We start from the raw sequence: 57671 nt of genomic DNA on the forward strand, positions 1-57671 counted from the left end.
TTGTCATCGCGGCGACGCACGCGATCCTCTCGGGCCCGGCGCCGGAGCGGCTGGAGGCATGCGCCGCGACCGAGATCATCGTGACCAACACCCTGCCGATCAAGAAGAAGCGGCATTTCGACGACCTGACGGTGCTCTCGATCGCGCCGCTCATCTCGCGGGCCATCCGTGAGGTCTTCGAGGACGGTTCGGTGACGAGCCTCTTCGCCGACAAGGTCTGATCCGAAGCGGGTTACTCCGCGCGTCGGGCGCGGTAGGCGGCGGCCGCGAGGCGGTCGCCGCATCCCCCTTCGCAGTACCGGCGAGAGCGGTTGCGCGACAGGTCGATCAGCACGCCATCGCAGTCCGGTGCGGCGCAGCGCTTGAGCCGTGATGTTTCGCTCGCGCGGATGATGTCGATGAAGGCCATGGCGGCCTCGACGGCCATCCGGGTCGCGACCGGCTCATCGGCGGCGACCGCATGGATATGCCATCCATAGCCGTCGTGGTCGACGAGTTGGGGCAGGGCACGAGCGCGGGCGAGGATCTCGTTGAGGTGCGAGGCGAGAGCCGGGAGGTCATCGGCGAGTTCCCAGACGCGGCGCAGAAGGGGGCGAACCCGGTGCACCGCAGCGAGTTCGGCGTCATCGTGGGTCCGGCTCCCGGTCCACGACCAGGCGGCCAGGAAGTCGTCCAAGGCCGCGGGGTCCGGCAATTCCTCGGTGCGGACACCGACCTGAGGCGCGGTGTTGACGAGCGCGGCGGCATTGCGCAGCGCCGTCTCGGTGTCATGGGTGAACATCTAGTTGACTCCTGACGAGGTCCTGTCCTAGCGTCATTACCGTAATGCACGATGACTCATGACGAAGGGGGTGTGCGATGACCACCACTGCACCCGAGGCCACCCAGACCACGACCACGACGGCGCCGCGCCGTCCCCCCTTCGCCATCGGCCTGTTGGTCGCGCTGATCTCGGCCGCGACCTTCGGGAGTTCGGGCCCCTTCGCCGCCTCGCTACTCGCCACCGGCTGGAGCCCCGGCGCCATCGTCCTGGCGCGGGTTGCCGGAGCTGCCCTGGTCCTGTTGATCCCCACCCTGCTCGTCCTGCGCGGCAAGTGGGAGCTGTTGCGCCGCAACGCCGGCGTGGTGATCGCCTACGGACTGGTCGCGATCGCGGGATGCCAGCTCGCCTTCTTCGCCGCGGTGGACCGCCTCTCGGTCGGGGTCGCCCTGCTCCTTGAATACCTCGCACCCGTGCTGATCGTCGGCTGGCTCTGGGCCCGCCACGGGCACCGCCCGAGCCCACTCACGGCCATCGGTGTCGCTTTGTCGGTCATCGGACTCGCGCTCGTCCTCGACATCTTCGCCGGGATCAAGGTCGACCTGGTCGGCGTCGGATTCGGTCTCATTGCCGCGATCGGGTTGATGACCTTCTTCCTGCTGTCCAGCCGCAGTGGTGATGCCCTGCCGCCCATGGCCCTCGCTGGCGGGGGACTCGTCGTCGGTGCTCTCGGCCTTGGGGCCACCGCCGCTCTCGGGATCCTCCCCATGGCGGCGACCACCGAGCCCGTGGTGCTCGCGGGCTATCAGGCGCCGTGGTGGTTCGCGATCGCCGAACTCGCCCTCGTCGCGGCGGCCCTGGCCTATGTCACGGGGATCGCCGCCGCCCGAGCACTGGGGGCGAAGGTCGCGTCCTTCGTCGGCCTGAGCGAGGTCCTCTTCGCGATCCTCTTCGCCTGGCTCCTCGTCGCCCAACTCCCGGCGCCGATCCAACTCATCGGCGGTGTCCTCATCGTCGGCGGCGTCATCGCCGTGCGGCTCGGCGAGGAGGGCGCGCCCGGCCCGAGTCCGGCCGAGACCGGACCCGCAGGATCCGGCGATAGCGAGTACGCCAGCCGCTAGCCTCGGCGGGTTTGGTTCGGGCCGCATCGGGCCAGTAGGATCGGGTAGTTGCCTCGGCGAGGGACGCTGCACGGGAGCAGTGGTCCGTGATCGACGCGGTGCGTGTCTACCGACAAGTGCGGCAGATGCGTGCGCCCGCGATGCTTCAAGCGATCGTTCGGTTCCGCGCCGCGTCCCACGCCCGAGGCCCGCACCGCCCACAACGACAAAAAAGCCGTCCCGCACCGCCCGCGTCACCCTCTTCACGCCGACGCCCATGGTGGAGCGAAACACCAGTACAAAGAAGACCTGTTTAAGGAGCCACCATGTCCGACGACCTTCGCCTTGAGGCCGAGAAGCGCACCGAGTTCGGCAAGGGCGCGGCCCGCCGCATCCGCCGCGCGCACAAGATCCCCGCGGTCATGTATGGCCACGGCGCGGACCCGATCCACATCACCCTCCCGGGCCACGACGCGATGATGGCGCTGAAGCACAGCAACGCCCTGCTCACCATCGTGATCGATGGGGACGAGCAGCTCGCTCTTGCCAAGGATGTCCAGCGCGACCCGATCAAGCCGGTCATCGAGCACGTCGACCTCGTCGTCGTCCGCAAGGGCGAGAAGGTCACCGTCGACGTCGCGATCACCGTCGAGGGCGACGCTGGTCCGGAGACCGTCGTCACCGTCGAGTCCCAGACCCTCGAAGTCGAGGCCGAGGCCACCAACCTGCCCGAGAGCATCACCGTTTCGGTCGAGGGCCTCGAGGCCGGCAGCCAGATCCTCGCCGGCGACGTCACCCTGCCCCAGGGCTCGACGCTCGTCACCGACGCCGAGACCCTCGTCGTGAACGTCAGCCAGCAGGTCTCCGAGGAAGAACTCGAGGCTGCCCTCGAGACCGACGAAGAGGGCACCGAGGCTCCGGAAGAGGCCGCTGAAGAGGCCCCGGCCGCCGAGGAGAACCCCGAAGAGGCCTGATCCGGCCCATCGTGGGAGCGCGGTTGACCGCCCACCCCACCGCTCCTTGATCGTTACGAAGGGGGCGAGCACCGTTCATGGTGCTCGCCCCCTTCTCCTGTTTGCGCAGGCCAGGGCGAGGGTGTGAACCACATCGCAGGAATTGGGCGACGAACTTCCCCAAAAACCCTCCCGCGGGGCCCGTCAGGGTGCACGATAAGCCGTCGTGACGTTGCGGGGTTGGTCACCCGAGCTAATCCGGGTGGCGTACGGGCAGGTAGCAGGATTCGAGGGAGCATCCATGGGGAACCGGTCGGGTCGACGTGTGTCGGGCGCGGGGATGCTGATCGCCGCTACCGTCGTGGCGCTCGCCAGCGGATGTGGAGCCGGATCGTCCGAGCAGCAGGGGGCGCAGCGCCCCGCCGCCACGGCCCCGTCCACCTCTACCCCAAGCTCCGCCGGGGCTCCAGCGCACCGGGGTAGCGGGGCGACGAAGGGGGCCAAGACCTCCACGTCGTCCGCCTCCACGACCACCTCTGGTGGGCCGGTCGTGGCCTCGCCGACCCCCGGCACGATCAAGCAGGTCGTGCCAGCGAAGAAGTCCGGCCCGAAGGTCAAAGCCAAGAACAATCTGGCCTCCCTCCCGGGCGACGTCAGCGTTCGGTTGGTCAAGGCCCGCCCGGTGACGATCACGCCGACCGGACCAGGTGACACCAAGGGCCCCGGCGTGGCCGTCGAACTCGAGATCACCAACTCCTCCGACACGCGGCTCTCGATCGATAGCGCCGTTGTCGAACTCACCTACGGCGCCAGTGACCGCCCCGGCGAGCTGTCACCGAGCGCGAACTACACCCCCTTCGCCGGGTGGCTGGAGACGGGCAAGTCCGCCCGGGCCACCTACCTGTTCCGGGTTCCAAAGTCCGGCCAGGAGGCGTTCTCCGTGATGGTCGCGTACGTGGCGGGTGCTCCCGTCGCGACGTTCGTGGAAGGTAAGTCGTGATGGGCAAAGCGATGACGATCAGGCCCGTTTGGTCGAAGATGTTGCGGTATATCGCGCCGCTGGCGGTCCTCGTGCTGGCGCTGGCGATGCTGCAGGCGCCCCCGGTGCGGGCCCTGGCAGCCCCCACCGCCGACCTGCCGAACTCGATCCCGGAGTTCTTGGACCGCCCCGAAGGGGTGGCCTCGGCCGACCCCCTTCCGACCGTGCAGCTCGACGGAGGCATCGTCTGGACGCAAAAGGTCGTCGGGAACACCGTCTATGTCGGTGGCGCTTTCACCGGCGCCCGCTCTCCGGGTGCCGGGACCTCGACCCCCCGAGCAAACCTGCTCGCGTACGACATCACGACCGGCCAGTTGATCGACAGCTGGGCCCCTCAGGTCAACGGCACCGTGCGCTCGCTCGCCATCTCCCCCGACGGGTCGCGGATCTATGTCGGCGGCACCTTCAACAAGGCCTGGGGGAGCGGTCAAGGCGGTGACGGGGCGACGCGGTGGAACTTCGCCGCCTTCGACCGGGCGAGCGGCCAGTTGCTCTCCGGCTTCCAGCCCGCGGTCGGTGGCTCCTTCGTCAACGCGATCGTCGCTCAGGGTGACGCCGTGTACGTCGGCGGCCTGATCTCCGCCGGTAACGGTCAGCCGCGCAAGAACCTCATGGCCTTTAACACCTCCGGTCAACTGCTCGGCTGGGCTCCGTCGACCGACCTCCAGGTCGACGCGATGGTCAAGGCGCCGGGTGTCGACAAGCTGATCGTCGGTGGCCGCTTCACGACCGTCAACGGCACGCCGAAGAGGGGCCTGGTGGCCTTGGACCCGACCGACGGCAGCCTCGTGCCGTGGGCCGCGCCCGACACCGTCAAGAACGGCAACACCGACGGCATGGCCGGGATCTATTCGCTGAGCACCGACGCCAATGCCGTCTACGGCACCGGTTGGGTCTATGCCGACCCGACCGTCGGCAACCTCGAAGGGGTCTTCTCCGCCGACCCGAGTAGCGGCACCATCAACTGGATCAACGACTGCCACGGCGACCACTACTCGTCCTACTCCGACGGCACCTACGTGTACGCGCTCGGTCACCCCCACTCCTGCAGCACGCTCGGCGGGTTCCCGCAGAAGGACCCCGCGCCCGGCAACCTGCGGCACTCCACCGTGACCACGGCCACCGCCAACGGTCGCCTCGGGACCAACACCAACACCTGGTACGCGAACTGGGGCGGCACGCCCGGCCCGTCGATGATCGACTCGATGCCGGAGTGGATCACCGGCACGGTGAGTGGCTCCGGCCAGGCCGGCTGGACCGTCGTCGGGACCGGTGACTACATCTCGATCGGCGGTGAGTTCCAAGGGGTGAACGGCCGCGGGCAGTACGGGCTGGTGAGGTTCGGGAAGAACGCCAAGGCGGCGACTGGTCAGGGGCCTCGCCTCAGCGGTTCCTCGTGGACGCCGACCGGGTCCTCGCCGCGTCGCGGCGTCGCGAAGGTGTCCATCCCGAGCAACTGGGACCGCGATGATCGTGACCTGACCTACGCCCTGCTGCGCGGAACCTCGACGACTCCGGTCGACCAGAAGGTCGCATCCTCGACCTTCTGGCAGTCCACGCCGGTGACCCTCACCGACAGCACGGCCCCGGCCGGCGACAGCGTGAGTTACCGCGTGCGGGCGACGGATCGACATGGCAACAGCGAGGTCTCGGCGCCGGTCACCGTGCAGATCTCCAACGCCCAACTCCTGCCGTATGCGAACAAGGTCGTCGACGACAACCCGACGCTGTACTGGCGCCTCAACACCGGAGCCGGTGCGATCGCCGACCTCATGGGGAGCTACCCCGGGACGGCACGCACGGGGACGGGTACCGCGACCGGTGCGCTCACGGGTGACACCGACCGCTCCACCACCTTCAACGGCACGACGAGTGGCTACGCCTCCAGCGACACTCAGGTGCCGGTCGGCTCGGACTACACCATTGAGGCCTGGTTCCGGACCACCTCGCTCCTCGGCGGCAAGATCGCCGGGTACGGCAATGCCCGGACGGGCGTCTCTGGCAGCTTCGACCGGCATGTGTATGTCGATAGCGGTGGCCGAATCACCTTCGGTGTCTATGACGGGACCACTCGCACGGTCCGCTCGGCCAACGCCTACCGCGATGGCCAGTGGCACCACGTCGTCGCCTCGCAGTCCGCGTCGGGGATGGCGCTCTACGTCGATGGCCAGCTTGTCGGGAGCAGCGCCTTCACCCAGGCGGAGAACTACCTCGGCTACTGGCGCGTCGGCGGCGACAACCTCGACTCGTGGCCGAACCGACCGTCGAGCCGCTGGCTCAACGGTGCGATCGACGAGTTCGCGGTCTACCCGCGGGCCCTCAGCGCCACCACGGTCAAGGAGCACTACGACATCGGCAAGGGCGCGATCCCGCCGACGGCCTCCTTCACGGCCACGATGACCGATCAGAGCGTCGCCGTCGACGCGTCGGGCTCGAGCGCTACCTCACCGCGCACGATCGCCTCGTACTCGTGGGACTTCGGGGACGGCTCGCCGGCGGTCACCGGAGTCAAGCAGACCCACGACTACGCACAGCCGGGCACCTACACGGTGACGCTTACCGTGAAGGACAGCGCGGGGTCGGTCGGCACGACGACGCGTCAGGTGACGGCTACGGCTCCTCATCAGCCTCCCACCGCAGCGATCGGCGCCACCGTTTCGGGCCTCACGGCCACCTTCTCCTCGGAGGGATCGAGCGCAACTGACGGCGCGACCATCGATGCCTATGAGTGGACGTTCGGCGATGGGACCACGTCGACCCAGGCGAACCCGACGCATAAGTACGACGCGGCCGGCACGTATACGGCGAGCCTGCGCGTCACCGACAGCAAGGGAGCGCGAAGCGCCGCGGTGACCAAGGAGGTGATCGTCACTCACGCCGCACCGAAGGCGGCCTTCGAGGTCACCTCCAACCAGGCGCGGGCGGTCGCTGTCGACGCATCGGCCTCGACGGCCTCCGATGGCGATCAGCTCACCTACACCTGGTCGTGGGGCGATGGCTCGCCCGATTCGACGGGCAAGACCGCGACCCACACCTACGGTGCAGACGGGGACTTCGAGATCACCTTGACGGTCACCGACGAGCACTCGGCGACCGATAGCGCCAAACGCACGGTCCAGGTCGCCGAGATCCCTCCGCTCGCGCGAGACACCTTCACCCGGACGAGCACGAGCGGATGGGGAGCGGCCGAGGTCGGCGGTAACTGGACCGGGACGACGCGCCTCAGCGTCGCTGACGGCGTCGGCATCATCACCCTCGACCCGACCTGGACGATCATGACGAGCCTGACGTCGGTGGCGGCGGCGGAGCCGGATTCCCGCTTCACCGTCTCGACCGACAAGCTCGCCAACAACAACGGCGTCCACATCAACTACGGCGTGCACAACAGTTCGGCGGGCGAGTACCGGCTGAAGCTGCGGATCGCCGGGACCGGAGCGGTCAATGTGGGGATCGCGCGCTTCACGAGCGGCAGCGAAACCCTGCTCGCCAACAGCCTGCTGCCGAACTACACCCACGCCGGTGGGCAGGAGCTGAAGGTGCGCTTCCAGACCACGACCGCAAATGGGCAGACCACCTTGCGCGCGAAGGTCTGGCCGGCCGGGCAGTCCGAACCGGACACCTGGTTCGTGACCGCCACGGACTCTCAGAGCACGCTGCAGGCGGGCGGATCGGTCTCCTTCTCGGCCGCTGCGTCGGGCACGATCACCAACGGTCCGGTACAGGTCCGGATCGACGATCTGCTCGTGCGATAGGAGAGGCGAGGAGGACCAAGCGAAGGGGGTGCTGGCGCGGTGATCGCGCCAGCACCCCCTTCGCTCATCGCCTAGGGCGTTTCGAGCGGCGTCGCGACCACGACGAAGTGGAGGAAGGCCGCCTCGCCGAGAGCGCGGGAGGCCCCTCGGCCGATCGTGGTGGCGATGGCGCGTCGGATCCGTCGCTTCGGCGCGAAGACCCCCGGCGGGGGCTTACCGCCCGCCCACTCGATATAGACCGGGTTTGCGCCCTCGCAGGACTCGACCCGGTACCCAACGCCTTCAAACATCTCGATCATCGTCGCGCGGGTGAAGAACCGGACGTGCGTGCGGTCGAGGGTCCCCATGTCGGTGTAGTCCCAGCGGCCCCGCGCGAGCTGCCACATCACCGGGGCGTAGCGAATATTGGGGATCGCCGCGATGACCTTCCCGCCGGGGGCCAGATGCGCCCGGGTCGCCGCGAGGGTTGTCCAGGGGTCGACGATGTGCTCGAGGACGTCGTTGAAGGTGATCAGGTCGAAGGTCTGGTCCTGATCGCCATCGAGCACCTGGGGGAAGTAGCCGGTGATGACCCGGTCGAAGGCCGAGTGTTGCCTCGCGTACTCGGCCTGGGACGGGACAGACTCGATGCCGAGGAGGTAGGGGTCGGGGCCGAGCGCGGCGCGCAGGGTGGCCGCGAATCCCCCTCTGCCGCAACCGACATCGAGCGCTCGACGCACCCCCTGCCGGGGAAGGTAGGGCTCGACGTCGGGACGCGGAGCGTCGATGTAGACATCCTGCTGAGGCAGTTCGCCCGGACCCGGCGCGGCCGCCCGCTCGGAGTTGTGAGACATCACGCACTTTCCATCGACATTGGTGGGGAGTTACCGCCAGGTTATCCGACGGGTTGGTGGGCCCGAAGGGCGATCATCCGTGGCCGACAGCGGTGCGCTCATATGGCCGAAGGGGGTCGGGGGCGATGGTGGCGCGGGCGGGGTCGAAGGCCGTCTCGGGTCCGGTCCGAGAGGTCTGTAGGCGCAACGCGCCGGGATCGGCGAGGGTGAGCGCGAGTTCGGGGAAGCTGGAGTAGTGCGGGCCAATGATGTGAGCCGAAGCCGCCAGCAGGTAGAGATCGGCGACCGCCGCGGTGAGGGCTGGGCCGGAGTTGTAGCCCCCCTTCGCCCCCAGCGAGACGATCCCCGGGATCTCAGAGCGGATCTGTGCCTCCGCCTCGCTCGTGTCACACGAGAGGAAGAAGGGGACCTCGGGCCAGATCGTGCGCAGCTCGCGGAGGCGCTCGAGGTACCACGAGACGGGGGAGTGCTCCAGGGTTTCGGCGTGCGAGTTGGGGTGCGCGCGCACCATCACCCCGATCCACGGCGTGCCGCTCAGGTCTCGAGAATGCACCTCGCGGACTCGCTCTGCGACCGCCGCGACCGGGGGAGTTCGCCGCAGGATCTCCTCCCACCGCGGAGCCCCTTCGGGCAGGTGCAGCGCGTGTGCGGTGCGGATCACCCAGGTGCCCTCATCTCGGGCCTGATCGAGCCACGTCAAGGTGTGATCGCGCACGGGATACCGGGCCGTGATGAGCGGCGCCGTCCACGCGGGCAGCGTCGCGATGTCGGTCTGCCACAACTCATCGAGCCGCGCGCCGAAGCGACGATCGGCGGGCCAGATCGACTTCACCTGGCGTCCGGTGTGCTCGGCGAGCGCCACCGCCCCAAAGAGCGCGCGGACCCGGTTGCCCAAACCGTGATAGGGACGGGCGATCGAGATCACCGTCTGATGACGGGTTAGTGACATGATCGCTCCTAAGGAGTCCTGCGGTTGGTGCCCCCGAGCCTTGATGGTACGGCGCGGGTCGCGCGATGGGGGCGGGTTTCGGGACGCGTGAAGGGAGGGCGACGGTGCCTCAGTTGAGCCCAGAACTGTTGGCCTTCGGACTCCTTGCTCTCGGCTTGGTCCCCAGCGCGATCGTGGTGCTGCGACGGTGGCCGCGCCTCGGCCTGATCGGGTACATCCTGGTCATCGCCTTCATCCCGATCTGGGTCGTCGTGCCGCTGATCGTGCAGTGGCCGCTCATTGCCGCGGTCGGGATCGTCGTGATCGGTGGGATCCTCGCGACCCGTCGGACGGCGCTCTGGGCCACGCCCATCGACTTCCTCATGGTCGCCCTCGTCCTCGTCTCGATCGCCCCCTTCGCCGTCGGCGCACAGACCATCCCGCCCGTGTTCGCGGCCCTCGCGACCTGGCTCGGCGCCTACCTCGTGGGGCGGCTCGGGACCCCCATCGTTGGCTACGGCTGGATCTGTGATGTCATCGCCGTCGTCTTCACGATCGTCGCGGCCCTCGCGATCATCGAATTCGTGACCGGCTGGCACGGGCTCTCGTCGTGGGGTCCTTCCAACAGTGCCCGGGTCGTCTGGGGGACGATCCAAGAGCGGGGCGGGCTAGCGCGCGTCGAGGGTGCCTTCGGCCACTCCATCGCGCTCGGGTCGGCCCTTGCCATGACCGCGGTCCTCACCCTCACCTCCCGCTTCGCCGCCTCCGTGCGGATCCCGATGATCGCCGTTCAGGTGATCGCGGTGGGGCTGACCTTTAGCCGGACGGCCCTCATTTGCGCGGTCCTTGGCCTCGTCATCGCGGTCGTCTCGCTGGAGGGCCTCAGCCGGCGGATCCGCGGGGTCCTCGTCGTTGCCCTCGTCGGGGCGGCAGCAATCGCCCTTCCGCTCCTGCAAGATGTCTTCGAGCGGGCCGACGAGGCGGCCGGGAGCGCGGCCTACCGGGGCCGGCTGTTGGACCTCCTGCCCGAGATCGCCCTCTTCGGCACGTCGGGGGCAGTGCAGTACGCACCGGACGGGACGGTGTACTTCGGGACCTTCCAGTCCATCGACAGCCAGCTCGTCCTCTTCGGCGTCGCCTACGGCTGGATGACCCTGGGGTTGGTGCTTCTCCTGCTGCTGCTCGCCGTCGGCGGTACGATCGCCGGGCGTGGGAGTTCAGCGAGCATCGCGGTCGTCGCCCAGATCCCGGCGCTCATGACCGTCGCCTTGATCACGCAGTATGAATATCTCTTCTGGTTCGTCGTCGGGGTGGCAGCGGCGGACTTCGCTCGACGCACCTCACCGCCAGGGGTCGGTGCGACCATGCCCGCTCAGACGCTCACCGGAGCGAGGCCCAGGGAGGGTGCCAGCCGATGAAGTTACGCGATCTCGTGACGAGCCTGCGCAAGCGATGGCTCTACGTCGTGATCCCGGTCCTGCTGGCGTCCTTCGCCGTGGGCCTGTGGTCCAAGGCATCGGACCCGGTGTACACCGCGCGCTCGAGCGTGTACTTCTCGCTGCCCTTCGGGCAATCCGCGATGGACCTCTCCCAGGGGGCGACCTTCACCCAGCAGCAGGTGGGTTCGTATGCCGAGCTCGCCGGGCAACCCATCGTGCTGCGGAAGGTCATCGACGATCTCAAGCTCGATGCGACCCCGCGGGAGTTGAGCCGAACCGTCGTCGCGCGGCCGCTGCCCGATTCGGTGATCGTCAATATCGACGCCGAAGGGGACTCCGCCCAACTCGCCGCCGATATCTCCAACCAGGTCGCGAAGGAACTCGGCGAGGTGGTGCAGGATCTTTCGCCGAAGGATGAAAAGGGCGAGCCGTCGGTCGTCGTCACCCAGGTCGCCACGGCCCAGCCACCGGAGTTCCCCTCAAGCCCGCAAACCCGCCGCAACGTGGCAGCGGCGGCGGTTGGAGCGCTGCTCCTCGGACTGATCCTTGCCCTGGGTCGTGAGGCCCTCGACACCAAGGTGCGAGAAGAGGCCGATCTGCCCTCTGGGACTCCGGTGCTCGGCAGCGTCGAAAACGGTCGTTCGGGTCATCCCAGCAATACGCGGCGTCGAGGGATTCCACGTCGCATCGGCGAGCGAGATCGCGCGGCCGAGACGCTGGCCCGCGCCGAGGCCTTCCGCAGGCTCCGGACGAAGCTTCGGTTCATCGACGTCGACCATCCGGTGCAGGTCATCGCGGTGACCTCCTCCGTCGCCGGTGAAGGCAAGACGAGCACGGCCATCGATTTGGCCCGGTGGATCGCCGCGGATGGCCTGCGGGTCCTGCTCATCGATGCGGACCTGCGCCGCCCCCGGGTCGCCGAGTACCTCACGATCGAGGGCGCCATCGGCCTCACGGACTACCTCGCCGGGGACGTCCCGCTTGATTTGGCGATCCAGCAATGGTCCTCGGATCACCTCGCCGTCCTCCCGAGTGGCTCGATCCCGCCAAACCCTTCGGAGTTGCTGGGTAGCGCGGCGATGACCAGCCTGCTCGACACCCTTCGCAACGAGTACGACTTGGTCCTGCTCGATACCCCACCGCTCGTCCCCGTGGTGGACGGTGCCGTCGCCGGTGCGGCAGCCGACGGCGTGCTGATGGTGGTCCGCCACGGTCGCACCTCCAAGCACCAAGTCGCGGTGGCCCTCGAGACGCTCCGGTCGGTCGACGCGCGACTGCTCGGAGTGGTCTTCAACCGCACCCCGAACCCCAACGCCTGGGGACGCCCGGCCGGGTACGGCGTCTACGAGACCGTCCGAACGGACGACTCATGACCCCAAGGGCGGCAGCGCGACGGTGAGTGAACCACGCGGGAGCGACGGCCCGAGGGTCGAAGGGGGTGCCGCGCACCACGCGGCGTCCGGTACGCGGATGGTGATGCTGGGCCAGGCCGGTCGCCTCGCCCTCCAGGTGCTTTCCGTCGTGATCCTCGCTCGGTTGTTGTCTCCGACCGATTACGGACTGATGGCGCTCGCCTTGACGGTGGTCGCACTCGGCGAGGTCTTTCGTGACTTCGGGCTGTCAACCGCAGCAATCCAGGCCCCCCACATCACCCGTGCGCAGCAGTCGAACCTGCTCTGGATCAATGTCGGCCTCGGCGCGACCCTGGCCCTCATCATCGTGGCGAGCGCACCCTTGCTCCATCACCTGGAGCGCTATAGCCCGGTCGTGGGCCTGCTGCAGGTGCTCTCGGTGACCTTCATCATCAACGGTGTGCTCGCGCAGTACCGAGCCGACCTCAGCCGGCGGCTACGGTTTGGGGCCTTGGCCGTCAGCGACGTGGTGGGCGCCGCTGTCGGGGTAGCATCCGCGATCGCCGCCGCCCTCGCTGGGGCCGGGGTGTGGGCGCTCGCCGTGCAGCAGCTCGCCGGGGTCATCACGACAGCCGCGCTCGCCATCCTCTTCGCCGGATGGCTGCCTCGCTGGCCGGATCGCTCGGCCGATGTCCGGCCGATGGTGCGCTTCGGTGTCGGCATGGTGGGGACTCAGTTGCTCGGCTACGGCAACAATTACGTCGATACCTACACCGTTGCGCTGCGATTCGGGCCGGTCCCGCTGGGCCTTTACGACCGGGCCTTTCAGTTGCTCATGCAGCCGCTCAATCAGTTCCTCAACCCCACGACATCCGTGGCGGTACCTCTGCTGTCACGCCTCACCCCTGGAGGGGAGGAGGCAAACCGATTGCTGCTGCGGGGGCAGGCGGCCCTCGGCTACACGCTCATGGCGGTGGCGGCCTTTGCGGCTGGTGCGGCCCCCGCCATCATCGCGCTCGCCCTCGGCCCGCGCTGGAGCGAGGCCGCGCCGCTATTCGCCGTGCTCGCGTGCGCGGGCGCTGTGCAGGCCCTGGGGTACGTCAGCTATTGGGCGTTCATCGCCCGGGGCCTGACGACTCACCTCTTTCGCTACTCCCTCTTCAGCATCGTGGTGCGGGTCGTCTGCGTGGTGGTCGGGAGTTTTGGCGGCCTGATCGGGGTTGCGATCGGTTTTGCGGTCGCGCCGCTGATCCAACTTCCGCTCGGGATCTGGGTGCTCTCCCGGCACACTCCGTACCCCGCGCGGGCGCTGCTGGTGGGGGCGGGCCGGGCGCTCACCGCCGCCGCCGTCGCCGCGATCACGACGGGTGCCGTGCAGCACGCGACGGCTGCCTTCTCGCCGGTCGTGCAGTTGGTCGCCTGCGGAGCAGCGGCCGTGAGTGCATACGGTGTGGTCGCCCTGGTCATCCCGTCCGTGCGCCGAGACCTGCGTGGCGTCGCGGCCTTCGCCCGCCGGGTCCTCACCCGCGACCGAGTCCACGTGGCGTGAGGGCGTGGGCTGCACCACACGTTTGGCGGGATCGACAAATCTTAAGATTCTGACCAGTAACATGGCCAGGGCCGAAGGGGGGCGTGGGGGCGCTTTACGCCCCCGGCTCGTCTCCCTGGCTAGCCGGGGACCGGAAGGAGTTGGGTGAATGGCCGTCACTGATGTGCTGATCGTGTGCGCTGGCAACGCGTGTCGATCGCCTGCTGCACAGATCCTGCTTCGCGATGGCGTGGGGGATCTGCCGGGCGTGGGTTCGTGGTGCAGCGTGACGAGCGCGGGCACCGAAGCCGAGGGCGGCGCAGAGATCGATGAGCGGACGGCAAGCGCCCTTCGCTCGATCGGTGCGGACCCCGACGGGTTCGTCACCCGCCGACTTGATGCGGCCATGGTTCGACACGCCGGCCTCATCCTGGTCGCCACCCGGCGGCACCGCTCACGGGTCGTGCGCCTCGACCCCTCGGCGATCCGGCGCACCTTCACCCTCGCCGAAATGGCCCGCTTCGCCCGAGCCCTTGGCAAGGAAGAGGACCCAGCTGGCGGCGCCGTCAGTTGGGACCGCCTCGCCCAGTACGCCTTGGACCACCGTGGCGTCATCTTGCCGACGTACCTCGACGACGATGACATTGCGGACCCGCGTGGTCGCTCACGACGGGTCCACCGCAAGACGGTTGCCGTCATCGCCGACGCGATCTCCGACCTGCTCGAGATCGTCGGGCCCACACCGAAGGCCGAGCGGTCGTCGGATGAGGGCGACGACGAGGCGACGGTTGTGCCCTTCGTCCCCGCCACGTCCGAGCAGGGCGAGGCGTCCCAGGCGGTTGTGTGCGCTTCCCGATAAGGCTCGTGCGCGAAGGGTGGCCCTCGCCGGTCCGGCGCATCGCATCGCGGTTCACCTGGTCCGACCCTCGAGTGATCCTGGCAAGCGACCCGGATCCCGAGCGCTTCCGGGCGGCGATGAACGCGATCCACGTCGGGGGCACCTACAAGATCACCGGGAGCGACCGGCACCGACCGGTCGATGATCTGCTGCTCGACGCCGTCGACCTGACCGGAGCGCACATCGTCGATATCGGGGCCTCGGACGGATCGACCTCCGCTGACCTGATCGACCGAATGCCGGCCGATTTCGGGGCGTTCACCATCTGCGACAAGTACCTTGCGCTCGATGCCCGATGGGTCGGCCGCCGGATGGTCCTCACCTACCCCGACTCGTCCCAGCCCGTGCTAATCGCCGGCCCCCGCTTCTTGAGTTGGCCCGAGCAATCCCGGGCCGTGGCGGCGTTGACGCGGCGCATTGCCGAGCGAGCCGTCGGACGTTCCGCGACCTCCGTCTCGCTGCTCGGGCCGGCGGCCCAGTCCCGGATCGCCGCCGACCCCAGGGTCACGGCGCAGACCCACGATGTCTTCGAGCCGTGGCCGGGTCCGACCGCTCCTCACGTGATCAAGGTGGCAAACCTCTTACGCCGGCTGTACTTCAGCGACGATCAGATCGTGCGTGCGCTGAACGCGATCCTCGCGAGCCTGCCCGATGGGGGACACCTGCTGATCCTCGACAACCCGCGCATCGAGGGGATCCAGATCCGCGGGGGACTCTTCCGCAAGGATGAGGGACGGTTTGTCACGGTATCGACGACCGCCCACGCCCCCGAGGTGATCGATCTCGTCCTCGGCGACGCGGTCCGGACCGCCGCAGATCAGGGATAGCGCGGGCCGGTCCGGCCGCGGAACCCATCGATGGCGCCACGCAGGGCTGGCCACCACGTCCGACGCGGGTGGATGAGCTGGCGGCGACCGCCTTCGAGGAGGACCCGGTACGCGACGACCGGAGTGGTGAGCACCCAGCGGCGTCGGTCGCGTCGACCGAGGTGCTTGCGCGCGTAGGTCAGTCGGCCGCGCACGTTGTAGTAGTAGTAGACCGGCGACTTCGCACGGCTCGGTGTCGTGCCGCGGTGAGTGCCCCCTTCGTCGTGGACGGCCTGGCACGACGGATCGACGCGGGGCTCACCCCCAGCCATCACCACCCGGCGGCTGAGGTCGACGTCTTCCCAATACAAGAAGTAGTCCTCGTCGAATCCGCCGATCGTGGTCCACATCGACGCGGCGATGGCGAAACAGGCACCGCTCACCCAGGGGCGCGATCCGGGCGGCGGTCCCGCTGGGGACCGGAACCGGGCGCGCGTCTGGCCGCGCTCGATCAGCAGATCGGCAAGGGACGCGAAGTGGCTCCCATCGGGGCGAACCACGACCGGCGCGCGCACCTGCGCAGGGTCCTGGAGGACGGACTGCGCCAAGGCCCGAAGGTCATCGAGGGGCAGGTAAGCGTCGGGGTTCACGAAGACCAAAGCGGTGGCTCCCGCGCCGAGGGCGGCCGACGCCCCGAGGTTGCAGCCGCCACCAAAGCCGGGGTTGCCCGGTGGCGAGATAGCGTGCCAGCCGTGGAGTTCGCACATCGCCTCGACATCGCGACGCTCCTCACTGCTGCTCCAGCTGTCGACGACCGCCACGTACCCCGGGAAGGCGTCGCCGACCGTTTGGGTGAGGTTGTCCTCGACCAGCTCGTGCGAACCGTAGTTCACGACGATCACCCCGACCGTGGCGAGGATGTCATCGTTCACTCGCGTGATCCTTCCTCGGCGGCCCGGCGTCGCGCGTACTCGTCGTAGGAATGCCCGAAGGCTCCGGCCACCATGCCGGTCCCGATCGCGGCGCGGCGCAGGCCGAGCACGCGCCGGGTGACGTCGCGGCGGGCGAGGCCGGCCAGGGCCTGCAGCCCGCCGACCCCGACCCGGGCGATCCCGCCGCCGACACTTCCGCATCGGCCAGCGACCCGGCCCAGGCGGCTCGAGCGGCGGCGCTGCGAGAGGTGGGCCCGCGTGTTCCCGAACCGGTAGGCGAGCGTGATCAGCCAGCGACGTTCGAGACGCTCCGGTCCGACGGTCTCGACGACATGGGCGTGTTGGGCCCACCGGATCGTGCCGCCTCGGCGGACCAGGGTCGAGGTGAAGACACTGTCCTCGCCACCGGTCAATCCGAAGGCGGGATCGAAGCGCAGGCCCAGGCGCCGGACGGTGTGCAGGTCGAGCAGGAGGTTGTTCGTGGCGCATTCGCGCAGCGCTTGGCCATTGCGCCGTGAGGGTCGGATATAGGCGGCGCGGACCCATTCGTCGGCCTCATCCGGAAGGGCGGTGCTCACCCGGCCAGCAATGGCGTCGGCGCCGGTGGCCCGCTTCATGGTGACCAACTCACTCAACCAGCCGGGCTGAGGTACCTCGTCGTCGTCGAGACAGACGAGCAGGTCGGCGTCGGCACTTTCGTCAAGCGTCCGGTTCCGCACGGCGCTCACCCCGGGCACGGGCTCGACCACGTACCGCGCCCCGAAGGCACGGGCCGTCGACTCGGCGGACGCGTGCGGATCGTTGTCGACGACGAGTGTCGAGACCTCCACCTGGCCCGCGGCGCTCAACGCCTTCGCCTGCCGGACGCTCTCGTCCAGGGCGGCCCGAAGGAGCGTGGGCCGCTTGAACGTGGGGATCGCGATCACTACCCGCTCCATGAGGAGCCCCCGCCCGCGTCGGATCTGCCGAGGGCGAGGCGTCGCGCCAAGCGGTAGGCCTCGCGGTGCGCGAGGCCCGCCCCGCCCCATTCGCGGGCGGACAGGTCGGGCGGATTCGAAGGGGTTGGCGCGGCGAGGGCGCGCTCGAGCGCGTCGACCGTGAGGTGGCCGCTATAAAAATGAACCCAGCCCGGACCGACCTCCGCGGCCAGGGCTTGCGTCGCGTCATTGACCGGCACGAGGACCGGTCGGTCCAACGACAGCGCGGCCAGGGCAGTCCCGGAGTTATGCATGTGCCGGTAGGGCAGCACGATGAGCTGAGCCGCCGTGATGGCCGCCACGAAGTCCGCGTCATCGAGATACCGCAAATCCACGCTTACCCGAGGGTCGGGCGCGACGCTCTCGCGGATCGCCTGCTCGATCTCGCTCGACGTGGGGTTCCCGGAGATGGTGAGCGAGAGGTCGGTCCGCTCGCTCCGCCGCATCACCTCCACGAGGTCCTCGACGCCCTTGTACCGGCGGATCAGCCCGACGAAGGCTGCGCGCCCAGGGACCGGATCTTTCCGGGGGTACGCGGCAAACCAATCCCGGTAGTGGCCGTGGAGGATTGTCACGAAGTGATCGCCCTCGGGAAGCGTGGTGGTGGGGTTGATCACGATGCGCAGATCGGTCATCGCGGCAGTGCGTTGCAGGAGGATCCGCTGGCTCCACGGCACATCCGGCAGGGCCAGGTTATGGACGGTCTGCACGAGCGCGGTACGTCGGACGGCGCACCGCGCGAGGAAGGCGGCGTAGAGAGCCCGCTTCGCGATGCCCTTAACGCCCCCGCCGTCGATCAGGGCTTCCGGCCAGTGCAGGTGCACGACGTCGAATCGCCCGCGCACCGCCTCGCGCCAGGAAAAAGTGACGTGCTCGACCCCGGGGTCGGCCTGCAGCGCCTGGCCGAGTTGGACGATGTATGGGTTGGTGGTCGGGCGCGGCTGCGGGAAGGACTGCATGACGCGCAAGGGGCGCTCGGGGGTGGCGTCGGAGCCCCGCTCTGAGAGGGCGGCAGCGACCTCCCGCCGGTAACGCTGCGGGGCGAAGGTGCCCTCGGCGGAGCGGGCGTCCGCGAGGGCCGCTTCTCGCACACTGGGCCACTCGTCGATGACGTGATGCAGGGCGTCGGCGAGCGCCTCGTGGTCGCCGGGGGGCACCGCATGGCTGGATGCCGACCCGGCGATGGCTTCGACGAGGCCCCCGATCTCGCTCACGACGACCGGCCGCGCGGCGAGGCGGGCCTCGACGGCGGTGTTACCTAAGGATTCCGGCAGGACCGAGGGGACGACGACGATGTCACTATCGGCGATCGCGTCCCAGACGGAAGGGCGGAATCCGTGCAGCCGGACATCACCGGAGCCGATCAGGTCCCCGGCGTCGTCCTGAAGGTGCTCGGCGAACCACTCGTAGCCCGCGAAGGTGTCCCCGACGAGGTCGAGGCTGACCCGAACCCCCTTCTCTCGCAGCGAGCGCACCGCACGGATCGCCACATCCGGGCCCTTCCGGGGGGAGATACGGCCGATGTAGAGGACTCGGACGCCATCGACGAGGCGCTCGCGCGGGGCAGTGACGGTCGGTGGGCCCGCGACTCCGTTTGTGATCACTCGAGTTCGTTCCGCCAGGGCCGGGACCGCTCCGCCCACCACCATCGCCGAGTACTCGCTGTTAGCGATCAGTTCGTGCGCGGCCCGTAACGGGCCGAAGAGGCCGAGTTCGACCGCCCTACGGGGATGCCGCTCGGCCTCATGGATGTGGCACACCGTGCGGGCACCGCTAAGGCGCGCCGCGATCAGGACCGAGGGGATCGTCTGGGTGCTGACGTAGACGACCCGCGGGCGGACTCGAGCCAGCAGCCCAAGGATGGAAGGGGCAGACCGCAGCGCCGTCGCGGCGAGCCGGGCGAAGCCGCCTGGGGTGAGGGCCGACTTGCGCAACACCGGCATCGGCAGAGTGCGCCACGCGACCCCGAGCCGATCGAACTGCTCCGTGAGCGGTCCGGCCGACGGCACGACAGCGAGGACCTCTTCGCCCGCCTCGAGCAGGCCCCTGACCGACTCGAGGAACATGCGATCAGACCCGTACAACTCGGCGCCCGGGTGGACGACGAGGACGGGCCGGCCCCGGCGACGGCTGCGTGTGCACACCCCCTCGACGCTACCGTGAGGTGCCCTTGCGTCGGCACGGCCTCGGCAAGAGAACTTCTTGCCCCAAACGGCTGCGAAGTCCCGATCCGGCCGATAGCCTCTTCGCGGACAGGTGGCAGTGGGGCTAGAGGGGGATCGTGAGCGTCATCGGGTATGCGGCCGGCGCGTGGGACATGTTCCACGTCGGCCACCTCAACATCTTGCGGCACGCTGCGTCGCGCTGCGATTTCCTGATCGCCGGGGTCGTCGATGACGACATGCTGGAGGCTGCCAAGGGACGCCGCCCGGTCGTGCCCGTCCACGAGCGCGCCGAGATCGTTTCTCACATCCGCTATGTCGACGCGGTGCACGTCGAGACCCAGCCGGACAAGGTGCTCACCTGGCGCGAGCGCCCCTTCGATGTCTTCTTCAAGGGTGACGACTGGAAGGGAAGCCCCAAGGGGCTGGAGTTGGAGCGCCGCTTCGCCGAGGTTGGCGTGCGGGTCGAGTACTTCCCCTACACCGTGCACACGTCGAGCACGGCGTTGCGGCGGGCGCTGGACTCCGTGAGCCCGCCCGGTTCGCCGCGGCTCTCGGTCGGCGAGGCGCGCCGCTAGCCGAAGCGACTACCCTTCGCCAGCGTGAGTGATACCTGGCTCGTCATCGGTCTTGGGAACCCCGGACCCCAGTACGCCGGCAATCGGCACAACGTCGGGGCCATGGTCGTCGATGAGTTGGCGGCACGCGCGGGGGTCACCTTGCGCACGCATAAGGCGGGGGCGAGCGCCGAGTCGATCCGGGTCGGTGGTGTCCCTGGCCCCCGCGCGATCATCGCCGTCCCACACTCCTTCATGAACCTCTCGGGAGGACCGACCAAGGCCCTCGCCTCCTTCTTCTCGGTCGACCTCGACCACGTCGTCGTGATCCACGACGAACTCGACATCCCCTTCGGCGAAGTCCGGCTCAAACGCGGCGGCGGCGAAGGGGGGCACAACGGTCTGCGCTCGATCTCCTCCAGCGTGGCGAGCAAGGACTACCAGCGGGTGCGGGTCGGGATCGGCCGGCCACCGGGGCGCACGGACGCTGCCTCCTTCGTGCTGAAGGACTTCTCGACACCAGAGCGTAAGGAACTGCCCTTCCTGCTCGACGCGGCTGCCGATGCCGTCGAGCTGCTGATCACCAGGGGTCTTACCGAGGCTCAGCAGGTGGTGCACGCGCCGAAGCCGTGAGGTCCGCTCGGGCGTGAGTCCCGGGTTGTCGCCCTGCTGAGGCACACTGGTCTGCGGTATGAGTGAGACGAACTTGGCCCCCCTTGGTGCCCGCCTGCACGACCTCCCGGTGGTCCGTACCATCCGCGAGCATCTCGGCTCCACTGCGGAACTTGATGTCGTGGCGCCCGCCGGTCTGCGCGCGCCGTTGGTCGGCGCGCTCGATGCGCCCGGGGTGCAGCTCGTGATCACCGCGACGGCACGCGAGGCCGATGACATGGCGAGCGCGTTGCGCGCCATGCTGCCCGAACACGACGTGGCGACCTTCCCCTCCTGGGAGACGCTCCCGCACGAGCGGCTCAGCCCCCGCAGCGACACCGTCGGGCGTCGCCTCGCCGTCCTACGCCGCCTCGCTCACCCCGACCCGGATGACCCGACGTATGGCCCGCTCCGCGTCGTCGTCGCTTCGGTCCGCGCCGTGCTCCAGCCGATCGCTCGTGGTCTCGGCGATCTCGAACCGGTCGCGCTGCGGGTCGGCGATGAGCGCCCGCTGGAGGAGCTCGCTGCCGACCTCGCGGCCGCCGCCTACGTCCGCACCGACTTGGTCGAGCGGCGCGGTGAGTTCGCCATCCGCGGCGGAATCCTCGATGTGTTCCCGCCGACGGAGGAGCACCCCCTTCGCGTCGAGTTCTTCGGGGACGAAGTCGAAGACATCCGGTGGTTCAAGGTCGCCGACCAGCGCAGTCTCGAGCCCGCCGAGCATGGCCTCTGGGCACCGCCGTGCCGAGAGATTCTGCTGACTGACTCGGTGCGAGCGCGCGCCGCCGAGCTGGCCGAGCAGCTCCCCGGGGTCGCGGACATGCTGACCAAGGTCGCCGAGGGGATCGCCGTGGAGGGGATGGAATCCCTCGGGCCGGCGCTCGTCGATGGCATGGAGTCCGTGCTCGATGTCCTCCCGCAAGGCAGCGGCGTCGTGGTCGCCGACCCCGAGCGCGTGCGGACCCGCGCCCACGACCTCGTCGCGACGAGTGAGGAATTCCTTCAGGCGTCCTGGGCCAATGCCGCCGCCGGCAATCAGGTCCCGATCGATCTCGAAGGGGTGCTCGGCACCGCGTCGCACTGGACGATCGCCGAGGCTCGTGAGCACGCGCTCGACGTGGGTCTGCGGTGGTGGACGCTCACCCCCTTCGCCATCGATGAAGACCTTGCCGACCGGATGGCCGATGCGGTCGAGCACGATCACGTGACGATCCGGATCGAGGCCGAGGAGGCCCCCCGCTATCGCGGAGACACCGAAGCCGCCGTGAGTCAGGCCCGGGAGTGGATCGCCGAGGGTTGGCAAATGCTGATCGCGACCGACGGTCCGGGGCTTGCGACGCGCGTCGCCGAAGTCCTGCGTGAGCATGACCTCCCGGTCCGCCTCGGCGGCGAGACCGCCGACGGCATCATCGCCATCACCGCCGCGCGGATCGGCACCGGCTTCGTGCTGCCGGAGGAACGTCTCGCGGTCTTAAGCGAGGCCGACCTATTGGGCTCCTCCGGGAGCGGCGGTTCCACTCGCGATATGCGGGCGATGCCCTCGCGGCGGCGCAAGCAGGTCGATCCGCTCTCCCTGCGTCCCGGGGACCACGTCGTGCACGAGCAGCACGGCGTCGGCACCTTCGTCGAGATGATGCAGCGCACCGTCGGCGGTGCGACCCGCGAGTACCTCGTGATCGAGTACGCGCCGTCGCGCCGCGGGCAGCCCGGCGACCGCCTCTTCGTCCCGAGTGATCAACTCGATCAGGTGACGCGCTACGTCGGGGGCGAGTCGCCGACGATCAACAAGATGGGTGGCAGCGACTGGAGCAAGACCAAGTCGCGGGCCAAGCGCTATGTGAAGCAGATCGCCGGTGAGCTGATCCGGCTCTACAGCGCGCGGATGGCGACCAAGGGTCACGCCTTCGCGCCGGACACCCCGTGGCAGCGCGAGCTCGAGGATGCCTTCGCGCATATCGAGACCCCCGACCAGTTGAGCACCATCGATGAGGTCAAGGCCGATATGGAGCTCGCGGTCCCGATGGACCGCCTGGTCTGCGGTGATGTCGGCTACGGCAAGACCGAGATCGCCGTCCGGGCCGCTTTTAAGGCCATCCAGGACGGCAAGCAGGTCGCGGTGCTCGTCCCGACGACGCTGCTCGTCCAACAACACCTCAACACCTTCTCCGAGCGCTACGCGGGCTTCCCCGTCGTCGTGAAGGCCCTCAGCCGCTTCCAGACCGACAAGCAGGCCAAGGAGGTGCTCGCCGGGCTCGCGGACGGTTCGGTCGACCTCGTGATCGGCACCCACCGGCTCCTCGGCAACGAGGTGAAGTTCAAGGATCTGGGCTTGGTCGTGATCGACGAGGAGCAGCGCTTTGGCGTCGAGCACAAGGAGCAGTTGAAGGCGATGCGCACCGCCGTCGACGTCCTTGCGATGTCGGCGACGCCGATCCCGCGCACGCTGGAGATGGCCGTGACCGGCATCCGCGAAATGTCCACGCTCGCGACGCCCCCGGAGGAACGTCATCCGGTGCTGACCTTCGTCGGTCCGTCCGAGGACCGTCAGGTAGCGGCCGCGATTCGGCGCGAGTTGATGCGCGAGGGCCAGGTCTTCTTCGTCCACAACAACGTCTCGACGATCGAACGCACCGCCTCCCACCTGCGCGAACTCGTCCCCGAGGCGCGGATCGAGACCGCTCACGGCAAGATGGGTGAGCACCGCCTGGAGCAGGTCGTCCTCGACTTCTGGGAGCGCCGCTTCGACGTGCTGGTGTGCACCACCATCGTCGAGACCGGCCTCGACATCTCCAACGCCAACACCTTGATCCTCGACCGGGCGGATCGGCTCGGGCTCTCCCAGCTGCACCAGTTGCGCGGCCGCGTCGGCCGGGGCCGCGAGCGCGCCTACGCCTACTTCCTCTACCCGCCGGATAAGCCCCTCACCGAGACCGCGCACGACCGGCTGCAGACGATCGCGTCTAACACCGACCTCGGTGCGGGCATGCAGGTCGCGATGAAGGACCTCGAGATTCGCGGTGCGGGCAATCTCCTCGGCGGCGAACAGTCCGGGCACATCGCGGGCGTGGGCTTTGACCTCTACGTGCGTCTCGTCGGCGAGGCGGTCTCGGACTTCAAGGGCGAAGGGGGCAGCGCGCCGGCCGAGATGAAGATCGAGCTCCCGGTCAACGCCCACCTGCCGCACGAGTACATCCCGGGGGAGCGGCTCCGCCTGGAGGCCTACACCAAGCTCGCCGCGGCGAGCGACGACAACGAACTCGGCGAGATCGTCGACGAACTGCGCGATCGCTATGGCGATCCGCCGGAGCCGGTCGAGAACCTCGTCGCGGTGGCGCGGCTGCGGATCCTCGCGCGCACCGCGGGTCTGACCGAGATTGCGATGCAGGGCCAACAGGTCCGGTTCGCCCCCGCCGAGTTGCGTGAATCCCAGCAGCTCCGCCTCGCCCGGGTCTACCCGCGCTCGCTCTATAAGGAAGGGACCCGTACGATCTTGGTGCCGAAGCCGACCACGGCCCGGATCGGGGGCAGCCCCCTTCGGGACCAGGCGGTGCTCACCTGGGCGAGCGAGCTGATTCACTCGGTCTTGCTCGACCAGATTGCTCCGTCGGCTGACTCCGGATCGACCGTCGCCGGGTCCGCCCGCTGATAGCTCTTAAGAAAAACGCGAAAGGACCTGATGATCGTGATCGCTCGTCATCGCCTCGCCGCCGTCGCGCTGGTTGCTGCCGGCGCCCTCACCCTCGGCGCCTGTGGTGGAGGTGACACCCCGGCCGCTGTCGTCAACGGCCACGAGACCACGATCGCCGATGTCCAAGACGCGACCCGGGCGGCCAATGAGATCGCCGCACGCAATGGCCAGCAGCCGACCTCGCCCTCCCAGGTGCTCGGCACCCTCATGTACTCAAGCGAGGTGATCGCCTTCGCCGAAGAAAATGGGATCGCGGTCCCGACCACCGACTGGGTGCGCTCCGAGGTCGGCAAGGTTGTCGACGTCGGTGACGGTGCGATCACCTACTACCGGACGATGATCGCCGCCCAGGGCCTAAATCAGGAGCAGGGCGCCAAGTTGGGGGAGCGGCTGCAGTCGACCTCGGTGACGCTGAACCCGCGCTATGGCCGGGTCAATGACCAGCACATGCTTGAGGCGTGGGGAGCGGACTGGATCAAGCCGGTCGAAACGGCCGACCCGAACGCGGCCGATCCGGGTGCCCCGGCACCGGCCCCGGACGCACCCGCGCCTACTCCCTGATCAGGACGACCCTTCCATGAGCGGGCCGAGCCGGACCGACGCTCAGGCGGGACGTGTCCTGCTGCTCGCTGCTAGCCCACGAGTGGCGCCGGGACTGCTGAGCCGCGAAGCCTGGCGCGCGCTGGACGAAGCCGATCTGCGGCTGGCGTCCGCCTCGGACGAGCCGCTCGCGCTCGCGGTCACCGCGGAGGGTTTGGCCTTGGAGGCCACCGCCGCGACCTCCGCAGACCTTCTGGCCCGCGAGCTTGTGACCACGGCCGAGCAGGGGCGGACGGTCGTGTGGTTGGGTTCCGCGGACGGTGACCCTGGGTTGCACGACGCGCTCGCGGCGGAGGTCTCGGCGCGCACCTCGCCGCCCGACATCGAGGTGATCGTCGGCTCGTGGGATGCCCAGGGCGCGCGGTTGCTCGATGCCGTCGCGGTGATGGACCGCCTCCGGTCCCCAGGCGGGTGTCCGTGGGATGCCGAGCAGACCCACGAGAGCCTCCTGCCGTATCTGCACGAAGAGGCCGAAGAGGTCGCCGAGGCCATCTCGGGCCTCGCCGACGGGCGGACTCACCCCGAGGATGTCCGTGAGGAACTCGGCGACGTCCTGCTCCAGGTCCTCTTCCACGCTCGGGTCGCGCAAGAGGCGAGCGATTCTCCCTTCGATATCGACGATGTCGCCGGGACCTTGGTCGCGAAGTTGGTCCGGCGCCATCCCCACGTCTTCGGGGACGCCTCCGCCAGCACTCCGGCCGAGGTCGAGGAGCAGTGGGAGCGGATCAAGGTCGCCGAGCGAGTGGAAAAGGCCACATCCCGCTCCCCGTCGACTACCGACGGGTAGCATCGTCAGGGCTCCCGCGTGGAGCATCCCCTGACGCGAAGAAGGAGGCCGAGATTGGCCCTCACCAGTGCAACGGTCACAGCGAGCGACGAGAGCACGAGATATGACGCGATCGTCGTCGGTGCCGGGACCTCGGGCGGGACAATGGCCCGCGATCTGGCCGAAGAGGGTTTGCGAGTCCTGGTCCTCGAAGCCGGCCCGCACCTTTCTCGCGAGACCTACCCCCGCAATGAACTCGACGGAAATAGCTGGCTGTATTGGGGCGGGGGGGTCGAGCTGAACACCGACGCCTCGATCGGGACGCTGCGCCCCCGGGTCGTCGGCGGCGGGGGCATCGTCAATCAAGCCCTGATGGACCGTTTCGATGACATCGCGCTCGATGATTTCCGCGCCGCCTCCGGAGTCGATTTCTTCCGCCGCGACGCGATGGCGCCGTACTACGAGCAGGCCGAGTCCCGGATGGCGCTCGAGGAGGTCCCCGAGCAGTACCGCAACCGCAATGCCGAGATCTTCGCCGAGGGGTTCGCGCGCAATGGCTATCGCGTCAAACCCTTGCGCCGCGCCGAATCCAACTGCCATTTCGAAGAGGGCAACTCCTGCGTCGAGTGTCTCGGCGGGTGCCGGATCGACTCCAAGCAGAGCCCCAATGTCACCTCGATCCCGAAGGCCCTCGCGGCCGGGGCCCGCCTGATCTCGCAGATGGAGGTCGGCGAGGTCGCCGAGACCGCCGATGGGGTAGTGGTCCGCGCCCGTGGCGCCGATGGCGTGGAGCGCACCTTCCGCGGCGCCCGGCTCGTGCTCGCTTCGGGCGCGATCGGCAACTCAAAGTTGCTGTTGTCCTCGGGCTTTGATGAGCGCCTGCCGCGGATCGGGCACGACTACTACACCCACCCGCAATACATGAACCTCGCCCTCTACGACGAGCCGGTGGGAGCCTTCCGCGGTCCGTTGCAGAACTACAAGTCGGACGATGCCGGGTTCCGGCGGCAGGGATTCAAGCTCGAAAATGTCTTCGCGGGACCGGTCGGGATCGCGATGCTCGTCCCCGGGATTGCCCGAGAGCACAGCGAGGTGATGGCCCAACTCGACCATCTCGCCTGCGTGGAGGTGTGCGTGCGGGACACGACGCCGGGGCGGATCAGGATCGCAAAGGGAGCGACGGGCGTGAAGGGGGCAATCGGCACCGCCCCGGTCATCGACAAGCGCCTCGGCGATGAGGACAAGCGGCGCCGCGACCACGGCATGGACGCGATCCGCAACATCTTCTACTCCACTGGAGCGAAGAAGATCATCCCCGGGCGGATCGGGATCGGTCTGCACCTCATGGGCGGGCTCGGGATGGGTCAGGGCGCGGACGACTCCGTGGTCGGTGCCGATTTCCGGCTGCATGGCTCCCGGCGGATCTGGGCGGCGGACTCCTCGATCTTCCCCAATGCCCCCGGAGTAAACCCATCGCTCACCATCCAGGCCCTGTCGATCAAGGCTGCCGAGACCATCGTGAAGGAGAGCCGATGAACGCCGGACCCATCGTGCCGGAGGTGGCACCACTAACGGCCGCCCAGCGTCGCGGCCTGCACAAGCTCGGCGACATTGTGATCCCCGGCGATCCCGAGGCCGGGCTGCCGAGCTTTACCGACTCGGGTGTCGCCGACGAAGTCCACCGGATGCTGGCGTGGATGTACGAGTCCGATCGCTCCGCCGTGCTGATGATGCTCGATGCCTTCGCCCGCATGCCCCGTCCGGCGGTGCGGGCCGTCGTCGAAGCGACGGAGCGCGGCGACCGCGCCCCCGGTCCGCTCGGTGCGGGCCTGCGGATGGCGAGCTTCGGCGTCAAGGGGCTCATCGTGTCGCTCTACTACTCCGGCGTGGATCGCGGTGGAGTGGTCCATGGGGCGATTGGATATGACGCGACGATCACCGCGCACCCAGAAGAGCCTGACCGTAGCCTCGCGTCCAGCGCCTCGCTCCCACCGAGCGGACTGGCCCCCCTTCACCCGACCCCCTCGCAGCCGGAAGTGAGCGTATGACCAAGCCCTACCCCGACCCGCAACTCACCGCAGCCGGGGCGATCGAGCGCGCCCGAGCCGCGGCGCCGTCCCTGGCGCGCCCCACGATCAAGGAACGGGTCGCTCACCTGGCCCGGCTCCGCTCCGCGATCCTCGCGCGCCGCGAGGAGATCATCGACGTCGTCCAGGCCGACACCCGCAAGTCGCGCTCGGACATCCTCGTCTCGGAGATCTTCGGCGGCCTTGATGTCGTCTTGTGGTGCGAGAAGAACGCCGCCGACGCGCTCGCCGATGAGAAGGTCCCGACCCCACTCACGATGATGGGCAAGAAGTCCCTCATCGCCTACGAGCCGCTCGGGGTGCTGCTCGTCATCTCGCCGTGGAATTACCCCTTCTATCAGGCGATCGCCCCGATCGCGCTCGCCATCGCCGCGGGCGACACGGTGGTCTACAAGCCGAGCGAGCACACCCCCTTGACCGGGCTCATCGAATCCCTCCTGGAGGACGCGTCCTTCGCCCCGAACTGGGTGCAGATCATCTACGGCGATGGTGCCGTGGGTGCCGATCTGCTCGCGCAGGGCCCGGACAAGGTGATGTTTACCGGCTCGACCGCGACCGGGAAGAAAATCATGGCCGCGGCGGCCGAGCAGCTCATCCCCGTCGAACTCGAGCTCGGCGGCAAGGACGCGATGATCGTCTTTGACGACGTTGACATCGACCGCGCCGTGGCCGGGGCCCTCTGGGGCGGGCTCACCTCGACCGGTCAGTCCTGCACCTCGGTCGAGCGGATCTATGTCCAGGACGGGATCTACGACGTCTTCGTGCCGGCGCTGGTCGCAGGCGCCCAGGCCATCAAGCAGGTCGTCGACGCCGATGGGGACGGTGACATCGGTGGGATGGTGACCGAGGCGCAGGTGCGCGTCGTCGCCGAGCACATCGCCGATGCCAAGGCAAAGGGGGCCACGGTGCGCACCGGTGCCGACTGGGATGGGTCCAACCCCCTCATCCCGCCGATGGTGATCACCGACATCCCCGGCGACGCCCTGATCGCGAGCGCGGAGACCTTCGGCCCGGTGCTACCGGTCTACCGCTTCACGACCGAGGCCGAGGCGATCGAGCGCGCCAACGCGAGCGATTTCGGTCTGACCGGGAGCGTGTGGAGTAAGGACCTGGACCGGGCGACGCGGGTCGCGCGCGCCCTTCGGGTCGGGGGAGTCTCCATCAACAACGTGATGGCGACCGAGGCGACCCCCGCTCTGCCCTTCGGCGGTGTCGGCAATTCCGGGATGGGGCGGTACAAGGGTGTCGCCGGGCTGCGCGCCTTCGCCCACGCGAAGTCGATGGTGATCGACAAGGACTCATCGGTCATCGAGGCGAACTGGTTCCCGTACACGAAGGAAAAGCACGAGCTCTTCACCCAGATGATGCTCGCGTGGTTCTCCGATCGCGCCGACCGGCTGCCGCGCTTCGCCCTCTTCGGCACCAAGCTGGAGAACTACTCGAAGAAGGCCCGCCGCTAAACCGGTGTCAGGAAGGGGGCGAGCCCGCTTCGTGGCTGAGCGATAGGGTCGGGAGTGGGACTTCACCCCCTTCGCCAACCCTTTGAGGAAGTGACCTAATCGTGGCCAGCATCGAAGCAATCGGAGCCCGGGAGATCCTGGACTCGCGCGGTAACCCCACCGTCGAGGTCGAGGTGGCCCTCGACGACGGCACCATCGCCCGCGCTGCCGTCCCGAGCGGCGCCTCGACCGGCGCGTTCGAGGCCGTCGAGCGTCGGGACGGGGACAAGAAGCGCTACCTCGGCAAGGGCACGCAGGACGCCGTGACCGCCGTCGAGGACGACCTGATGCCCCGCCTGCTCGGCTTCGAGGCCAGCGAGCAGCGCCTCGTCGACGGCGAAATGCTCGCCATCGACGGCACCGACAACAAGGGGACGATCGGCGCCAACGCGATCCTCGGCGTCTCGCTCGCCGTCGCCCGCGCCGCAGCCGACTCCGCTGGCCTGCCCCTCTTCCGCTATGTCGGTGGGCCGAACGCGCACATCCTGCCGGTGCCGATGATGAACATCTTGAACGGCGGCAGCCACGCGGACTCCAATGTCGACATCCAGGAGTTCATGATCGCGCCGATCGGTGCGCCGTCCTTTAAGGAGTCTCTCCGTTGGGGCGCCGAGGTCTACCACGCCCTGAAGGCCGTCCTGCACGACAAGGGCCTCTCGACCGGTCTCGGTGACGAAGGGGGCTTCGCGCCGAACCTCGACTCCAACCGCGCCGCCCTTGACCTCATCATCGAGGCGATCAAGGCCGCCGGGTACGAGCCGGGCAAGGACATCGCCCTCGCCCTCGACGTCGCCGCGAGCGAGTTCTACAGCGACGGCTCGTACACCTTCGAGGGCGCGAGCAAGTCCGCCGACGAGATGGTCGCCTACTACAGCGAGCTCGTCGACGCCTACCCGCTCGTCTCGATCGAAGACCCGCTGAACGAGGACGACTGGGATGGCTGGGTCGCGATGACCACCGCGCTCGGCGACAAGGTCCAGCTCGTCGGCGACGACCTCTTCGTCACCAACCCCGAGCGGCTCGGCAAGGGCATCGACATCGGCGCCGCCAACGCGCTGCTCGTCAAGGTCAACCAGATCGGCTCGCTCACCGAGACCCTCGACGCGGTCGAACTCGCTCAGCGCAACGGCTACCGCTGCATGATGAGCCACCGCTCCGGTGAGACCGAGGACGTCACGATCGCCGACCTCGCCGTCGCGACCAACTGCGGCCAGATCAAGACCGGCGCCCCGGCCCGCTCCGAGCGCGTCGCGAAGTACAACCAGCTCCTGCGCATCGAGGAGGAACTCGACGACGCGGCGGTCTACGCCGGCGCCGGCGCCTTCCCCCGCTTCAAGGGCTAACGGACACACGCTCGACGAGCACGTCGCGAGCCCCCTTCGCCTGGCGAAGGGGGCTCGCTCGTCGTTGCTGCGGCTAGTCGACGGTGCTCAGCCAGATCGAACCGGGCCGAGAGGAGCGCAACGGCGCAGGCACGGCCTCGCGGTGCTCGGTCCAGTACCAGTCGGAGAAGAAGTCGATCTGCCATCGTGCGCTGTCCGCTAAGAGCGCATGCAGGAGATAGATCTCGGTCCACGCGCGTCCCTGACGGAGCCAGGAGTCGGGATACTCAAACGGCCAGAAGATGTCGTGAATCTGGACGTGCACGCCATCGGGGAGAAGGGGGAGCGTGTGAAGGAAGAGGTGGAGCACGTCGGAGCCGGGCTTGGCGACATGGGTCGAGTCGATGAAGAAGATATCGCCCGGCGCAACCAGGGCGGCAAGGTCCGCGGGAGGGATGTCCTGGACCTGCTCTTCGCGGATGGTGACCCGCGCGGAATCAGCGGGCCGAAGGACCGACCTCAGCCGGTCGGCGTAGGGGTCGACGCAAAGGACGGAGGTCTCGAGGTCGAAATCGTCGATGGTGTCGAGGGCGATCGCGGTGGAGTACCCGGATCCGATCTCGACGAACGAGCGGGGACGAACCCGCCGGATCATCGCGCGCAGCACTGCCGCATCGGAGGCTCCGAACCACACATTGCCGTCGACCCAACGGTTATTTGCCGGCAGGGCAAGGTCCAGCTGACGGGCCAGTTCGATCTGGTGGTCGGGGCGAAGGTCGACGCCGAGCGGTTCACCGTTTGCGTGGATCGCGCGTTCGAGGTCGGCGCTGTTCGGCAGAGGTGAGTAATAGTGTCCGGGCGGGACATATTGGGGGTCGGAGATGTCCGCACGGAGGTTCAAGAGCACCTTCTTCGCGGCATTAACGGTGCTTCTCCCGATCATGTTCGAAAGGCTATCCAGCGGTCACTGCACTGTCTTTCGAATGCGATAAAGCGGTCACCTGGCGGGCCTCGACCCGGCCGAGCCGGACCACGCCACGTGAAGTGGCGGCCGCGGTGGGTCGCTCCCGGGGAACGGCGCCCTCGGCACCTAGGCTTAAAGCGCGCATCCCGCACCGCGACAGCTAGGAGTGAACCGCATGACGCCTCGGAGTCCGCGACGCCCGAGTGGCTCGCGCCCGGCGACGCGCGGCACCCGCAAGCTCGGCGAGCGGCGCCCTCCGACGACGCAGCGCAAGGCGATGATGACCACCCGGCGGTGGATCGCGCTGGGTTCGATCCTGGTGGTGCTCGCGGCGATGATCGGGCCGACGATGAAGTCCTATCTCGACCAGCGCGCTCGCATGCACGAGCTCGCCGCGTCCAACGAGATCCTGGACAAGCGGGTTGCCGAACTCGAGCGCGAAAAGGCCCTATGGGAGACCGACTCCTATGTCGAGGCCCAGGCCCGCAAGCGGCTGAAGTTCGTCAAGGTGGGCGACCAGGCGTACACGGTGATCGATCCGAACGCCAAGCCGACCGAGGTCGACCCGGACACCGGCACGGCCGTCGCGGAGTCGCAACTGCCCTGGTATCGACAGATCGAGGACTCCGCTAAAGCGGCCGATGACCCGAATCATGCGCCGGGGCCGTAATCTGCTGGCGTGACCGACCACGACCGCGCTACCCCAGAGGGGATCAGCGACGCTGACCTCGCCATGGCCGAACGCCAGTTGGGCCGCCCCCTTCGCGGCGCCATCGACGTCGCGTATCGCTGCCCCTGCGGAGGTCCGGCAGTGGTGCGGACGCTGCCGCGGCTACCGGATGGCACCCCCTTCCCGACGAGCTACTACGCGACCTGCCCGCGCCTCACGGGCGCGATCTCGACCCTGGAGAGCCAGGGACTCATGGTCGAGCTCAGCGAGCGGATCGCGAACGACGAGGAGTATCGAGCAGCGTACGAGTGCGCCCACGAGGACTATCTGGCTCGGCGGGGTGAACTCGGCGAGGTACCCGAAATCGACGGGATCTCGGCCGGCGGGATGCCGACTCGCGTGAAGTGCCTCCATGTGGTTGCGGCGCATGCACTGGCGGTCGGGCCGGGAGTGAACCTGCCCGGCGACGAAACCCTGGACCGGCTACCGCAATGGTGGACGGCAAACCCCTGCTGCGGCGGCGCCGCAGACGAAAGCGAGTGACCATGCGGGTCGGAGCCATCGACTGCGGGACGAATTCGATCCGCCTCCTCATCGCGGACGTGACCATCTCCGACGATGGGGCGCGCTCGCTCGTCGACGTCGAACGCACGATGGAGGTCGTCCGGCTCGGCCAGGGTGTCGACCAGACCGGTCGACTCGACCCGCAGGCCTTGGAGCGGACCCTGATCGCCGCGCGTCGCTACGCCGAGCAGTGCCGGGACGCTGGGTGTGAGGCGGTGCGCTTCGTCGCGACCTCCGCGACCCGCGATGCCGAGAACTCGGCGGACTTCGTCCAGGGCGTGCGCGAGGCCTTCGCGGACTTCGGGATTGAGCCCGAGGTGGTCTCCGGTGACGAAGAGGCAGAGCTGTCCTTTGCCGGTGCGACGGGGGCCCTTGCGACCGAAGAGATCGAGGGGCCGTACCTCGTGGTGGACCTCGGCGGCGGTTCGACCGAGATCGTGCGCGGCACGCACGACGTGATGGGAGAGATTTCCCTCGACATCGGCTGCGTCCGAATGACCGAGCGACACCTCCACTCCGACCCGCCGACCCAGGCCGAGGTCGACGCCGCCCGCGCCGACATTGCCGAAGCGCTCGATCGCGCCGAGGCGACCGTGGGCTTCGGCGGGATCCACTCGCTCGTCGGGCTCGCCGGCTCGATCACCACGGTGACCGCGCACGCCCTTCGCCTGCCCGCGTACGACTCCGCCGCCATCCACCTCGCGACGCTCTCCCCGAGCGAGGCGATGGACGCCGCTGAGGAGCTCGTCCAGTTCACCCGCGCCGAGCGGGCCGCGCTCGGCTTCATGCATCCGGGCCGGGTCGACGTGATCGGCGCCGGGGCACTCGTCTGGTACGAGATCATCGACCGGGTCCGGGCGGCAAGCCCTGGGGTAACGGTCGTGACCTCCGAAAAGGACATCCTCGACGGCATCGCCTTCTCCGCCGCCGAGCGCGCGAGCGGCTGACCTCCGCAGACTTTCCGCACGGTGGCGTGAGACACGGTGTTTTAGTAGGTGCGGTAGTGCGGACTGCGTAGTAGTGTGTCAGTCACAACACCGAGAAGGGGGTGCGCCCGTGGACTCAACTCAATTGGTCAAAGGGGTGCTGGACCTTGCCGTGCTGGCTGTCGTGGCCGACGAGGACGGCTATGGATATGACATCGTCCGGCGGCTGCGCAGTGGGGGGCTTGAAGACGTCGGTGACGCGTCGGTCTACGGCACGCTCCGGCGGCTGTACGCGGCGGGCGTCCTCACGTCCTATGTCGTGCCCTCCGACGAGGGACCACACCGCAAGTACTACGGCATCAACCCACGCGGCCGCGACGTCCTGCGCGACCACGGGAAGACGTGGCGCGCCTTCGCGACCACGGTCGACGGATTCTTGACCACGGCAGGAGTAGACCAGTGAACACGCAGGCAGTGCACCCCGAGGTGGCCCAGTACGTCGCGCAGGTTCGCGCCTACCTCGCCGATCTCAGTCCCGACGAGGTCGAGGAGCTCACCGCCGGGCTCGAGGCCGACCTGACCGACGAGCGCGAGGAGAGCGAAGGGGGTGCCGCCTGGCGAGCCCGGGTGGGTGAGCCGGCGACCTACGCCGCCGAACTGCGCGCGGCGGGAGGCCTCCCTCCGGCTCGGCCGGCGCCCCCATCGGAGAGGAATCTCGACCCCTTCGAGCAGGCGGTGGCGCGCTGGGACGCGTGGGCCAAGCCGGAGTGGCTACAACCCCTGCTCGAGGTCGCGCGCGTCTTCGCCCCCGTGGGATGGGTGCTGAGGGGCGCCATCGCGGCCTTCGCGACGGTCGGGCTCGTCGGTCTGATCAGCGCCTCGCTGCTCCTTCCCGGCCTCGTCGCTCTGGTGGGCCTGGTCGCGCTCTCGATCTGGTTGGGGCTCCAGGTCCGGCAGGGGCACGTCTGGGCACGGGTGATCGGGGCAGTGGGTAACGCCTTCGCGGTCGCGGTCGCCGCTGTCGTCCTGTTCTTCATGGTCCAAGGCGCGACGGCATCAGCGGACTACTCGGACATGCCAGTCCAGGACGTCTCGGGCCTCACGATCGACGGCGAGCCGGTGACGAACCTGTACGCCTACGACGCTGACGGCAACCGAGTCGAGCGGATTCGCCTCTTCGACCAGCGTGGTCGGGCCCTGAAGGTCTTCACTGAGCAGGCGACGGCCGATGGAGGCCGCGAAAGCCGCGAGGAAACGGTCTTTCCCGTCCCCAACGGAGGCGACCCGTGGAAGCCGGCCCTGAGCGAGGACGGCCTGGAGCCCTGGGAACCGGCGCTGCGCCTCACCCCCCTTCAACTGGTGAGCCCATCCGCCTCTCCCAGCGCTGCCCCGACGCCGTCGCCGAGCACGAGCCCCCGCGAGGACGGACGGGATTCGAGCGGGTCACGGACGACGTCTCCACCGACCCGCTAGGGAGGTCACGAAGCCAGGGGTGGGCGCGGTGCAGGGGGCCGCGCCCACCCCTTCGTGCCGCTTTCGCGCCCCTTAGGATTGACCTGCCCCCGTAGCCCAACTGGCAGAGGCAGGCGACTTAAAATCGCCACAGGTGCGGGTTCGAATCCCGTCGGGGGCGCCTTAGGGTGTCCGCCGCCGATGCTCGTAACGGGGGCCGCGCGAGGCTCCACCGGATCGTTGCCGTCCAGTCAGGCGCCTGTCAGTCATGGCATTTATGCTGGTCGCAGTTCTCGACGTCGGCGAAGACGATCCGCCGATGCGCCCCGACCAGGAGGACCGATGTCCAACCCCTTCCTCGACCGGATTGAGCGAGGCGCTCAAAACGGTTACGCAGGCTTTCGTGAGTCGGCGCCCCAGCAGCAGGCCCAGCCCCAGCAGAGCCAGTACCCGCAGCAGGGCTACGGCCAGCAAGGCTACGGCCAGCAGGGCTACGGCTACCAGCAGCCGCCCGCTCCGTCGGGCTATGGCCAGCAGGGTCAGTTCGGGCAGCAGTACCCGCAGCCCGGGCAGCAGCAGGTCCCGGCGCCGTATGACGATGGCCGCGCCGTCACCCTCGATGACGTGATGATGAAGACCGCGACGCTCTTCGCGGTCTTGATGGTGACCGCCATCCCGGCGTGGTTCCTGGCGCCGAACTTCGGCCCGGTCTTTTGGGGTGTCGGCCTGATCGCCACCTTGGGTCTCGGCTTTGCGATCTACCTCAAGAAGACGATCAGCGTCCCGTTGATCCTCGCCTACGCGGCCTTCCAGGGGCTCTTCGTGGGTTCGATCAGCCGGACCTATGCGCTGGCCTTCGACTCGGAGAACACCCCGATCTTCCAGGGCATCGTCGTCCAGGCGGTCCTTGCGACCCTGTGCGTCTTCGGTGCGATGTTCGCCCTCTATAAGACCGGCGTCATCAAGGTCACCCAGAAGTTCCGCTCGATCGTCTCGATGGCGATCCTCGGTTACTTCGTCTTCGCGATGATCAACCTCGGCTACGCGATGCTCACCAACACCCCCTTCGGGTTCGGCGGGACGACCTGGCTCGGGGTCGGGATCTCGCTGTTTGCCACCGGGCTCGCCGCGGTGACCCTGACCCTCGACTTCGACTCGATCGAGAAGGCGGTTGCGGCCCGTGCGCCGGAGAAGTTCTCCTGGCTGCTCGCCCACGGCCTGCTGGTCACGATCATCTGGCTGTACCTCGAGATCCTGCGTCTGCTCGCCCGCATGCGCGACTAGAGGTGATCGACCGTGACCGTTTCACCCGTCCCCGAGACGGTCGCGCGCGAACTGACCCGCGCGGTCCGGCGGTGGCAGCAGTTGCCGCTGGACCGCGCGGTCTCCTTTGTCCCGGCCGTGCATGACCTGATGGCCGAACTCGCGGGCACCGATGTGCCGGACCTCGGGCCGGCAGTGATCATGGACCAACTCCGGGTCGTGATCTACGACGCTTATCAGGCGGGCGAGCCGCCCCCTTCGGACCTGGACGATCGTCTGGCGGAGCTGCGCCTCACCTGGGCGTAACGGTCGTGCCGCGTCGATCAGGAGAGGCGTTCGTAAATAATCGCCATGCCCTGACCACCACCGACGCACATGGTCTCGAGGCCGAAGGTGCCGTCGGTCGCCTGCAGGCCGTTGAGCAGGGTGGTCGTGATGCGGGCGCCGGTCGAGCCGAAGGGGTGACCGAGGGCGATCGCCCCACCGTTGATGTTGAGCTTGTCCTCGTCCATCCCGAGGTCATCGGCGCTCGCGAGCACCTGCACCGCGAAGGCCTCGTTGATCTCGTAGAGATCCATGTCCGAGATCGACATCCCCGCGTGAGCAAGGGCCCGACGCGACGCCTCGACCGGGCCGAGGCCCATGATCTCGGGGGAGAGCCCCGAGACGCCGGTCGCGACGACCCGGGCGAGCGGGGTGAGGCCGAGTTCCTTGGCGCGGGTGTCGCTCATGACGACCACAGCGGCGGCGCCGTCGTTGAGCGGGCAGCAGTTGCCGGCGGTGACGGTGCCGTTCTCCCGGAAGACGGGCTTCAGGCCCTGCAGTGCCTCGAGGGTGACACCCGGGCGCGGACCGTCGTCGGTGCTGATCACGGTGCCGTCGGCGAGGGTGACCGGCGCAATCTCCCGCTCGAAGAAGCCGGACTTGATGGCGGCTTCGGCGCGGTTCTGCGAGCGCACGCCCCACTCGTCCATCCGGAGGCGGTCCATGCCGCGCACGGTGGCGACATTTTCGGCGGTCTGCCCCATCGACAGGTAGACATCGGGCAGCAGACCCTCATCGCGCGGGTCGGTCCACACCTCGTTGGTCTCGGCCATGCGGGCGCTGCGCTCGGCGGCCTCGGCGAAGAGGGGGTTCTGGTCCTCCAGGCTGGAGCCCCCGGCTCCGGAGAAGCTGTTGTAGTTCGAGACGCTCTCGACACCGCCGGAGACGAAGATGTCGCCCTCGCCAGCCTTGATCGCGTGGTACGCCATCCGCGTGGTCTGGACCGAGGACGCGCAGAAGCGGTTGATCGTGGCTGCCGGGAGGGCGTCGTAGCCGGCGAGGACCGCGATGACGCGGGCCATATTGGAGCCGGCCTTGTGCGACGGCTCGGCGCAACCCCAGTAGAGGTCGTCGATGGTGTTGGGGTCGAGCCCGGGCACCTTGGCGAGGGCAGCGTGGAGCACCTGGACCGAGAGATCGTCGGGTCGGATGTCCTTCAGTGAGCCCTTGAACGCTCGCCCGATCGGGGTGCGAGCGGTCGAGACGATGACGGCTTCGGTCATTGGTCCTCCATGGTTCGTGGCGACGCGGCCCGGCAGGGCAGCGTCGGCCTCAGATGCCTGCTGGCTCGATGGTAATGCCCAGTGAGCGCTTGCTTAGCGTGCGTTCGCTCACCCTGGGTCGGTTGGGAGTGGGGCCGGGGCCTGGCGGCGCCGCCGGAGCATGGCGAAGCGCCCGCGCGGTCCGATCGCGTCGCCGTCGACGGTCGTCGGGCTAACCTCGGTACCAGGCGTCTCGACCGCACGGTCGGCCGCCTCGCTCACCGGCTCGACCCCTTCGCCGCGGTGCGCCTGCGGTTGATCATCGTGCGGGCCGCCACCGGGCCAGGCCTCGAGTGCGGCGGCGACGCTCGGTAGCAGCGCGGAGGCGACCCGCGCATAGCCAGCGGCCGAGGGGTGGAAGCGGTCCTTGCTGAACATCACCGCCGGACTCGCCTCGAACTCCGGCCCCAGCAGGTCACCCATGGAGACCGTGCGCGCCCCCGCCTCCACCACGGCGACGGTCTGCGCGGCAGCCAACTCGCGGCTCCAGCGACGAAGAAGCTCCGAGAGAGGGAAGGGAATGGGCTCGACGGTGCCAAGATCCGGGCAGGTCGCGACGACGACCGGGACATCGAGAGTGCGCAGGTACCGCACGGTGCGCTCGAGGTGCTTCACGGCAGTCCGCCGGTCGATCCGATGCGTGACGTCGTTGCCGCCGATCAGGATGACCGCGACATCGGGTTGATTCATCCGAGCGAGCGCGCGGGAGAGTTGAGCGGGCAGATCGGAGGACTCGGCCCCGATCACGGCCTCGTTGATGAGCTCGACCGGGCGACCCATGATCGCGGCGAGCCCACCGGCGAGGATTGCCCCGATCGTTTGGTATCGGTTGTCGGCGCCGAGACCGGCAGCGGTGGAGTCGCCCAGGATCAACAGTTCGACTGGGGTTCCGGGGGCGGCGCCGTAGGTACCGTCGTCATCGGGTGCGCCGTCGAAGGGGGAGCCGACCAGGTGGCGGGCGAACTTGCCCTGGAGTTGGATCAGCCCATACCCGAGACCACCGGCCGCGGCAGCGGCGCCAGCCGCCCCCACGGTTCCGAGCGCTAGTCGCCCCACGGTCCGTCCGAGCCCTGCCATCGGCGTGCTGCCCCCTTCGCGATCGCTCCGGTCACCCACAACCCTAGGCGCCCGGCGTTGGCCGCCCAACCCCTCGACCGGCCCCTGACGTGTCACGTGCCACATTGATTGGGTTGGTGCGCGAGTGGGCAGAGATGATGTGCTGCAACGATAGACGCGTTCCCTGACGCACCACATGACCAGACAAGGAAGTGCCGGTCGATGACTGAGTACCCCCACCTCTTCGAGCCGCTCGACCTCGGCTACACGACCCTGCCGAACCGCACGATCATGGGATCGATGCACACCGGGCTCGAGGACAAGGCGCGCGACTTCGACCGGCTCGCGACCTTCTACGCCGAGCGGGCCAAGGGTGGCGCCGGGCTCATCGTGACCGGCGGCTTCGCGCCGAACCTCGTCGGGACCTTCTATCCCGGCGCCTCCAAACTGACCACTCGCCGCGAGGCGCGGCAGCACCAGCAGATCACCGAGGCCGTGCATGAGGCGGGCGGCAAGATCGCGCTGCAGATCCTGCACGCCGGGCGCTACTCCTACCACCCCTTCTCGGTGTCGGCCTCCTCCACCAAGGCCCCGATCAGCAAGTTCACCGCGCGGGCTCTGAGCGAGAAGGGGGTCCGCCGCCAGATCCGCGCTTTCGCTCGGGCCGCGGAACTCGCCCGGATCGCGGGGTACGACGGCGTCGAGATCATGGGCTCCGAGGGGTACTTCATCAACCAGTTCCTCGCGCCGCGGACCAACCAGCGCACAGATGGGTGGGGCGGGAGCCCGGAGAATCGGCGTCGCCTGCCCGTCGAGGTCGTCCGCGCGGTGCGCGCCGCGGTCGGTCCCGACTTCATCATCTTGTACCGCCTCTCGGTCCTCGACCTCGTCGAGGATGGCCAGACCTGGGACGAGATCGTCGCGCTGGCCAAGGAGATCGAGGCGGCGGGGGCCAGCATCATCTCGACCGGGATCGGCTGGCACGAGGCGCGGGTCCCGACGATCGTGACCTCGGTGCCCCGCGGTGCCTTCGTCGCGAGCGCGGCCCGGCTGCGCCCGCACGTCTCGATTCCGGTGGTCACGACCAACCGAATCAACATGCCCGATGTCGCCGAGGACATCCTCGCTCGTGGGGATGCGGACATGGTCCAGATGGCGCGCCCCTTCCTCGCGGACGCCGAATGGGTCAACAAGGCCGCCGCTGGGACCCCCGAGCGGATCAATACCTGCATCGCCTGCAACCAGGCCTGCCTGGACCACACCTTCTCGGGCAAGACCACGTCATGCCTGGTCAACCCCCGGGCGGCGCACGAGACGATCTTGACGATCGGCCCGACCCAGACCGCGAAGAAGGTCGCCGTCGTCGGCGCCGGCCCGGCGGGGCTGTCGGCGGCCAAGACCGCGGCCGAGCGCGGCCACCGGGTCGAGCTGTTTGAGGCCGGATCCGACATCGGCGGTCAGTTCTCGATCGCGATGCGGATCCCGGGCAAGGAGGAGTTCTCGGAGACGATCCGCTACTTCCGCGGCGAGCTGGACCGGCTGGGCGTCAAGGTCCACCTCGGTTTCCGCGCCGAACCGGAGGACCTGGACGGGTTCGATGAGGTCATCCTCGCGACCGGTGTCGAGCCGCGGGTCCCGCAGATTGAGGGCATCGACCACCCGAGCGTCGTCACCTACCCGCAGGTCGTCTTGGGCGAGGTGGAGGTCGGCAAGCGCGTCGCGGTCGTCGGAGCCGGCGGCATCGGCGTGGACGTGACGGAGTTCCTCACGACGACCTCGTCGCCCACCCTCGACCTGCCCGAGTGGAAGAAGGAGTGGGGCGTCGCCGACGAGTCCGACGCCCGGGGCGGTCTTGCCACCCCCGAGCCCGAGGCGTCTCCGCGCGAGGTCTACCTCGTCCAGCGCAAGACGTCCAAGATCGGCAAGGGCCTCGGCAAGACCTCCGGGTGGGTCCACCGCGCGGCGATCAAGGCGAAGGGGGTCCACCAGATCACCGGAGCCAGCTACGACAAGATCGACGACGCTGGCCTGCACATCACCGTCGATGGTGAGCAGCGCGTCCTCGCCGTCGACCACATCGTGATCTGCGCCGGCCAGGAATCGGTTCGGGCGTTGGTGGAGCCGCTGGAGGACAAGGGCGTCACGGTCACCGTGATCGGCGGCGCCGACGTGGCGGCCGAACTCGACGCCAAGCGCGCGATCAAGCAAGGCACCGAAGTCGCAGCGGCGATCTAACCCCCTTCGTCCTCACTTTGCTTAAGCAGCGCCTAGATGCTCACCCTCGTGGGTAAGCATCTAGGCCTTGCTTAAGCAAAGTCGGCACGAAGGGGGAGCTGCGGGTGGGGCGGGCCTCGGCCGGCACCCCGATTTCGCGGGTTGCCCACGCGATAGCCTCTCGGAGCATGAGTGCACCTGCTGATGGGTCGGACGGCCTGCGTGTCCTGAACCGCTCGGCGCTGGAGGCCCTCGGGCTCACCTGGCCCGAAATCACCGATGTCATCGAAGATGCCTTCGCCCAAAAGGCGCGCGGGGAGGTGCAGAACCCGCCCAAGCCCAAGGTCTCGTCGCGGGAGCGCTCCTTCGCGCATGCCATGCCCGCGTACCTCGGCGGCAGCGACGCGTTGGGCCTGAAATGGGTGACCGGTTACGACACCAACAAGGGCGCGGGCCTGCCTTACATCTACGGCACGGTGATCCTCAACGACTCCTCGACGGGGCGCCCGATCGCCCTGATGGATGGCGGCTGGATCACCGAGATGCGCACCCCGGCCGTCTCCGGCGTCACCATGCGTCATGTGCCGGTCACCGCGGAGCGCTTGGCGATCATCGGCTGCGGAGCTCAGGGGCGCCGACACCTGGAGGTCGCCCTCAGCGAACACCCGCAGGTCGAGCAGGTTCGCCTGTACGACACCGATCCGGAAGCGGCTCGTGCGGTCGCCGCCCTCGCGGGTGAGCGGCGGACCGTGATCGCCGAGTCGCCGGCCCAGTGCGCCGAGGGTGCGGACCTCGTGATCACGACGATCACGAGGGCGCTCGACCCGAAACTGGATGCTCGTCAGACCGCCGAGGATGCGCTCCTTCTCCCCGTGGACTACGACGACGCGCTCGCGGCCAGCGCCTTCCACGAGGCGTCCTTCTACGCCGTCGATGACCTCGGGCAGTACGGGTCGGTGGCGGGGGAGAAGTACTTCTTCGACTTCCCCGAGCCGATCTCGCACTTGGCGGCGATCGTTGCCGGGGAGGTGGAGGTCCCGGCGCGAGGGCGGCGAATCGTGCTCAATATGGGGCTCGCGATGGACGACGTCGCGCTGGCCGCGCTCGTCTATGAGCGGGCGCTCGAGCGAGACCTCGGCCAGGTGGTCGACTTCCCGTAAAGGGCATTGGCGCTCGCGGGCGGCACGGACGCGCGCGGCGATGGCGGGGTCAGAGACATCGGACGGGGAAACATCCCCGTCCGATGGCACGATCCCCGTCCTAGCGGGCCGAAGGGGGCGCCAAGCCCGGAGATGTTCACCGAGCCCAGCGGACGCCCTTAGCTTCGCGGCGGGACGATCTCGCTCTGAGCCGGCACCTCGTCCTGACGCAGAATCCCGACCTGGCAGGTGAGGCCATTCGGCCCGTGGTTGCAATAGCCGCCCGGGTTCGCGTCGAGGTACTGCTGGTGGTACGGCTCGGCGTACCAGAAGGTCCCGGCGTCGCGGGCCGGGCGCATCTCGGTGGTGATCTCGCCATGACCGTGGCGGCGCAGTTCCTCGGCGAAGGCGGCGGAGGTCGCCTCGACGGCCGCGGCCTGCTCGGGCGTGGTCCAGTAGATCGCTGAGCGGTACTGCGTGCCGACGTCATTGCCCTGCCGGTTGGGCGTCGTCGGGTCGTGGTTCTCCCAGAACGCCTTCAGGATCTGCTCCGGCGCGATCTGCGCGGGGTCGTAGGCGACGAGCACCGCCTCGGTGTGGCCGGTCTGGCCCGTGCAGGTCTCCTCGTAGGTCGGGTTGGGCGTGAAGCCGCCCATGTACCCGGCCGCCGTGGTCACGACCCCCGGGAGCCGCCACATGATCCGCTCGGCGCCCCAGAAACACCCCATCGCGATGTAGAGGACCTCGGTGCCCTCCGGCCAGGGTCCTTCCAGCGGGGTCCCGAGGACGCGGTGGGTGGCCGGCAGGTCGAAGGGCCGCTGGTCACGGCCGGTCAGGGCGGACTCGGCCGTAGGCATCGGCGGGTGGGAACGGTAGCCGAAGATCATGGCGCGGATTGTGCCACCGCGACCTGGGCGCTCGCTGGGTCCGGCCGGCCCGCGCAGGCCTCTTCGGAAAAGAGGAGGTGGGTTGTCGGCACTCTCGCCTAGGGTCGCCACCATGAGTTCCCCTGCCATCGAGGCTCATAACCTTGTCAAACGATTCGGCGACCATACGGCCGTCGATCACGTCTCCTTTTCGGTCCCGCGCGGCACCGTGCTTGGACTTCTCGGTCCCAACGGCGCGGGCAAGACCACCTGCGTGCGGATGATGACCACCCTGCTCGAGCCCACGTCCGGCACCGCCACGGTCGCGGGCCATGACGTACGGACCGATCCCCAAGCCGTGCGCCAATCCATGGGGCTGACCGGCCAGGCCGCGACCGTCGACGAGTTGCTGACCGGTCGCGAAAACCTCCGCATGATCGGCGACCTCTACGGCCTCGCGAAGGGGGAGGTGCGCTCGGTGACCGAGGAGCTGCTCGAACGCTTCGACCTCACTGACGCCGGTGACCGCATCGCCAAGACCTACTCCGGTGGCATGCGCCGCCGCCTCGACCTCGCCGTCTCGTTGGTGGCCTCGCCCCCGGTGCTCTTCCTCGACGAGCCGACGACCGGCCTCGACCCGCGCAGCCGACAGGATCTTTGGGGGGTGCTGCGCGACCTCGTCGCCGACGGGACGACGCTGTTGCTCACGACGCAGTACCTCGAAGAGGCCGATCACCTCGCCGATCGCATCGTCGTGATCGACCAGGGCAAGGTGATCGCCGACGGCACGCCACTGCAGCTCAAGGACAGTTCGGGCCAGGCCGCCCTCGTCGTGACCGTCTCTGAAGCCGAGCGCCTCGCCGAAGCCGCCGACCTCGTCCGCTCGGAGGTCGGCGACGTCCACGTCAATGACGCCGCCCGGCAGATCACCGCCGGGACCGAAGGGGTTGGAGCACTTACCCGGATCGCCGCGCGGCTCGATGCCGCCGGGATCGACCTCGACGACATCGGCCTCAAACGGCCCACCCTGGACGATGTCTTCCTCCGATTGACCGGCCACCGCGCCGAGGGCGAGGAGTCCTCATGACCACCATCGATACCCCACCGACGACGACGGCCAGCAACCAAGCGGCCACCCCTCGAGCCAGCGGTGCCCCCTTCGGGCGTCAGGTGCGCACGCTGGTCCGCCGCAACCTCATCCATATCAAGCGCATGCCGGAGATGCTCTCGGACGTCACCATCCAGCCGGTGATGTTTGTGTTGCTCTTCGCCTTCGTCTTCGGCGGCTCAATCCAGACCCAGGGCGCGAACTATCGCGAGTGGCTGCTGCCGGGGATCATGGTCCAGACGATGGCCTTTTCCTCCTTCATCGTGGCGCTCGGCCTCACCAACGACTTGGAGAAGGGGGTCATCGATCGCCTTCGCTCGCTGCCGATCCACCGGGCCGCGGTGCTCGTCGCGCGCAGCATCTCGAGCCTGATCCATTCCTCGATCGGCGTCGTCGTGATGGGGCTCACCGGTCTGCTGGTCGGGTGGCGCATCCACAACGGCGTGCCGAAGGCGCTGCTCGCCTACGGACTGTTGCTCCTCTTCGGTTTCGCGATGATCTGGCTCGGCATCCTCGTCGGCTCCACGATGCGCTCGGTCGAAGCGGTCAACGGGGTGATGTTCTCGACGATGTTCCCGATCACCTTCCTCGCCAACACCTTCGCGCCGAGCGAAAACATGCCGCAGTGGCTTCGGGTGATCGCCGAGTGGAATCCGATTTCCTCGCTCGCCCAGGCCCTGCGCAACCTCTGGGGTAATGGCGCGCCCGCGCCGGCCGACGCCCAGTGGCCGCTGCATCACCCCGAGCTGATGGTCGTGATCTGGTCGGTCGGGCTCTGCCTGATCCTCGCCCCGCTCGCGCTGCGCGCCTTCGGGCGGCGGACCTCCGCCTAACCCCCCGAGATCTCCGAGCGAGCACGGCGAAGGGGGCCGGCCCAGATCACTGGACCGGCCCCCTTCGCCGTGTGCCCCCACCGGTGGGGGCGAGGCCGCTCAGCCCTGGTAGGGCTTGGCGGCGGTGATCTTGACGTCGATCGTCTTGCCGTTCGGGGCCTCGTAGGACGCCGAGTCGCCCACCTTCTTGCCGTTGATCGCGGCGCCGAGCGGGGACTGGTCGGAGAAGACCTCCAGGTCGGAGCCGTCGGCGATCTCGCGCGAGCCGAGCAGGAAGGTCTCCTCGTCGCCAAACATCTCGACGGTGACGACCATGCCGGGCTCGACGACGCCGTCGTCCGGCGGCGCCTCACCCACGGTGGCGGTGTCGAGGATCTGGGTCAGCTGGCGGATGCGGGCCTCCATCTTGCCCTGCTCCTCCTTGGCGGCGTGGTAGCCACCGTTTTCCTTCAGGTCGCCCTCCTCGCGGGCATCCTCGATGCGCTTGGCGATCTCGGTGCGCCCGGGACCAGACAGCTCACGCAGCTCGGCCTGGAGCCGGTCGTAGGCGTCTTGGGTCAGGTACGACGTGGTCGCGGTCTCGCTCACGGGAACTACTCCTTGAAATGAAGTGCCGCGCCGGTCCGCGTGACCGGTCATCGGCGCTGATGTCGCGCATCATGCGCGAAGGTCTGGCCCGCGAATCGCGGCCCAGACCCGGTTTGCTTAAGAGACCAGGGTACCCGACGGTAGGCGCTACCGGCCGAAAGCGCCGATTTTTCCCCCCTTCGGACCCGATTTCTAGGGAGTTTTGAGGCACTCCTTGATCGCGGCCGTGGCCGCTTCGGTGGTCGTTTGGATGCGGACCGTCGCGATCTCGGTATCCCGCTCACTGGCTGGGATTTTCACATCCACCGAGCCCACTGGGCCGTACGTGGCATCGAGAGCGCGCGCGGTGCAGGTGACCTCGACCCCCTTCGGCCGGGTGACCTCGAATTCCAAGGTCGTGTATTCGGCATGGCGCTCGAAGCGGCGATCCTGCCAGGTGATGACGTCTTGAGTGCTCGCGAGCCCGAACCAAACGGTGATCGCGACGGCCACGCCGACCCCGAGGGTGCCGACGATCCACCAGAAGCGGTTGCTCTGGCCGGTGGTGGTCGACTCGGTGTTCATGGGGCCGGGGGACTCCTCGCGAAGGGGGTGGGCCGCGCAGGTGCGACAATAGGAGTTCCTATCGTCCCTCATGCCGGGAGGCGCCTGGTCACCCGGGGCCGACGCGGAAGGGACCGAACCAGACCCGACCGGGGTCGCCCGTGAGACCTTGTGGAGGTAACCCCACTGATGGAAGCGCTGCGCTTGATGGCCGTGCACGCTCACCCCGACGACGAGTCGAGCAAGGGGGCCGCGACGAGCGCGAAGTACGTGCGTTCGGGTCACCCCGTGCTCGTCGTGTCGTGTACCGGTGGTGAGCGCGGCGACGTCCTTAACCCCAAACTCCAGGACGACCCACACATCCAGCGCGATCTCGCCGAGGTTCGTCGGGACGAGATGGCTCGGGCGCAGGAGATCCTCGGCGTCCAACACACCTGGCTCGGATTCGTCGATTCCGGTCTGCCGGAAGGGGATCCGCGTCCGCCGCTGCCCTTCGGTTGCTTCGCCCTCGAGCCGCTTGAGGTGACGACCGAGGCGCTCGTGCGCGAAATCCGCCGCTTCCGGCCCCATGTCGTGACGACCTATGACGAGGACGGCGGCTACCCGCACCCGGATCACATCATGACCAACCGGGTCACGATCGCCGCCGTGGAGGCAGCCTCCGATCCCACCGCCTACCCGCACGCGGGGGAGCCCTGGCGGCCGCTCAAGGTCTACTACAACGCCGGATTCCACCGGAAGCGGCTCGAGACGATGCACCAGGCGCTGCTCGACCAGGGGGTCGAGTCCCCCTTCGGTGAATGGCTGAAGCGTCGCGACGGCCGACCCGAGCGCGAGGTGACGACCTGGGTCGAGTGCGCGGACTACTTCGATCTGCGCGATGACGCTCTGCGGGCCCACGCCACCCAGGTCGACCCGGACGGCCCCTTCTTCGCCCTGCCCAACGCGGTGCAGCGCGAGGTCTGGCCGACCGAGGAGTTCGAACTCGCGATGTCCTACGTCCCGACCGATCTGCCCGAGGACGACCTCTTCGCCGGATTGCCGTCCTCGCTCGCCGAGGCGGACGCGCTCGCGACCCGACCCGATCTCGACCTGGTGATCGATGCCCGCGTCGAGCCGACCGTGAAGGACTGGCAGTGAACCAACCGAGCTCCGTCGTCGCCCCCGGCTGGTGGGCCTTCGTCGCCTTCTTCGTCTTGTCGGTCGGGCTGTGGCTGCTGATGCGCAGCATGTTTACCCGGCTGCGGCGGATGAACCTGGCCGAGCGCGAGCGGGAGGCCGCTGCGAAGGCCGCCCGCACGAAGGGCGCCGACCGCCCAATCGTCGAGCGCGCACGCCAGATGGACCTGCCCGACGCGGCCCGCAAGGCGGCCGAGAAGAAGAACCCCCCACGCCGCCCGTCGGGCGGCTGACCGGCTAGTTCGCCGCCGAGGAGGCTGCGACCGGGCCGAAGAGAGCGAGCGCCGCCGCGATGAAATGACTCGTGAAGGCGAGGATCGTGAAGGTGTGGAAGATCTCGTGGAAGCCGAACCAGCGCGGTGAAGGGTTCGGCTTCTTCAGCCCGTACACGAGCGCGCCGAGGGAGTAGAAGAGTCCGCCGGCGATCACGAAGGCCATGATCGTCCAGCCCCCGTGCGTCAGCAGCGGCTTGATGTAAAAGACCGCGACCCAGCCGAGCGCGAGATAGATCGGGACGTAGAGCCAGCGCGGGGCACCCAGCCAGAGCACCCGGAAGAGCACCCCGCCGATCGCGCCGGTCCAGACGATGACGAGCAGCGTGATGGCTTCGCTTCGCGGCAGCAGGAGCGCGAAGGGGGTGTACGACCCGGCGATGATCAAGAAGATGTTGGCGTGATCGAGCCGGCGCAGGACACCATCGGCGCGGGGTGACCATTTCCCCCGGTGGTAGAGGGCCGAGACGGTAAAGAGCAGGCCCGCGGTGATCGTGAAAACCATCGCGGCAATCCGGCCACCCTGAGTCGGGGCGAGACCGATCAGCACGATCCCGCCGATCAGGGCGAGCGGCGCCATCACCGCATGGAGCCAGCCGCGCAGGTGGGGTTTGACGGCGTCGACGACGGCTTCGACGTGCTCTTGCACATCGTGGGCGATTTCTTGGGCGCGGTGGGTCACCTCGGAACGCAGGTCGGAGCGCTCATTCATGCTCTCGACGGTAACCTACGCAACCGTAGGTTCTCTACCGGCGGTAGGTTGTGACAGTGCCCACGTGGCACCGCAAATGCTCCAGGTGGACACCTCGAACGCTCCACCATGGGGTGGTACCTGACCGCTGCTGGAGGGGATGTCGTTCGTGCCGAGTGTGCGGAACCCGTTGTACGCCGCCTACGAGGCCCGGCTCGCCAAGAGCCTCGCCGATAAGCCCTTGCCACGCCATGTCGGCGTGATCCTCGACGGGAATCGCCGGTTCGCGAAATCTCGTGGGGCCAAGGCCGACCAGGGCCACCGCGCCGGCGCCGACAAGATCGCCGACTTCCTGGGGTGGTGCGAAGAGGCGGGCGTCGAGGTGGTGACGCTGTGGCTGCTCTCGACCGACAACCTGACCCGCGATCCCGAGGAGCTCGGACCGCTCCTTCGGATCATCGAAAACGTCGTCGATGAGTTGTCGGCCGAGGCGCGCTGGCAGATCAATCCGGTGGGGGCGCTTGACCTGCTGCCCGCGCCCACCTCGGCCGCCCTGCGGCGAGCGGCCGAACGCACCGAGGGCGTGAGCGCGATGACGGTCAATGTCGCGGTCGGGTATGGCGGCCGGCAGGAAATCGCCGACGCGGTGCGCTCCCTTCTCGCCGAGCGGGCAGCCGGGGGAGCGACGATGGACGATGTCGCCCGCGATCTCACCACTGAGGACATCGCCGATCACCTCTACACGCGCGGCCAACCCGATCCGGATCTGGTCATCCGCACATCGGGGGAGCAGCGACTCTCGGGGTTCTTGCTCTGGCAGAGCGCGCACAGCGAGTTTTACTTCTGCGAGGCCTACTGGCCCGACTTCCGACGCGTCGATTTCCTGCGCGCCCTGCGCGCCTACGGGGAGCGTCACCGTCGCTTCGGCGGGTAGGAAAAAGAGCCCACCTTTGGGACGGAAGTGACGCCTGAGTTGCCCTGAGTTTCGCGGCGGTGAACTTTGGCCAGCGGGGTGGCGACACACCCGCAATGAGCGCTCGGATCGCGGCGGGGCTCACCTACTGTCACGAGCAACGGCCAGCATTCCGCCGGTCGCCGCCAGGAGGTCCGATGGAGCACCCGCTTCTCCGTAAGGGCCGGTCACGGCCCCGATCGGGCCTGATCCGGCTCCAGCACCGATAGCTAAGGCGCATCGCGCCGAGCGAGATGCGGCCGCGATGCCCGGAGGAGAACCCACAGTGACCTTGACGACCTCGTCGCCCGAGCAGGCCTCCCCCTCCGCGCAGGTGGGCGCCCTTGCCGATCTCCAGCCGGTGCCGGTACCGGACGGCTCGCTCGGACAACACACCTACGTCCTCGATACCTCGGTCCTGCTGTCCGACCCGCGCGCGATGTTCCGCTTCAAGGAGCACGAAGTGGTCTTGCCGGTCGTCGTCGTGACCGAACTGGAGGGCAAGCGGCACCACCCCGAGCTCGGCTACTTCGCCCGCAGCGCCCTTCGTCACCTCGACGACCTGCGGATTGCGTACGGGCGGCTCGACGCCCCGGTCCCGGTGGGCGACGACGGGGGGACGCTGCGGGTCGAGCTCAACCACACCGATGACTCGACGCTGCCGGCGGGCTTCCGCCTTGGCGACAACGACACCCGGATCCTCGCCGTGGCGAAGAACCTCTCGCTCGAAGGACAGGAGGTGACGGTGGTGAGCAAGGACCTCCCGATGCGGGTTAAGGCGTCCGCGGTCGGGATGCGCGCGGAGGAGTACCGATTCGAGCAGTCTCAGGTCGATTCGGGGTGGACCGGCATTGCCGACCTCGACGTCAGTGCCGAAGAGGTCGATGCCCTGTACGAGCACGGACGGATCGAGCACCTGGGCGCGGCAGAAATGCCCTGCCACACCGGTCTTCGCCTGCACTCACCGCGCGGCAGCGCCCTCGGTCGCGTCGGCGCCGATAAGCAGATTCGCCTCGTGCGCGGTGACCGCGACGCCTTCGGCCTTCATGGCCGCAGCGCCGAGCAGCGGATTGCGTTGGACCTGCTCCTCGATCCCGATGTCGGCATCGTGAGCCTCGGTGGGCGCGCCGGGACCGGCAAGAGCGCCCTCGCCCTCACCGCGGGACTTGAGGCCGTCATGGAACGCCGCCACCACCGCAAGGTGGTCGTCTTCCGGCCCCTCTACGCCGTCGGCGGGCAGGAGCTCGGCTACCTCCCCGGCAGCGAGCAGGAAAAGATGGGCCCGTGGGCTCAGGCGGTCTTCGACACCCTGAGCGCGGTGGTCTCTCCGGAGGTCGTCGACGAAGTGATGGACCGGGAGATGCTCGAGGTCCTGCCGCTCACGCACATTCGCGGGCGGTCTTTGCACGACGCCTTCGTCATCGTCGATGAGGCCCAGAGCCTGGAGCGCAATGTCCTGCTCACCGTGCTCTCGCGGGTGGGGCAAAACTCCAAGGTCGTGCTCACCCACGACGTCGCCCAGCGCGACAACCTGCGCGTCGGTCGCCATGACGGCGTCGCGGCCGTGATCGAGGCCCTGAAGGGACACCCCCTCTTCGCGCACGTCACCTTGACCCGCAGTGAGCGCAGCCCGATCGCGGCTCTCGTGACCGACCTGCTGGAGGGGCTCGATATCTAACGGGAGCCGGCGGCGGAGCCCATGTGATCGAGACCGCACCTGCCGGTTTTGCCATGGGCCCCCGCCGCCCACTAAGGTCTCGGAAAGGTAACAACACCCGATCTGGGTGGAGGAGCCCCCTTCACGGCCGTCTCACCCCTGATCCGGGGCGGCCCCGATCTGCCAGGAGGCTGTGGGTTTGTCACGCAACTACACGCCGCGACACGCTCCTCGCCACGCGAAGCCCCGCCCCACCCGTACGCCGATCAGCCGACCCGTCGTCGGCGTCGGTGTCGGTGTCGCCCTGCTCGCCGGTGCCGGTGCGGCGTCGGCGGCCTCCGGTGGCGGCAGCGAGCTCGCGACCGCGGCCCTGGCAGCTCCCGATGACGCCAGCAGCGAGAGCGCCGCGCAGGGTTCGGCAACGACCGCGGACCTCGCCCGGCTAAGCGAAGGGCGCAAGACGGCCATCGCGAGCCGCAGCGCCAGCCGCGAGCAGGCGCGCCTCGCCGAGGTCAAGCGCCAGGCCGAGCTGAAGAAGAAGCGGGAAGCGGCCGCGAAGAAGAAGGCCGAAGCCAAGAAGAAGGCCGAAGCCGCCAAGAAGCGCACCCTGGCGCAGAACCAGAAGGACCCCAAGTCCCTCGCGAAGTCGCTAATGCCGGAATACGGCTTCGGGGCTGACCAGTGGACCTGCCTGGAGAACCTCTGGGTCGGCGAGAGCAACTGGACCTACAACGCCGAGAACCCCAGTTCTGGCGCCTACGGCATTCCGCAGTCCCTGCCCGGCTCGAAGATGGGCACGATCGCCGATGACTGGCGGGAGAACCCGGAGACTCAAATCCGCTGGGGGCTGCAGTACATCAAGGACGCCTACAACTCACCCTGTGGCGCCTGGGGCGCGTGGCAAAGCCGCAGCCCGCACTGGTACTGATCCCGCGAGCAGGCGTGAGCGTCAGAGCTTGCGCAATCGAATTCGCGACACCTGGTGATCGCTTCCCTTGGTGAGGACAAGCGACGCGCGACTGCGGGTCGGCAGCACGTTTTCACGCAGGTTGGGCTCATTGATGCTGGTCCAGATCTCTAACGCCCGCGTACGCGCTTCGTCATCGGACAGCGTCGCGTAACGGTGGAAGTACGAGGCGGGGTCGGCGAAGGCGGTCTCCCGCAGCCGAAGGAAACGTTCGATATACCACTGCCGGATATCGCTCACCCGCGCATCGACATAGACCGAGAAGTCGAAGAAGTCCGATACCGCCATTCCGGTACGCCCGTCATTGAGGCGCATGGCGGGCTGGAGCACATTGAGTCCCTCCACGATGAGCACATCGGGCTGGCGCACGACGATGCGCTCGTTGTCGACGATGTCGTAGGTGAGGTGCGAGTACACCGGCGCGCTGACCTCGCTGCGACCCGCCTTCACTTCCGCGACGAAGCGCACGAGGGCCCGGCGGTCATACGACTCGGGGAATCCCTTGCGCTGCAACAGCCCTCGGCGCTCCAACTCCTCGTTAGGGAAGAGGAAGCCGTCGGTCGTCACGAGGTCGACCGTCGGGGTGTGCGGCCAGCGCAGCATGAGTTCGCGCAGGACCCTGGCGGTGGCGGACTTGCCGACCGCGACCGAACCGGCGACTCCGATGATGAAGGGGGATTGCGGTGGCCTCTCCCCGAGGAAGGTCGAGGTGATTCGGTGCAAGCGCGAGGTGGCCGCGACGTAGAAGGTCAAGAGGCGCGAGAGCGGAAGGTACACCTGTTCCACTTCGTCCAAATCGACCGGACTCCCGAGACCGCTCAGCCGTTCGATATCGGCAGCGCTTAAATTCAGCGGGTGGTTTTCGCGCAGACGCGCCCACGCCTCTCTGTCCAACTCGACATAGGGAGACGGAATCGGCGCTGACACGGGGACCATCGTGCCAGGTCACCCGGCTCTCGCGTCGGACCCTGCGGATCGGGTATTAGCCTTACGTCCCATGTGCGGAATCGTGGGATATGCGGGCCCAGCCGTCGACGGCAAGGCGCTAGACGTCGTGATGGAGGGTCTGGCCCGACTGGAATACCGGGGGTACGACTCGGCGGGCGTCGCCCTCGTCTGCGACGGGGACGTGGTGAGCGACAAGCGCGCGGGCAAGCTCGCGAACCTGCGCGGAGCGCTCGAGGCAGCGCCGCCCCCTTCGTCGGCGACCGCGATCGGACACACCCGATGGGCGACCCACGGCGGACCGACCGACGCCAACGCGCACCCGCACCGTGGCGGCGACCACGATCAGATCGCGGTGGTGCACAACGGGATCATCGAAAACTTCCACGCGCTGAAGAACGAACTGCTCGCTGCCGGAGTGGAGTTCCGCTCCGAGACCGACACCGAGGTCGCGGCGCACCTCGTCGCCCGCGCGTACGACGAGGTCGGTGACCTCACCGAGGCGATGCGCCAGGTCGTGGGCCGTCTGGAGGGTGCCTTCACGCTCCTCGCGGTGCACGCCGACTCCCCGAACACCGTCGTCGCGGCCCGCCGCAACTCCCCGCTCGTCGTCGGGGTCGGGGATGGAGAGACCTTCCTCGGCTCGGATGTCGCGGCCTTCATCGGGTACACCCGCCACGCCGTCGAGCTCGGCCAGGACGAGATCGTGACGATCACCCCGGGCCACTACGAGGTGATCACCTTCGACGGCGAGCCGACCTCCGGTAAGGCGTATGAAGTCACCTGGGATGCCGCCTCCGCCGAGAAGGGGGGCTACGACACCTTCATGGAGAAGGAGATCAACGAGCAGCCCGCCGCGGTCCGCGACACTCTGCTCGGGCGCACCGATGACGCAGGAGAACTCGTCCTCGACGAGTTGCGGATCGATGAGGAGCGCCTCAACGCCGTCGACCGGATCACGATCGTCGCGTGCGGGACCGCCGCCTACGCCGGCATGGTCGCGAAGTACGCCATCGAGACCTGGGCCCGCATCCCGGTCGAGGTGAGCCTCGCGCACGAGTTCCGCTACTGCGACCCGATCATCGGCCCGAACACGCTGGTCGTCTCGATCAGCCAGTCCGGCGAGACGATGGACACCCTGATGGCGGTGCGTCACGCCCGCGAACTCGGGGCGCTCACCCTGTCGATCTGCAACACTCACGGCGCGACCATCCCGCGCGAAAGCGACGCGGTGCTCTACACCCACGCCGGCCCGGAGATCGCAGTCGCCTCGACCAAGGCCTTCCTCGCCCAGATCACCGCCGCCTATGTCCTCGGGCTCTACCTCACCCAATTGAAGGGCGGGACCTGGGCCGATGAGGCCCGCGCGGTGATGGCGGCCCTGCACGATGTGCCGGCCAAGGTCCAGGAGGTCATCGACCAAATGGGCCGGGTCAAGGAGATTGCTCGCTTCATGGCCGACACCCGCTCGGTCCTCTTCCTCGGCCGCAACGTGGGCTATCCGGTGGCGATGGAGGGCGCGCTCAAACTCAAGGAGCTCGCCTATATCCACGCCGAAGGGTTCGCGGCCGGCGAGTTGAAGCATGGCCCGATCGCCCTGATTGAGCCGGGCCAGCCGGTCTTCATCGTCGTCCCGAGCCCGGACGAGCCGCACGGCCTCCACGGCAAGGTCGTCTCCAATATCCAGGAGATCCGGGCCCGCGGAGCCCGCACGATCGTCGTCGCCGAGGAGGGGGACGAAGAGGTCGTCCCCTTCGCCGATGAGGTGATCCGGATCCCGGCCGTGGCGCCACTCCTTCAGCCACTGCTCGCCGTGGTCCCACTGCAGGTCTTCGCGTTGCATCTCTCCTCGGCCAAGGGCCTGGACGTCGACCAGCCTCGCAACCTCGCCAAGTCCGTCACCGTCGAGTAGGTCGCACCAGCGCGAGGGGAGGAGGCGGCGTGATCGTCGGGATCGGGATCGACGTCGTCGACATCGAGCGCTTCGCGGCATCGCTGGCCGCCACGCCGGCTCTGCGCCAGCGCCTCTTCACCGAGGGTGAGCGGGACCTGCCGGTCGCATCGCTCGCGGCTCGCTTTGCGGCGAAGGAGGCCGTGGCCAAGGCGCTCGGCGCGCCGGGCGACCTGCGCTGGCAAGACGCCGAGGTCGGGTCACTCCCCTCGGGCGCACCGGTCCTGCGTGTCACGGGGACGGTCGCTGCCCGCGCCGATGAGCTCGGAGTCCGGACGTGGCACCTCAGCTTGAGCCATGACACGGTCGCGACCGCGATGGTGATCGCCGAGGGGGAGTGAGCGATTTCGCGGTGCTTGGGCGGCCGACGCCCCGCGATTTACGCCCGCTAAGGGCGCTGATCGGCGCGCCCCACGGGTAGCGTCGGGACCGTGATCCTCGCGTACAGCCCCGAGCAGATCCGCAACGCCGAGCAGGCCCGAGCCGAGGAGCTCGCGAGCGGTGAGTTGATGCAGCGCGCGGCGAAGGGGGTGGCCAAGGTGGCCGCGGCCCGCCTCGCCGAGCGCGGCGGCGAGCGCATCACCGCCCTGATCGGGCCGGGTAATAACGGTGCCGATGCCCTCTGGGCGATCGCGCGGCTCGCCAAGAAGGGGGTGTCCGTCGCGGCGGTGTGTCACGACCCCGAGGCCTCGCCGGCCCAGGCGGCGGCGAAGAAGAAGGCGCTCGCCCGCGGTGCGATCGTCGTCCTCGGCGATGACCCCGCGGCCGAAGAACTGATCGCCGCCGCCGATGTCGTGCTCGACGGCATCCTCGGGATCGGTGGCCGGGCCGGACTGCCGCAGTTCGCGGCCGGGTGGCTCGCGGCGATCGACGAGGGGGCCTATGTCATCGCCGTCGATCTGCCGTCCGGGCAGGACCCCAACGGCCGCGAGCTCGTCGCGGACGGGGTTTTCGCCGATGAGACGGTGACCTTCGCCGAGTTAAAGCCCGTCCACCTGCTGCCCCCCACCGCGTCGGCCTGCGGTCTGCTCACGGTCGTCGATATCGGGCTCGACCTGCGCGCCGAGGAGCCGGTCGTCGCAAGGCTCACGCGCTCCGATGTCCCGGCGATGTGGCCAATGCCGGGGTCGGCCGACGACAAGTACTCGCGCGGCGTCCTCGGGATCGTCGCCGGAGGTGAGCGTTACACCGGAGCCCCCTTGCTCACGGTGACCGCCGCCGTCGCGAGCGGAGCCGGGATGGTCCGCTACGTCGGGACGCCGACGCCCGAAGCGCTGGTGCGCTCGGTCGTCCCCGAAGCCGTCTTCGGCGATGGCCACGTCCAGGCCTGGGTGATCGGTCCTGGACTCGACGTCAAGAGCCGGGCGAAGGGGGCCCAAGCCCAGATCGCGGTGGCGCACGCCGCCCTCGTGTCGGAACTGCCCTGCGTCGTCGACGCGGGGGGCCTCGATCTCATCGACGGTCCGCGCGACGGAGCCACCCTGCTAACCCCGCACGCGGGGGAGTGCGCGCGACTCATCAGCCGGCTCTCCTCCACCGACGTGACGGCCGCAGAGGTGCAGGCCGACCCCCTTCGCTATGCCCAACAACTCGCCGAACTGACCGGGGCCTCGGTGCTGCTGAAGGGCTCCACGACCCTGGTGACCGGCGCCGAGGCGGTCTTTAGCCAGGCCGACGCCCCCGCGTGGCTCGCCACGGCGGGCTCCGGCGATGTCCTCGCCGGAGTGATCGGGGTCCTCGCCGCGAGCGGGCTGCCGCTCGATGTCGCGGGTGCGCTCGGCGCCCTGGTCCATGGCGTCGCCGCGAGCGACGCGAATCCCGGCGGGCCGGTCCGGGCCCGCGCCGTCGCCGACCAACTGCCGCTCACGATCGCGCATCTGCTGACCGCGAAGAGGTGACTCGCGCCACCCGTGCAGGTCACGGCGCGGCACGTGCCTACACTCGGGGGGTTATGAGCATTGATCTGACGGGCGCCACGGCCCGCGCCGAGATCGACCTCGACGCGATCCGTGACAACGTCGCCGAGCTTGATCGGCGCAGCGGAGCCGCCGCCGTCATGGCGGTCGTGAAGGCCGATGCCTACGGCCACGGACTGGTCCCGTCCGCGCAGGCCGCTCTCGCTGGCGGCGCCAGTTATCTCGGGGTGGCCCAACTCGCCGAAGCGCTCACCGCCCGCGAGGCCGGGATCACCGCGCCGCTGCTCACCTGGCTGTTCCCCCCGGGGGCGGACCTCGTGACCCCCCTTCGGGCCGATATCGAGCTCTCGGCCGGAGCCCCATGGTCACTGCGAGAGATCGCGGCGGCCGCTCGCGAGCACGGGCGCGCTGCCGTCGTCCACCTGAAGGTGGACACCGGGCTCGGTCGCGGGGGCTCGTGGGGTGAGGACTGGGCCGAGATGGTGCGCCTCGCCGCGCAGTATCAGGCCGAAGGGGCGATCACGGTCCAGGGCATCTGGTCGCACTTCGTATGGGCCGACGCCCCGACCCACCCGACGGTGCGTCACCAGCAGGAGGTCTTCGTCGAGGCCTGTGAGCAGGCCGAGCGCCAGGGCGTGCGCCCGGTCCTGCGTCACCTGGCCAACTCGGCGGCGACCCTCACCAACCCGAGCGCCCACTTCGACATGGTCCGCCCCGGGATCGCCGTCTACGGGCTCTCG

The 57671-nt window shown here is 68.6% G+C and carries 53 protein-coding genes and 1 tRNA gene (2 of these 54 only partly in view); 40 read left to right on the forward strand and 14 right to left on the reverse strand.

The features are described 5' to 3' along the window. A protein-coding gene (locus tag AB8K43_RS11420) for a ribose-phosphate diphosphokinase (protein WP_370894327.1) crosses the window boundary here: on the forward strand, positions 1-221 show its final stretch. It extends 760 nt beyond the left edge of the window; 221 of the gene's 981 nt are visible here — the last part of the coding sequence; the start codon falls outside the window, past its left edge; the stop codon is at positions 219-221. A gap of 11 nt (positions 222-232) precedes the next feature. Here the strand turns inward: AB8K43_RS11420 and AB8K43_RS11425 are convergent, their stop codons facing one another. Then, complete coding sequence (locus AB8K43_RS11425) at positions 233-781, reverse strand: CGNR zinc finger domain-containing protein (protein WP_370894328.1); 549 nt, start codon at positions 779-781, stop codon at positions 233-235. Positions 782-858: 77 nt separating this feature from the next. On the opposite strand from AB8K43_RS11425, the gene AB8K43_RS11430 reads away from it, so the two are divergent. The 4 genes from AB8K43_RS11430 to AB8K43_RS11445 all read left to right on the forward strand — a co-directional run bounded on the left by AB8K43_RS11430 (position 859) and on the right by AB8K43_RS11445 (position 7604). Further along, on the forward strand, positions 859-1881 hold the full coding sequence (locus AB8K43_RS11430; RefSeq protein ID WP_370894329.1) for a DMT family transporter: 1023 nt from the start codon (positions 859-861) through the stop codon (positions 1879-1881). 305 nt (positions 1882-2186) lie between these two features. Then, positions 2187-2834: a 50S ribosomal protein L25/general stress protein Ctc gene (locus AB8K43_RS11435; protein WP_370894330.1), complete on the forward strand. Its 648-nt coding sequence runs from the start codon at positions 2187-2189 to the stop codon at positions 2832-2834. A 319-nt stretch (positions 2835-3153) separates the two neighbouring features. Beyond that, positions 3154-3813 carry a hypothetical protein gene (locus AB8K43_RS11440; protein ID WP_370894331.1) on the forward strand — a complete coding sequence of 220 codons (660 nt, stop codon included), beginning with the start codon at positions 3154-3156 and terminating at the stop codon, positions 3811-3813. 11 nt (positions 3814-3824) lie between these two features. Then, the gene (locus AB8K43_RS11445) at positions 3825-7604 is read left to right on the forward strand and encodes a PKD domain-containing protein (RefSeq protein ID WP_370894332.1); all 3780 of its coding nucleotides are present in this window, start codon (positions 3825-3827) and stop codon (positions 7602-7604) included. 71 nt (positions 7605-7675) lie between these two features. Here AB8K43_RS11445 and AB8K43_RS11450 read toward each other — a convergent pair whose 3' ends face one another. Both AB8K43_RS11450 and AB8K43_RS11455 read right to left on the reverse strand, forming a co-directional pair. After that, entirely contained in the window at positions 7676-8437 is a 762-nt protein-coding gene (locus AB8K43_RS11450; protein WP_370894333.1) for a class I SAM-dependent methyltransferase, read from the reverse strand. A gap of 73 nt (positions 8438-8510) precedes the next feature. Continuing rightward, positions 8511-9386, reverse strand: coding sequence for a hypothetical protein (locus AB8K43_RS11455; RefSeq protein WP_370894334.1), 876 nt, complete (start codon positions 9384-9386; stop codon positions 8511-8513). A gap of 104 nt (positions 9387-9490) precedes the next feature. Here AB8K43_RS11455 and AB8K43_RS11460 point away from each other — a divergent pair, with 104 nt between their 5' ends. From AB8K43_RS11460 to AB8K43_RS11480, 5 genes are all read left to right on the forward strand, one after another. Next, positions 9491-10783, forward strand: coding sequence for a hypothetical protein (locus AB8K43_RS11460; protein ID WP_370894335.1), 1293 nt, complete (start codon positions 9491-9493; stop codon positions 10781-10783). Continuing rightward, entirely contained in the window at positions 10780-12177 is a 1398-nt protein-coding gene (locus AB8K43_RS11465) for a polysaccharide biosynthesis tyrosine autokinase (protein ID WP_370894336.1), read from the forward strand. Before AB8K43_RS11460 ends, AB8K43_RS11465 begins: the two co-directional genes overlap by 4 nt. 22 nt (positions 12178-12199) lie before the next feature. After that, positions 12200-13705: a lipopolysaccharide biosynthesis protein gene (locus AB8K43_RS11470; RefSeq protein WP_370894337.1), complete on the forward strand. Its 1506-nt coding sequence runs from the start codon at positions 12200-12202 to the stop codon at positions 13703-13705. Positions 13706-13853: 148 nt separating this feature from the next. Next, on the forward strand, positions 13854-14543 hold the full coding sequence (locus AB8K43_RS11475; protein ID WP_370894338.1) for a low molecular weight phosphatase family protein: 690 nt from the start codon (positions 13854-13856) through the stop codon (positions 14541-14543). Between the two features lie 71 nt (positions 14544-14614). Continuing rightward, positions 14615-15409, forward strand: coding sequence for a hypothetical protein (locus AB8K43_RS11480; RefSeq protein WP_370894339.1), 795 nt, complete (start codon positions 14615-14617; stop codon positions 15407-15409). Here AB8K43_RS11480 and AB8K43_RS11485 read toward each other — a convergent pair. From AB8K43_RS11485 to AB8K43_RS11495, 3 genes are read right to left on the reverse strand one after another with little or no spacing between them, the layout of a single operon-like run. After that, complete coding sequence (locus AB8K43_RS11485) at positions 15400-16320, reverse strand: glycosyltransferase family 2 protein (protein ID WP_370894340.1); 921 nt, start codon at positions 16318-16320, stop codon at positions 15400-15402. The genes AB8K43_RS11480 and AB8K43_RS11485 overlap by 10 nt on opposite strands. Continuing rightward, the gene (locus AB8K43_RS11490; protein ID WP_370894341.1) at positions 16317-17246 is read right to left on the reverse strand and encodes a glycosyltransferase family 2 protein; all 930 of its coding nucleotides are present in this window, start codon (positions 17244-17246) and stop codon (positions 16317-16319) included. The genes AB8K43_RS11485 and AB8K43_RS11490 overlap by 4 nt, the downstream gene beginning before the upstream one ends. Further along, a complete protein-coding gene (locus AB8K43_RS11495; protein WP_370894342.1) occupies positions 17246-19441 on the reverse strand; it encodes a glycosyltransferase family 4 protein in 2196 nt (731 codons plus the stop codon). Before AB8K43_RS11495 ends, AB8K43_RS11490 begins: the two co-directional genes overlap by 1 nt. A gap of 137 nt (positions 19442-19578) precedes the next feature. On the opposite strand from AB8K43_RS11495, the gene AB8K43_RS11500 reads away from it, so the two are divergent. From AB8K43_RS11500 to eno, 9 genes are all read left to right on the forward strand, one after another. Then, positions 19579-20037, forward strand: a complete 459-nt coding sequence (locus tag AB8K43_RS11500) for an adenylyltransferase/cytidyltransferase family protein (protein ID WP_370894343.1) — start codon at positions 19579-19581, stop codon at positions 20035-20037. A 24-nt stretch (positions 20038-20061) separates the two neighbouring features. Continuing rightward, positions 20062-20649, forward strand: coding sequence for an aminoacyl-tRNA hydrolase (gene pth, locus AB8K43_RS11505; protein WP_370894344.1), 588 nt, complete (start codon positions 20062-20064; stop codon positions 20647-20649). Between the two features lie 58 nt (positions 20650-20707). Next, a complete protein-coding gene (gene mfd / locus AB8K43_RS11510) occupies positions 20708-24313 on the forward strand; it encodes a transcription-repair coupling factor (protein WP_370894345.1) in 3606 nt (1201 codons plus the stop codon). 30 nt (positions 24314-24343) lie between these two features. Further along, the gene (locus AB8K43_RS11515) at positions 24344-24916 is read left to right on the forward strand and encodes a hypothetical protein (protein ID WP_370894346.1); all 573 of its coding nucleotides are present in this window, start codon (positions 24344-24346) and stop codon (positions 24914-24916) included. Positions 24917-24932: 16 nt separating this feature from the next. After that, entirely contained in the window at positions 24933-25742 is an 810-nt protein-coding gene (locus tag AB8K43_RS11520) for a MazG nucleotide pyrophosphohydrolase domain-containing protein (protein WP_370894347.1), read from the forward strand. A 54-nt stretch (positions 25743-25796) separates the two neighbouring features. Next, on the forward strand, positions 25797-27257 hold the full coding sequence (locus tag AB8K43_RS11525; RefSeq protein ID WP_370894348.1) for an FAD-dependent oxidoreductase: 1461 nt from the start codon (positions 25797-25799) through the stop codon (positions 27255-27257). Beyond that, positions 27254-27769 (forward strand): hypothetical protein, encoded by a 516-nt coding sequence (locus AB8K43_RS11530; protein ID WP_370894349.1) that lies wholly within the window; start codon positions 27254-27256, stop codon positions 27767-27769. The genes AB8K43_RS11525 and AB8K43_RS11530 overlap by 4 nt, the downstream gene beginning before the upstream one ends. Continuing rightward, positions 27766-29268 carry an aldehyde dehydrogenase family protein gene (locus tag AB8K43_RS11535; protein ID WP_370894350.1) on the forward strand — a complete coding sequence of 501 codons (1503 nt, stop codon included), beginning with the start codon at positions 27766-27768 and terminating at the stop codon, positions 29266-29268. The genes AB8K43_RS11530 and AB8K43_RS11535 overlap by 4 nt, the downstream gene beginning before the upstream one ends. Before the next feature lie 101 nt (positions 29269-29369). Continuing rightward, entirely contained in the window at positions 29370-30650 is a 1281-nt protein-coding gene (gene eno, locus AB8K43_RS11540) for a phosphopyruvate hydratase (RefSeq protein WP_370894351.1), read from the forward strand. 73 nt (positions 30651-30723) lie between these two features. Here eno and AB8K43_RS11545 read toward each other — a convergent pair whose 3' ends face one another. Further along, positions 30724-31572, reverse strand: coding sequence for a class I SAM-dependent methyltransferase (locus AB8K43_RS11545; RefSeq protein ID WP_370894352.1), 849 nt, complete (start codon positions 31570-31572; stop codon positions 30724-30726). Positions 31573-31768: 196 nt separating this feature from the next. On the opposite strand from AB8K43_RS11545, the gene AB8K43_RS11550 reads away from it, so the two are divergent. The 8 genes from AB8K43_RS11550 to AB8K43_RS11585 all read left to right on the forward strand — a co-directional run bounded on the left by AB8K43_RS11550 (position 31769) and on the right by AB8K43_RS11585 (position 36774). Continuing rightward, on the forward strand, positions 31769-32263 hold the full coding sequence (locus tag AB8K43_RS11550; RefSeq protein ID WP_370894353.1) for a septum formation initiator family protein: 495 nt from the start codon (positions 31769-31771) through the stop codon (positions 32261-32263). A gap of 9 nt (positions 32264-32272) precedes the next feature. Beyond that, a complete protein-coding gene (locus AB8K43_RS11555; protein WP_370894354.1) occupies positions 32273-32806 on the forward strand; it encodes a DUF501 domain-containing protein in 534 nt (177 codons plus the stop codon). Positions 32807-32808: 2 nt separating this feature from the next. Then, positions 32809-33774 carry an exopolyphosphatase gene (locus AB8K43_RS11560; protein ID WP_370894355.1) on the forward strand — a complete coding sequence of 322 codons (966 nt, stop codon included), beginning with the start codon at positions 32809-32811 and terminating at the stop codon, positions 33772-33774. A gap of 109 nt (positions 33775-33883) precedes the next feature. Next, positions 33884-34216: a PadR family transcriptional regulator gene (locus AB8K43_RS11565; protein WP_370894356.1), complete on the forward strand. Its 333-nt coding sequence runs from the start codon at positions 33884-33886 to the stop codon at positions 34214-34216. Next, the gene (locus AB8K43_RS11570) at positions 34213-35226 is read left to right on the forward strand and encodes a hypothetical protein (protein ID WP_370894357.1); all 1014 of its coding nucleotides are present in this window, start codon (positions 34213-34215) and stop codon (positions 35224-35226) included. The genes AB8K43_RS11565 and AB8K43_RS11570 overlap by 4 nt, the downstream gene beginning before the upstream one ends. 85 nt (positions 35227-35311) lie before the next feature. Further along, a tRNA-Leu gene (locus AB8K43_RS11575) sits at positions 35312-35386 on the forward strand. A 161-nt stretch (positions 35387-35547) separates the two neighbouring features. Continuing rightward, positions 35548-36489 carry a Bax inhibitor-1/YccA family protein gene (locus tag AB8K43_RS11580; protein WP_370894358.1) on the forward strand — a complete coding sequence of 314 codons (942 nt, stop codon included), beginning with the start codon at positions 35548-35550 and terminating at the stop codon, positions 36487-36489. A gap of 12 nt (positions 36490-36501) precedes the next feature. Beyond that, on the forward strand, positions 36502-36774 hold the full coding sequence (locus AB8K43_RS11585; protein ID WP_370894359.1) for a hypothetical protein: 273 nt from the start codon (positions 36502-36504) through the stop codon (positions 36772-36774). A gap of 17 nt (positions 36775-36791) precedes the next feature. Here AB8K43_RS11585 and AB8K43_RS11590 read toward each other — a convergent pair whose 3' ends face one another. After that, positions 36792-38015: an acetyl-CoA C-acetyltransferase gene (locus AB8K43_RS11590; protein ID WP_370894360.1), complete on the reverse strand. Its 1224-nt coding sequence runs from the start codon at positions 38013-38015 to the stop codon at positions 36792-36794. 108 nt (positions 38016-38123) lie between these two features. Further along, positions 38124-39131 (reverse strand): SGNH/GDSL hydrolase family protein, encoded by a 1008-nt coding sequence (locus AB8K43_RS11595; protein WP_370894361.1) that lies wholly within the window; start codon positions 39129-39131, stop codon positions 38124-38126. A gap of 201 nt (positions 39132-39332) precedes the next feature. Here AB8K43_RS11595 and AB8K43_RS11600 point away from each other — a divergent pair, with 201 nt between their 5' ends. After that, positions 39333-41345 (forward strand): FAD-dependent oxidoreductase, encoded by a 2013-nt coding sequence (locus tag AB8K43_RS11600; protein WP_370894362.1) that lies wholly within the window; start codon positions 39333-39335, stop codon positions 41343-41345. Between the two features lie 167 nt (positions 41346-41512). Continuing rightward, positions 41513-42484: an ornithine cyclodeaminase family protein gene (locus AB8K43_RS11605; RefSeq protein WP_370894363.1), complete on the forward strand. Its 972-nt coding sequence runs from the start codon at positions 41513-41515 to the stop codon at positions 42482-42484. A 158-nt stretch (positions 42485-42642) separates the two neighbouring features. Here the strand turns inward: AB8K43_RS11605 and msrA are convergent, their stop codons facing one another. Beyond that, positions 42643-43350, reverse strand: a complete 708-nt coding sequence (gene msrA / locus AB8K43_RS11610) for a peptide-methionine (S)-S-oxide reductase MsrA (RefSeq protein ID WP_370894364.1) — start codon at positions 43348-43350, stop codon at positions 42643-42645. A 112-nt stretch (positions 43351-43462) separates the two neighbouring features. Here msrA and AB8K43_RS11615 point away from each other — a divergent pair, with 112 nt between their 5' ends. Together AB8K43_RS11615 and AB8K43_RS11620 are read left to right on the forward strand one after the other, a co-directional pair. Next, a complete protein-coding gene (locus AB8K43_RS11615; RefSeq protein WP_370894365.1) occupies positions 43463-44416 on the forward strand; it encodes an ATP-binding cassette domain-containing protein in 954 nt (317 codons plus the stop codon). Next, positions 44413-45270: an ABC transporter permease gene (locus AB8K43_RS11620; RefSeq protein WP_370894366.1), complete on the forward strand. Its 858-nt coding sequence runs from the start codon at positions 44413-44415 to the stop codon at positions 45268-45270. The genes AB8K43_RS11615 and AB8K43_RS11620 overlap by 4 nt, the downstream gene beginning before the upstream one ends. 99 nt (positions 45271-45369) lie before the next feature. Here AB8K43_RS11620 and greA read toward each other — a convergent pair whose 3' ends face one another. Beyond that, positions 45370-45858, reverse strand: a complete 489-nt coding sequence (gene greA, locus AB8K43_RS11625; protein ID WP_370894367.1) for a transcription elongation factor GreA — start codon at positions 45856-45858, stop codon at positions 45370-45372. Between the two features lie 192 nt (positions 45859-46050). Further along, complete coding sequence (locus tag AB8K43_RS11630) at positions 46051-46422, reverse strand: DUF4307 domain-containing protein (protein WP_370894368.1); 372 nt, start codon at positions 46420-46422, stop codon at positions 46051-46053. A gap of 165 nt (positions 46423-46587) precedes the next feature. On the opposite strand from AB8K43_RS11630, the gene mca reads away from it, so the two are divergent. Together mca and AB8K43_RS11640 are read left to right on the forward strand one after the other, a co-directional pair. Beyond that, positions 46588-47541, forward strand: a complete 954-nt coding sequence (mca, locus tag AB8K43_RS11635; RefSeq protein WP_370894460.1) for a mycothiol conjugate amidase Mca — start codon at positions 46588-46590, stop codon at positions 47539-47541. Continuing rightward, positions 47538-47813, forward strand: coding sequence for a hypothetical protein (locus tag AB8K43_RS11640; protein WP_370894369.1), 276 nt, complete (start codon positions 47538-47540; stop codon positions 47811-47813). The genes mca and AB8K43_RS11640 overlap by 4 nt, the downstream gene beginning before the upstream one ends. 4 nt (positions 47814-47817) lie before the next feature. On the opposite strand, the gene AB8K43_RS11645 is transcribed toward AB8K43_RS11640, so the two are convergent. After that, complete coding sequence (locus tag AB8K43_RS11645) at positions 47818-48564, reverse strand: hemolysin III family protein (protein ID WP_370894370.1); 747 nt, start codon at positions 48562-48564, stop codon at positions 47818-47820. 139 nt (positions 48565-48703) lie between these two features. On the opposite strand from AB8K43_RS11645, the gene AB8K43_RS11650 reads away from it, so the two are divergent. From AB8K43_RS11650 to AB8K43_RS11660, 3 genes are all read left to right on the forward strand, one after another. Beyond that, positions 48704-49477 (forward strand): isoprenyl transferase, encoded by a 774-nt coding sequence (locus AB8K43_RS11650; RefSeq protein ID WP_370894371.1) that lies wholly within the window; start codon positions 48704-48706, stop codon positions 49475-49477. Between the two features lie 457 nt (positions 49478-49934). Next, complete coding sequence (locus AB8K43_RS11655) at positions 49935-51173, forward strand: PhoH family protein (RefSeq protein ID WP_370894461.1); 1239 nt, start codon at positions 49935-49937, stop codon at positions 51171-51173. A 178-nt stretch (positions 51174-51351) separates the two neighbouring features. Beyond that, positions 51352-52080, forward strand: a complete 729-nt coding sequence (locus AB8K43_RS11660; RefSeq protein ID WP_370894372.1) for a hypothetical protein — start codon at positions 51352-51354, stop codon at positions 52078-52080. Positions 52081-52101: 21 nt separating this feature from the next. Here AB8K43_RS11660 and coaA read toward each other — a convergent pair whose 3' ends face one another. Further along, the gene (gene coaA / locus AB8K43_RS11665; RefSeq protein ID WP_370894373.1) at positions 52102-53055 is read right to left on the reverse strand and encodes a type I pantothenate kinase; all 954 of its coding nucleotides are present in this window, start codon (positions 53053-53055) and stop codon (positions 52102-52104) included. 61 nt (positions 53056-53116) lie between these two features. On the opposite strand from coaA, the gene glmS reads away from it, so the two are divergent. From glmS to alr, 4 genes are all read left to right on the forward strand, one after another. Beyond that, positions 53117-54976 carry a glutamine--fructose-6-phosphate transaminase (isomerizing) gene (gene glmS, locus AB8K43_RS11670; protein WP_370894374.1) on the forward strand — a complete coding sequence of 620 codons (1860 nt, stop codon included), beginning with the start codon at positions 53117-53119 and terminating at the stop codon, positions 54974-54976. Between the two features lie 29 nt (positions 54977-55005). Then, complete coding sequence (locus AB8K43_RS11675; RefSeq protein WP_370894375.1) at positions 55006-55356, forward strand: holo-ACP synthase; 351 nt, start codon at positions 55006-55008, stop codon at positions 55354-55356. 90 nt (positions 55357-55446) lie between these two features. Beyond that, the gene (locus AB8K43_RS11680) at positions 55447-56913 is read left to right on the forward strand and encodes a bifunctional ADP-dependent NAD(P)H-hydrate dehydratase/NAD(P)H-hydrate epimerase (RefSeq protein WP_370894376.1); all 1467 of its coding nucleotides are present in this window, start codon (positions 55447-55449) and stop codon (positions 56911-56913) included. A 53-nt stretch (positions 56914-56966) separates the two neighbouring features. After that, positions 56967-57671 carry the 5' portion of an alanine racemase gene (gene alr / locus AB8K43_RS11685; protein ID WP_370894377.1) on the forward strand. The gene runs 462 nt beyond the window's last position, so 705 of the gene's 1167 nt are visible here — the first part of the coding sequence; the start codon lies at positions 56967-56969; the stop codon falls past the right edge of the window.

It is taken from the genome of Janibacter sp. GXQ6167 (assembly GCF_041365945.1).
Lineage (GTDB): Bacteria > Actinomycetota > Actinomycetes > Actinomycetales > Dermatophilaceae > JBGFSK01.

What these genes read in the sequence shown, in the direction of transcription:
- AB8K43_RS11600 (WP_370894362.1), top strand. Translation starts at nt 39,333, where the DNA reads ATGACTGAGTACCCCCACCTCTTCGAGCCGCTCGACCTCGGCTACACG.
- AB8K43_RS11515 (WP_370894346.1), top strand. Translation starts at nt 24,344, where the DNA reads ATGATCGTGATCGCTCGTCATCGCCTCGCCGCCGTCGCGCTGGTTGCT.
- AB8K43_RS11620 (WP_370894366.1), top strand. Translation starts at nt 44,413, where the DNA reads ATGACCACCATCGATACCCCACCGACGACGACGGCCAGCAACCAAGCG.
- AB8K43_RS11430 (WP_370894329.1), top strand. Translation starts at nt 859, where the DNA reads ATGACCACCACTGCACCCGAGGCCACCCAGACCACGACCACGACGGCG.
- AB8K43_RS11560 (WP_370894355.1), top strand. Translation starts at nt 32,809, where the DNA reads ATGCGGGTCGGAGCCATCGACTGCGGGACGAATTCGATCCGCCTCCTC.
- AB8K43_RS11630 (WP_370894368.1), bottom strand. Translation starts at nt 46,422, where the DNA reads ATGAACACCGAGTCGACCACCACCGGCCAGAGCAACCGCTTCTGGTGG.
- AB8K43_RS11545 (WP_370894352.1), bottom strand. Translation starts at nt 31,572, where the DNA reads ATGATCGGGAGAAGCACCGTTAATGCCGCGAAGAAGGTGCTCTTGAAC.
- msrA (WP_370894364.1), bottom strand. Translation starts at nt 43,350, where the DNA reads ATGATCTTCGGCTACCGTTCCCACCCGCCGATGCCTACGGCCGAGTCC.
- AB8K43_RS11535 (WP_370894350.1), top strand. Translation starts at nt 27,766, where the DNA reads ATGACCAAGCCCTACCCCGACCCGCAACTCACCGCAGCCGGGGCGATC.
- AB8K43_RS11475 (WP_370894338.1), top strand. Translation starts at nt 13,854, where the DNA reads ATGGCCGTCACTGATGTGCTGATCGTGTGCGCTGGCAACGCGTGTCGA.
- AB8K43_RS11650 (WP_370894371.1), top strand. Translation starts at nt 48,704, where the DNA reads ATGTCGTTCGTGCCGAGTGTGCGGAACCCGTTGTACGCCGCCTACGAG.
- mfd (WP_370894345.1), top strand. Translation starts at nt 20,708, where the DNA reads ATGAGTGAGACGAACTTGGCCCCCCTTGGTGCCCGCCTGCACGACCTC.
- glmS (WP_370894374.1), top strand. Translation starts at nt 53,117, where the DNA reads ATGTGCGGAATCGTGGGATATGCGGGCCCAGCCGTCGACGGCAAGGCG.
- AB8K43_RS11595 (WP_370894361.1), bottom strand. Translation starts at nt 39,131, where the DNA reads ATGGCAGGGCTCGGACGGACCGTGGGGCGACTAGCGCTCGGAACCGTG.
- AB8K43_RS11520 (WP_370894347.1), top strand. Translation starts at nt 24,933, where the DNA reads ATGAGCGGGCCGAGCCGGACCGACGCTCAGGCGGGACGTGTCCTGCTG.
- AB8K43_RS11645 (WP_370894370.1), bottom strand. Translation starts at nt 48,564, where the DNA reads ATGAATGAGCGCTCCGACCTGCGTTCCGAGGTGACCCACCGCGCCCAA.
- AB8K43_RS11615 (WP_370894365.1), top strand. Translation starts at nt 43,463, where the DNA reads ATGAGTTCCCCTGCCATCGAGGCTCATAACCTTGTCAAACGATTCGGC.
- AB8K43_RS11445 (WP_370894332.1), top strand. Translation starts at nt 3,825, where the DNA reads ATGACGATCAGGCCCGTTTGGTCGAAGATGTTGCGGTATATCGCGCCG.
- AB8K43_RS11550 (WP_370894353.1), top strand. Translation starts at nt 31,769, where the DNA reads ATGACGCCTCGGAGTCCGCGACGCCCGAGTGGCTCGCGCCCGGCGACG.
- AB8K43_RS11580 (WP_370894358.1), top strand. Translation starts at nt 35,548, where the DNA reads ATGTCCAACCCCTTCCTCGACCGGATTGAGCGAGGCGCTCAAAACGGT.
- AB8K43_RS11590 (WP_370894360.1), bottom strand. Translation starts at nt 38,015, where the DNA reads ATGACCGAAGCCGTCATCGTCTCGACCGCTCGCACCCCGATCGGGCGA.
- AB8K43_RS11440 (WP_370894331.1), top strand. Translation starts at nt 3,154, where the DNA reads ATGCTGATCGCCGCTACCGTCGTGGCGCTCGCCAGCGGATGTGGAGCC.
- AB8K43_RS11605 (WP_370894363.1), top strand. Translation starts at nt 41,513, where the DNA reads ATGAGTGCACCTGCTGATGGGTCGGACGGCCTGCGTGTCCTGAACCGC.
- AB8K43_RS11455 (WP_370894334.1), bottom strand. Translation starts at nt 9,386, where the DNA reads ATGTCACTAACCCGTCATCAGACGGTGATCTCGATCGCCCGTCCCTAT.
- coaA (WP_370894373.1), bottom strand. Translation starts at nt 53,055, where the DNA reads ATGGTCCCCGTGTCAGCGCCGATTCCGTCTCCCTATGTCGAGTTGGAC.
- AB8K43_RS11655 (WP_370894461.1), top strand. Translation starts at nt 49,935, where the DNA reads ATGTTCCGCTTCAAGGAGCACGAAGTGGTCTTGCCGGTCGTCGTCGTG.
- AB8K43_RS11465 (WP_370894336.1), top strand. Translation starts at nt 10,780, where the DNA reads ATGAAGTTACGCGATCTCGTGACGAGCCTGCGCAAGCGATGGCTCTAC.
- AB8K43_RS11425 (WP_370894328.1), bottom strand. Translation starts at nt 781, where the DNA reads ATGTTCACCCATGACACCGAGACGGCGCTGCGCAATGCCGCCGCGCTC.
- AB8K43_RS11435 (WP_370894330.1), top strand. Translation starts at nt 2,187, where the DNA reads ATGTCCGACGACCTTCGCCTTGAGGCCGAGAAGCGCACCGAGTTCGGC.
- AB8K43_RS11450 (WP_370894333.1), bottom strand. Translation starts at nt 8,437, where the DNA reads ATGTCTCACAACTCCGAGCGGGCGGCCGCGCCGGGTCCGGGCGAACTG.
- AB8K43_RS11530 (WP_370894349.1), top strand. Translation starts at nt 27,254, where the DNA reads ATGAACGCCGGACCCATCGTGCCGGAGGTGGCACCACTAACGGCCGCC.